The organism is Variovorax sp. J2L1-78 (assembly GCF_030317205.1).
In the GTDB taxonomy this organism is placed as follows: Bacteria; Pseudomonadota; Gammaproteobacteria; order Burkholderiales; family Burkholderiaceae_C; genus Variovorax; species Variovorax arabinosiphilus.
On the sequence record NZ_JASZYB010000004.1, the window covers coordinates 1 to 55,168 of the forward strand.

Annotated in this window: 54 protein-coding genes and 1 pseudogene (1 of these 55 cut by a window edge); 26 read left to right on the forward strand and 29 right to left on the reverse strand. The window is 67.9% G+C overall.

The window, feature by feature from the left end:
• The 15 genes from QTH86_RS22645 to flgB all read right to left on the reverse strand — a co-directional run.
• A partial coding sequence (locus tag QTH86_RS22645) for a methyl-accepting chemotaxis protein (protein ID WP_286648423.1) occupies positions 1 to 954 on the reverse strand: 954 nt, incomplete at its 3' end.
• Positions 955 to 1,006: 52 nt separating this feature from the next.
• Positions 1,007 to 1,486: a chemotaxis protein CheW gene (locus QTH86_RS22650; protein WP_286649107.1), complete on the reverse strand. Its 480-nt coding sequence runs from the start codon at positions 1,484 to 1,486 to the stop codon at positions 1,007 to 1,009.
• An 89-nt stretch (positions 1,487 to 1,575) separates the two neighbouring features.
• Positions 1,576 to 3,258 (reverse strand): methyl-accepting chemotaxis protein, encoded by a 1,683-nt coding sequence (locus QTH86_RS22655; RefSeq protein ID WP_286648424.1) that lies wholly within the window; start codon positions 3,256 to 3,258, stop codon positions 1,576 to 1,578.
• 37 nt (positions 3,259 to 3,295) lie between these two features.
• The gene (locus QTH86_RS22660) at positions 3,296 to 4,861 is read right to left on the reverse strand and encodes a methyl-accepting chemotaxis protein (protein ID WP_286648425.1); all 1,566 of its coding nucleotides are present in this window, start codon (positions 4,859 to 4,861) and stop codon (positions 3,296 to 3,298) included.
• Between the two features lie 139 nt (positions 4,862 to 5,000).
• Complete coding sequence (locus tag QTH86_RS22665; RefSeq protein WP_286648426.1) at positions 5,001 to 6,551, reverse strand: methyl-accepting chemotaxis protein; 1,551 nt, start codon at positions 6,549 to 6,551, stop codon at positions 5,001 to 5,003.
• A 34-nt stretch (positions 6,552 to 6,585) separates the two neighbouring features.
• Positions 6,586 to 7,089, reverse strand: coding sequence for a chemotaxis protein CheW (locus QTH86_RS22670; RefSeq protein ID WP_286648427.1), 504 nt, complete (start codon positions 7,087 to 7,089; stop codon positions 6,586 to 6,588).
• Positions 7,090 to 7,156: 67 nt separating this feature from the next.
• Entirely contained in the window at positions 7,157 to 8,146 is a 990-nt protein-coding gene (flgJ, locus tag QTH86_RS22675; protein WP_286648428.1) for a flagellar assembly peptidoglycan hydrolase FlgJ, read from the reverse strand.
• Positions 8,147 to 8,155: 9 nt separating this feature from the next.
• The gene (locus QTH86_RS22680) at positions 8,156 to 9,304 is read right to left on the reverse strand and encodes a flagellar basal body P-ring protein FlgI (protein ID WP_444814044.1); all 1,149 of its coding nucleotides are present in this window, start codon (positions 9,302 to 9,304) and stop codon (positions 8,156 to 8,158) included.
• On the reverse strand, positions 9,304 to 10,044 hold the full coding sequence (locus QTH86_RS22685; protein ID WP_444814045.1) for a flagellar basal body L-ring protein FlgH: 741 nt from the start codon (positions 10,042 to 10,044) through the stop codon (positions 9,304 to 9,306). The genes QTH86_RS22680 and QTH86_RS22685 overlap by 1 nt, the downstream gene beginning before the upstream one ends.
• Positions 10,044 to 10,826, reverse strand: coding sequence for a flagellar basal-body rod protein FlgG (gene flgG / locus QTH86_RS22690; RefSeq protein ID WP_286648431.1), 783 nt, complete (start codon positions 10,824 to 10,826; stop codon positions 10,044 to 10,046). The genes QTH86_RS22685 and flgG overlap by 1 nt, the downstream gene beginning before the upstream one ends.
• Positions 10,827 to 10,885: 59 nt before the next feature.
• Positions 10,886 to 11,626, reverse strand: a complete 741-nt coding sequence (gene flgF, locus QTH86_RS22695) for a flagellar basal-body rod protein FlgF (protein ID WP_286648432.1) — start codon at positions 11,624 to 11,626, stop codon at positions 10,886 to 10,888.
• A 44-nt stretch (positions 11,627 to 11,670) separates the two neighbouring features.
• Complete coding sequence (gene flgE, locus QTH86_RS22700; protein ID WP_286648433.1) at positions 11,671 to 12,894, reverse strand: flagellar hook protein FlgE; 1,224 nt, start codon at positions 12,892 to 12,894, stop codon at positions 11,671 to 11,673.
• A gap of 80 nt (positions 12,895 to 12,974) precedes the next feature.
• Entirely contained in the window at positions 12,975 to 13,703 is a 729-nt protein-coding gene (locus QTH86_RS22705; protein WP_286648434.1) for a flagellar hook assembly protein FlgD, read from the reverse strand.
• Between the two features lie 23 nt (positions 13,704 to 13,726).
• Entirely contained in the window at positions 13,727 to 14,143 is a 417-nt protein-coding gene (flgC, locus tag QTH86_RS22710; RefSeq protein ID WP_286648435.1) for a flagellar basal body rod protein FlgC, read from the reverse strand.
• Positions 14,144 to 14,171: 28 nt separating this feature from the next.
• Positions 14,172 to 14,576: a flagellar basal body rod protein FlgB gene (flgB, locus tag QTH86_RS22715; RefSeq protein ID WP_286649108.1), complete on the reverse strand. Its 405-nt coding sequence runs from the start codon at positions 14,574 to 14,576 to the stop codon at positions 14,172 to 14,174.
• A gap of 213 nt (positions 14,577 to 14,789) precedes the next feature.
• On the opposite strand from flgB, the gene flgA reads away from it, so the two are divergent.
• From flgA to QTH86_RS22740, 5 genes are all read left to right on the forward strand, one after another.
• Complete coding sequence (flgA, locus tag QTH86_RS22720) at positions 14,790 to 15,500, forward strand: flagellar basal body P-ring formation chaperone FlgA (RefSeq protein WP_286648436.1); 711 nt, start codon at positions 14,790 to 14,792, stop codon at positions 15,498 to 15,500.
• An 80-nt stretch (positions 15,501 to 15,580) separates the two neighbouring features.
• On the forward strand, positions 15,581 to 15,877 hold the full coding sequence (flgM, locus tag QTH86_RS22725) for a flagellar biosynthesis anti-sigma factor FlgM (protein ID WP_286648437.1): 297 nt from the start codon (positions 15,581 to 15,583) through the stop codon (positions 15,875 to 15,877).
• Positions 15,874 to 16,329, forward strand: a complete 456-nt coding sequence (locus QTH86_RS22730) for a flagella synthesis protein FlgN (RefSeq protein ID WP_286648438.1) — start codon at positions 15,874 to 15,876, stop codon at positions 16,327 to 16,329. The genes flgM and QTH86_RS22730 overlap by 4 nt, the downstream gene beginning before the upstream one ends.
• Positions 16,330 to 16,346: 17 nt before the next feature.
• The gene (locus QTH86_RS22735) at positions 16,347 to 16,925 is read left to right on the forward strand and encodes a hypothetical protein (RefSeq protein WP_286648439.1); all 579 of its coding nucleotides are present in this window, start codon (positions 16,347 to 16,349) and stop codon (positions 16,923 to 16,925) included.
• Between the two features lie 119 nt (positions 16,926 to 17,044).
• Entirely contained in the window at positions 17,045 to 18,604 is a 1,560-nt protein-coding gene (locus tag QTH86_RS22740; protein ID WP_286648440.1) for a methyl-accepting chemotaxis protein, read from the forward strand.
• 95 nt (positions 18,605 to 18,699) lie between these two features.
• On the opposite strand, the gene QTH86_RS22745 is transcribed toward QTH86_RS22740, so the two are convergent.
• Positions 18,700 to 19,044, reverse strand: a complete 345-nt coding sequence (locus QTH86_RS22745; RefSeq protein WP_286648441.1) for a hypothetical protein — start codon at positions 19,042 to 19,044, stop codon at positions 18,700 to 18,702.
• Between the two features lie 166 nt (positions 19,045 to 19,210).
• Between QTH86_RS22745 and QTH86_RS22750 the strand changes: the two genes are divergently transcribed.
• From QTH86_RS22750 to QTH86_RS22775, 6 genes are all read left to right on the forward strand, one after another.
• The gene (locus QTH86_RS22750; protein WP_286648442.1) at positions 19,211 to 21,028 is read left to right on the forward strand and encodes a glutamine--tRNA ligase/YqeY domain fusion protein; all 1,818 of its coding nucleotides are present in this window, start codon (positions 19,211 to 19,213) and stop codon (positions 21,026 to 21,028) included.
• Positions 21,029 to 21,047: 19 nt separating this feature from the next.
• Complete coding sequence (locus QTH86_RS22755; protein WP_286648443.1) at positions 21,048 to 22,034, forward strand: hypothetical protein; 987 nt, start codon at positions 21,048 to 21,050, stop codon at positions 22,032 to 22,034.
• A gap of 5 nt (positions 22,035 to 22,039) precedes the next feature.
• Positions 22,040 to 22,651 carry a 2'-5' RNA ligase family protein gene (locus QTH86_RS22760; protein WP_286649424.1) on the forward strand — a complete coding sequence of 204 codons (612 nt, stop codon included), beginning with the start codon at positions 22,040 to 22,042 and terminating at the stop codon, positions 22,649 to 22,651.
• A 363-nt stretch (positions 22,652 to 23,014) separates the two neighbouring features.
• Complete coding sequence (locus QTH86_RS22765) at positions 23,015 to 23,935, forward strand: restriction endonuclease (protein WP_286648444.1); 921 nt, start codon at positions 23,015 to 23,017, stop codon at positions 23,933 to 23,935.
• A gap of 56 nt (positions 23,936 to 23,991) precedes the next feature.
• Complete coding sequence (locus tag QTH86_RS22770) at positions 23,992 to 24,360, forward strand: hydroxyisourate hydrolase (protein ID WP_286648445.1); 369 nt, start codon at positions 23,992 to 23,994, stop codon at positions 24,358 to 24,360.
• Positions 24,361 to 24,517: 157 nt separating this feature from the next.
• On the forward strand, positions 24,518 to 25,108 hold the full coding sequence (locus QTH86_RS22775) for a thioredoxin family protein (RefSeq protein ID WP_286648446.1): 591 nt from the start codon (positions 24,518 to 24,520) through the stop codon (positions 25,106 to 25,108).
• A 92-nt stretch (positions 25,109 to 25,200) separates the two neighbouring features.
• Here QTH86_RS22775 and QTH86_RS22780 read toward each other — a convergent pair whose 3' ends face one another.
• From QTH86_RS22780 to QTH86_RS22790, 3 genes are all read right to left on the reverse strand, one after another.
• Entirely contained in the window at positions 25,201 to 25,944 is a 744-nt protein-coding gene (locus QTH86_RS22780) for a response regulator (protein WP_286648447.1), read from the reverse strand.
• 72 nt (positions 25,945 to 26,016) lie between these two features.
• The gene (locus QTH86_RS22785; RefSeq protein WP_286648448.1) at positions 26,017 to 26,442 is read right to left on the reverse strand and encodes an organic hydroperoxide resistance protein; all 426 of its coding nucleotides are present in this window, start codon (positions 26,440 to 26,442) and stop codon (positions 26,017 to 26,019) included.
• A 53-nt stretch (positions 26,443 to 26,495) separates the two neighbouring features.
• Positions 26,496 to 27,515: an alpha/beta fold hydrolase gene (locus QTH86_RS22790; protein WP_286648449.1), complete on the reverse strand. Its 1,020-nt coding sequence runs from the start codon at positions 27,513 to 27,515 to the stop codon at positions 26,496 to 26,498.
• A gap of 230 nt (positions 27,516 to 27,745) precedes the next feature.
• Here QTH86_RS22790 and QTH86_RS22795 point away from each other — a divergent pair, with 230 nt between their 5' ends.
• Together QTH86_RS22795 and QTH86_RS22800 are read left to right on the forward strand one after the other, a co-directional pair.
• Positions 27,746 to 29,098, forward strand: a complete 1,353-nt coding sequence (locus QTH86_RS22795; protein WP_286648450.1) for an ATP-binding protein — start codon at positions 27,746 to 27,748, stop codon at positions 29,096 to 29,098.
• Between the two features lie 36 nt (positions 29,099 to 29,134).
• Positions 29,135 to 30,916 (forward strand): cytochrome c biogenesis protein DipZ, encoded by a 1,782-nt coding sequence (locus tag QTH86_RS22800; protein ID WP_286648451.1) that lies wholly within the window; start codon positions 29,135 to 29,137, stop codon positions 30,914 to 30,916.
• Here the strand turns inward: QTH86_RS22800 and QTH86_RS22805 are convergent.
• On the reverse strand, positions 30,895 to 31,932 hold the full coding sequence (locus tag QTH86_RS22805) for a GlxA family transcriptional regulator (RefSeq protein WP_444814047.1): 1,038 nt from the start codon (positions 31,930 to 31,932) through the stop codon (positions 30,895 to 30,897). The two genes, QTH86_RS22800 and QTH86_RS22805, sit on opposite strands and share 22 nt — an antisense overlap.
• Before the next feature lie 64 nt (positions 31,933 to 31,996).
• Between QTH86_RS22805 and QTH86_RS22810 the strand changes: the two genes are divergently transcribed.
• Positions 31,997 to 32,740 carry an SDR family oxidoreductase gene (locus QTH86_RS22810; protein ID WP_286648453.1) on the forward strand — a complete coding sequence of 248 codons (744 nt, stop codon included), beginning with the start codon at positions 31,997 to 31,999 and terminating at the stop codon, positions 32,738 to 32,740.
• A 33-nt stretch (positions 32,741 to 32,773) separates the two neighbouring features.
• Here QTH86_RS22810 and QTH86_RS22815 read toward each other — a convergent pair whose 3' ends face one another.
• Positions 32,774 to 33,475, reverse strand: coding sequence for an MSMEG_1061 family FMN-dependent PPOX-type flavoprotein (locus QTH86_RS22815; RefSeq protein ID WP_286648454.1), 702 nt, complete (start codon positions 33,473 to 33,475; stop codon positions 32,774 to 32,776).
• Between the two features lie 93 nt (positions 33,476 to 33,568).
• Here QTH86_RS22815 and QTH86_RS22820 point away from each other — a divergent pair, with 93 nt between their 5' ends.
• Positions 33,569 to 34,345 carry an AraC family transcriptional regulator gene (locus QTH86_RS22820; protein ID WP_286648455.1) on the forward strand — a complete coding sequence of 259 codons (777 nt, stop codon included), beginning with the start codon at positions 33,569 to 33,571 and terminating at the stop codon, positions 34,343 to 34,345.
• A gap of 19 nt (positions 34,346 to 34,364) precedes the next feature.
• Here the strand turns inward: QTH86_RS22820 and QTH86_RS22825 are convergent, their stop codons facing one another.
• The 5 genes from QTH86_RS22825 to QTH86_RS22845 are packed head-to-tail and all read right to left on the reverse strand — an operon-like array spanning position 34,365 to position 40,167.
• Positions 34,365 to 36,098: an acetyl/propionyl/methylcrotonyl-CoA carboxylase subunit alpha gene (locus QTH86_RS22825; protein WP_286648456.1), complete on the reverse strand. Its 1,734-nt coding sequence runs from the start codon at positions 36,096 to 36,098 to the stop codon at positions 34,365 to 34,367.
• The gene (locus QTH86_RS22830) at positions 36,095 to 37,684 is read right to left on the reverse strand and encodes a 5-oxoprolinase subunit B/C family protein (protein WP_286648457.1); all 1,590 of its coding nucleotides are present in this window, start codon (positions 37,682 to 37,684) and stop codon (positions 36,095 to 36,097) included. The genes QTH86_RS22825 and QTH86_RS22830 overlap by 4 nt, the downstream gene beginning before the upstream one ends.
• The gene (locus QTH86_RS22835; protein WP_286648458.1) at positions 37,684 to 38,457 is read right to left on the reverse strand and encodes a LamB/YcsF family protein; all 774 of its coding nucleotides are present in this window, start codon (positions 38,455 to 38,457) and stop codon (positions 37,684 to 37,686) included. Before QTH86_RS22835 ends, QTH86_RS22830 begins: the two co-directional genes overlap by 1 nt.
• A gap of 7 nt (positions 38,458 to 38,464) precedes the next feature.
• A complete protein-coding gene (locus tag QTH86_RS22840) occupies positions 38,465 to 39,421 on the reverse strand; it encodes a DUF979 domain-containing protein (protein ID WP_286648459.1) in 957 nt (318 codons plus the stop codon).
• Positions 39,422 to 39,423: 2 nt separating this feature from the next.
• On the reverse strand, positions 39,424 to 40,167 hold the full coding sequence (locus QTH86_RS22845) for a DUF969 domain-containing protein (protein ID WP_286648460.1): 744 nt from the start codon (positions 40,165 to 40,167) through the stop codon (positions 39,424 to 39,426).
• A gap of 225 nt (positions 40,168 to 40,392) precedes the next feature.
• Between QTH86_RS22845 and QTH86_RS22850 the strand changes: the two genes are divergently transcribed.
• From QTH86_RS22850 to QTH86_RS22860, 3 genes are all read left to right on the forward strand, one after another.
• A complete protein-coding gene (locus tag QTH86_RS22850; RefSeq protein ID WP_286648461.1) occupies positions 40,393 to 41,079 on the forward strand; it encodes a GntR family transcriptional regulator in 687 nt (228 codons plus the stop codon).
• A gap of 95 nt (positions 41,080 to 41,174) precedes the next feature.
• Positions 41,175 to 41,675: a hypothetical protein gene (locus QTH86_RS22855; RefSeq protein ID WP_286648462.1), complete on the forward strand. Its 501-nt coding sequence runs from the start codon at positions 41,175 to 41,177 to the stop codon at positions 41,673 to 41,675.
• 28 nt (positions 41,676 to 41,703) lie between these two features.
• Entirely contained in the window at positions 41,704 to 42,252 is a 549-nt protein-coding gene (locus QTH86_RS22860) for a pseudouridine synthase (RefSeq protein ID WP_286648463.1), read from the forward strand.
• Between the two features lie 4 nt (positions 42,253 to 42,256).
• Here QTH86_RS22860 and QTH86_RS22865 read toward each other — a convergent pair whose 3' ends face one another.
• On the reverse strand, positions 42,257 to 42,832 hold the full coding sequence (locus QTH86_RS22865; RefSeq protein ID WP_286648464.1) for a PLP-dependent aminotransferase family protein: 576 nt from the start codon (positions 42,830 to 42,832) through the stop codon (positions 42,257 to 42,259).
• A 152-nt stretch (positions 42,833 to 42,984) separates the two neighbouring features.
• Between QTH86_RS22865 and QTH86_RS22870 the strand changes: the two genes are divergently transcribed.
• Positions 42,985 to 43,872, forward strand: a complete 888-nt coding sequence (locus tag QTH86_RS22870) for a M23 family metallopeptidase (protein WP_286648465.1) — start codon at positions 42,985 to 42,987, stop codon at positions 43,870 to 43,872.
• Positions 43,873 to 43,889: 17 nt separating this feature from the next.
• A complete protein-coding gene (locus QTH86_RS22875) occupies positions 43,890 to 44,282 on the forward strand; it encodes a RidA family protein (protein WP_286648466.1) in 393 nt (130 codons plus the stop codon).
• Positions 44,283 to 44,294: 12 nt separating this feature from the next.
• Here QTH86_RS22875 and QTH86_RS22880 read toward each other — a convergent pair whose 3' ends face one another.
• Positions 44,295 to 45,521, reverse strand: a complete 1,227-nt coding sequence (locus QTH86_RS22880) for an MFS transporter (RefSeq protein ID WP_286648467.1) — start codon at positions 45,519 to 45,521, stop codon at positions 44,295 to 44,297.
• Positions 45,522 to 45,635: 114 nt separating this feature from the next.
• Here QTH86_RS22880 and QTH86_RS22885 point away from each other — a divergent pair, with 114 nt between their 5' ends.
• From QTH86_RS22885 to QTH86_RS22900, 4 genes are all read left to right on the forward strand, one after another.
• Entirely contained in the window at positions 45,636 to 46,628 is a 993-nt protein-coding gene (locus QTH86_RS22885; protein ID WP_444814048.1) for a LysR family transcriptional regulator, read from the forward strand.
• A gap of 167 nt (positions 46,629 to 46,795) precedes the next feature.
• Entirely contained in the window at positions 46,796 to 47,389 is a 594-nt protein-coding gene (locus QTH86_RS22890; RefSeq protein WP_286648468.1) for an RNA polymerase sigma factor, read from the forward strand.
• A complete protein-coding gene (locus QTH86_RS22895; RefSeq protein WP_286648469.1) occupies positions 47,386 to 48,522 on the forward strand; it encodes a FecR family protein in 1,137 nt (378 codons plus the stop codon). The genes QTH86_RS22890 and QTH86_RS22895 overlap by 4 nt, the downstream gene beginning before the upstream one ends.
• 106 nt (positions 48,523 to 48,628) lie before the next feature.
• Positions 48,629 to 51,052: a TonB-dependent siderophore receptor gene (locus QTH86_RS22900; protein WP_286648470.1), complete on the forward strand. Its 2,424-nt coding sequence runs from the start codon at positions 48,629 to 48,631 to the stop codon at positions 51,050 to 51,052.
• 3 nt (positions 51,053 to 51,055) lie between these two features.
• Here the strand turns inward: QTH86_RS22900 and QTH86_RS22905 are convergent.
• Positions 51,056 to 51,754: pseudogene (locus QTH86_RS22905) on the reverse strand (M20/M25/M40 family metallo-hydrolase); the annotation flags it as partial.
• A 663-nt stretch (positions 51,755 to 52,417) separates the two neighbouring features.
• On the opposite strand from QTH86_RS22905, the gene QTH86_RS22910 reads away from it, so the two are divergent.
• Together QTH86_RS22910 and QTH86_RS22915 are read left to right on the forward strand one after the other, a co-directional pair.
• Positions 52,418 to 54,256, forward strand: coding sequence for an Ig-like domain-containing protein (locus QTH86_RS22910; RefSeq protein WP_286649425.1), 1,839 nt, complete (start codon positions 52,418 to 52,420; stop codon positions 54,254 to 54,256).
• A gap of 50 nt (positions 54,257 to 54,306) precedes the next feature.
• Positions 54,307 to 55,168, forward strand: partial view of an OmpA family protein gene (locus QTH86_RS22915; protein WP_286648472.1) — the 5' portion only. It continues 272 nt past the right edge of the window; 862 of the gene's 1,134 nt are visible here — the first part of the coding sequence; it begins with the start codon at positions 54,307 to 54,309; its stop codon lies off the right edge, out of view.

The window sequence follows — 55,168 nt, forward strand, 5'->3', positions numbered from 1 at the left end:
GGCGTTCTGCTTGACCGTCGAGGTGAGTTCTTCCATCGAGGCGGCCGTCTGCTCCAGCGAGCTGGCTTGCTCTTCGGTGCGCGAGGACAGGTCCTGGTTGCCCGAGGCGATCTGGCTGGACGCCGTGGCGATCGTGTCGGTGCCCTGGCGCACTTCGCCGACCACTTTCGCCAGGCTGGAATTCATGTTCTTCAGGGCCTGCATCAACTGGCCCGTCTCATCGGCGGACTGCACCTCGATGCGCGAACTCAGGTCGCCAGCCGCCACGGTCTCCGCCACCTTCACGGCCTGGCGCAGGGGGCGCACGATGCTGCGCGTGGTGAAGAACGCGAAGGTGGCGCCCGCCAGCAGCGTGAGCACGGTCAGCAGCACGCCCAGTTGCAGGCTGCGCGCGTTGGCTCGGTCGATGGCCTGGCTCATGTCGTCGATGGCCTTGCGTTCCATCGCCAGCAGCGCGAGCACGCCGCTCTCGTAGGCCTTGGCGGCGGGCGTGAAGGTCTCGTCGAAGGCGCGAGCCGCCTCCGATGTGCCGCCGCCCCCGGCCTTGGCCTTCGTCACCAGGTCCTTGGCGGCCTGGTACTTGGCACGCTTGGCCACGATGTCCTTGAACGCGGCCTTCTCTTCGTCGGTGATCAGCAGCGCTTCGACCTTCTTGATGGTCTCGCTGCCCTTCGTCACGCTGTCGGCGATGACGTCCTTGAAGACCACCGGCAGCGTCTCGTCCGTGGTGCGGGAGATCATCGCGGTCCGTGCGATGGCCGAGTAGGTCAGCACGTACCAGTCGGAGATGAGTCGCTCCTTGGCGAGCGGGCTCTGCATCATGACCCGCGTGGCCTCTGCGTTGCGGAGGGCGCTGACCAGCGAAAAGGCCGCGGCAACGACGGTCAATCCGAGCACGATGGCGAAGCCGAGGGCAAGCCGCGTACCGATGCGGAGATTGCGAAGGGAGGTCATGGCGGGGTCCGGTCTTGGGGTGGGTCTGGGGCGCAGGAAAGCGCCGTCGTCTTCAGGCGGCGGCGGCTTCCACGAGGCCCATCTCTTCGCTGGACATGAGACGGTCGATGTCCACCAGGATCAGCATCCGCTCTTCCAGCGTGCCCAGGCCGATCAGGTAGTCGGTGTCCAGGGTCGAGCCCATCTCGGGGGCCGGCTTGATCTGCTCGGCGCTCAGCGTGATCACGTCCGACACGCTGTCGACCACCATGCCCACCACGCGGCCGCCGATGTTCAGCACGATCACCACGGTGAACTGGTCGTAGCTCGGCTCGCCCAGGTCGAACTTGATGCGCATGTCGATGATCGGCACGATGATCCCGCGCAGGTTCACGACGCCCTTGATGTAGGCCGGCGCGTTGGCGATGCGGGTCACGGCGTCGTAGCCGCGCAGTTCCTGCACCTTCTGGATGTCGATGCCGTATTCCTCGTCACCGAGCGTGAACGAGAGGAACTCGAGCGGCTTGTCCGCCGCGCGGCTGGCGCCCGGCATGTCGGCCGGCTTGGAGGTGGGGGTCGATTTCGTGAGCATGGGATGCGCCTCTCTCAGTTGAAAAGAATCAGTTCACTCGGGTGGGTGGGTCATTTGGCGATGGCCGGTCGACCCGCGGGACGGGAAGAAATGCGGGGTGCGGCCGGAGGGCCTCGGCGGTCGCTGCCGCGCGTGGCGGGCTTCGACGCCGTCGCGTCGAGGTTGAAGACGTACACCGCCTCGACCAGGCCGCCCGCCTGTACGTTCAGAGCGGTCGCCGCAGCGGCCGACTCCTCGACCAGGGCCGCGTTCTGCTGCGTGACCTGGTCCATCTGCGTGATCGCCTGGTTGACCTGTTCGATGCCCTGCGTCTGTTCGTGGCTCGCCGCGCTGATCTCGCCCATGATGTCGGTCACCCGGCGCACGCTCGCCACGATCTCTTCCATCGTCTGGCCGGCCTCGCTCACCAGCGCGCTGCCGGCCTCGACCTTGTGCACCGAGTCGTCGATGAGCGCCTTGATCTCCTTGGCCGCGGCGGCCGAGCGCTGCGCCAGGCTGCGCACTTCCGAAGCCACCACCGCAAAGCCGCGGCCCTGCTCGCCGGCGCGTGCCGCTTCCACCGCCGCGTTCAGCGCCAGGATGTTGGTCTGGAAGGCGATGCCGTCGATGACGGAAATGATGTCGACGATCTTCTTGCTCGATGCATTGATCGAGCTCATCGTGTCGACCACCTGACCGACCACGCTGCCGCCGCGCACAGCCACTTCCGAGGCCGAGACGGCCAGTTGATTCGCCTGGCGCGCGTTGTCCGCGTTCTGCTTGACGGTCGAGGTGAGTTCTTCCATCGACGCGGCGGTCTCTTCCAGCGAACTGGCCTGCTGCTCGGTGCGCGAAGAGAGGTCCTGGTTGCCCGAGGCGATCTGGCCCGATGCGGAGGTCACGCCGTAGGCACTGGCGCTGACGTCGGCGACGATGCCGAACAGGTTGGCGCTCATCTGGTTGAGCGCGGTCAGCAGATCCTTGGTCTCGTCCTCGGGATGGATCGCGAACTTCACCAGGACGCCGCTGGCGATCGTGCGGGCCACCTCGACCGCATCGTCGAGCGGTCCGAACACCGTGCGATCCAGGAAGAAGCCCAACCCGACCCAGCTCAGCGCCGAGGCGATGGAGAACGCTGCCATGATCGTCGGCCAGGCGCCCGCGCCACCCGCTGCGGCCGACAGCGACCACCACCCTGCCCCGCCGAACGCCAGCGTGAAGAGGGCCGCTATCGCCGTGGCCGCCCACAGGCGGCGGCGCACCGGCACCCGGCGCAGCGCGGCCAGCGGCTGGGCCCAGACCGGCCGCAACACGTCGCCGTGGCGCAGCACGAGCTTCTGACCGGTGCCTTCTCGAATCCTGCGATACAGCGCCTCGGCGGCCTCGACCTGCGCGCGCTCCGGCCGGCTGCGCACCGACATGTAGCCCACGGTCGTGCCGTTGCGGCGGATGGGCGTGACGCTGGCATGCACCCAGTAGAAGTCGCCGTTCGCGCGGCGGTTCTTGATCACGCCGGTCCAGGGCAAGCCTTCGTCGAGCGTTTGCCACAGGTCGGCGAAGGCCTCCGGCGGCATGTCGGGATGCCGCACGATGTTGTGGGCCTTGCCCATCAGGGCTTCGACCGAGAAACCGCTCGCTTCCACGAAGGTCGGATTCACGTAGGTGATGCGGCCTTTGAGGTCGGTGCGAGAGACCAGTGCAGCGCCGGGGGGCAGCAGGTACTCGACGGCGGTGGTGGGGAGGTTGACGCGCATGAATTTGTCTCTTGGAATGAAAACGGTGCGATGGTGATCAGCGCTGAGCCCCGTGGGAGACGTCGAGCTGGAAGACACTGACGACCTGCGACAGGCTGCCAGCCTGCTCCTGCAGCGAACCGGCCGCTGCGGCGGCTTCTTCGACCAACGCTGCGTTCTGCTGCGTGACCTGGTCCATTTGCGTGATCGCCTGGTTGATCTGCTCGATGCCCTGCGTCTGCTCGTGGCTCGCCGCACTGATCTCGCCCATGATGTCGGTCACCCGGCGAACGCTCGCCACGATCTCTTCCATCGTCTGGCCCGCTTCGGCCACCTGGTGGCTGCCCGCCTCGACCTTGCTCACCGAGTCGTCGATCAGGCCCTTGATTTCCTTGGCCGCTGCGGCCGAGCGTTGCGCCAGGCTGCGCACTTCCGAGGCGACCACCGCAAACCCACGGCCCTGCTCGCCGGCGCGTGCCGCTTCCACCGCGGCGTTCAAGGCCAGGATGTTGGTCTGGAAGGCGATGCCGTCGATGACGGAAATGATGTCGACGATCTTCTTGCTCGATGCATTGATCGAGCTCATCGTGTCGACCACCTGACCGACCACGCTGCCGCCGCGCACAGCCACTTCCGAGGCCGAGACGGCCAGTTGATTCGCCTGGCGCGCGTTGTCCGCGTTCTGCTTGACGGTCGAGGTGAGTTCTTCCATCGACGCAGCCGTCTCTTCCAGCGAGCTGGCCTGCTGCTCGGTGCGCGAGGACAGGTCCTGGTTGCCCGAGGCGATCTGGCTCGAGGCCGTGGCCATCGTGTCGGTGCCCTGGCGCACTTCGCCGACCACCTTGGCGAGGCTGTCGTTCATGCCCTTGAGCGCCGTGAGCAGTTGGCCGACCTCGTCGCGCGAATCGGCAACCATGCGGCTGCTCAGGTCGCCGGCGGCCACCCTCTCGGCCAGTTCGACCGCACCGCGCATCGGGCGCACGATGCCGACGGTGAGCCACCAGGCGCACACGGCGCCGACCAGCACCGCCAGGGCGGACAGGAGGCCCAGCAGCTGGACGGCGCTGTCATGGTCGCGCTGGATCTCTTTGGCCATCGTGTCGATCTGCACGCGCTGCGCGTCGGCGATCGCCTGCACCGCCTTCTGGTAGACGACCAGCGCCGCCTGGTACTGGGTGTCCGCGAGCTTGGCGGCGCCTTCGCGGTCACCGGCCGCCTTCAGCTGGTTGATGCCGGCCAGGTGCTCCAGCACGCGCTTTCGCGCATCGGCCACGGCCAGGAAGAGCTGGCGTTCTTCCGGTGCGGTGAGCAGCTTTTCCATCTGCTGCTGGACCGGGTTGATGGACGCCACGCCCGCCGTCAGGCTCTTCTTGAAATAGGCTTCGTTCTCGGGATCGGTGGCCTTGGCCATCCCGAAGGAGTGGACAATGCTGGGGCCGAGCAGGTTGGCCCACTGGTTGGCCAGGCGCTCCTTGACCAGCGCCTCTTCGACCATCCTGGCGGTGGAATCCGCGACCGCATTCAGCCGGACCATGCCCACGCCTGCGATCAGCACCATCAGCAGCAGCATGACGGCGAAACCACCACCCAGGCGGGTACCGATTTTCAGATCTCGCAGATTCATGACGCTCTACCTTGCAGAAAAAACGTGAAGACGGTCGTGTGGAGCCAGCCGGGCAACTCGCCGCATGCGGCGGCGCACTCCGGCCACCTCCGGTTATCGGCAGCGAAAGCAAAAGTTAAAGTCCTCGCCGCCAGATTTTTCAGGCAGTGGCCGGCGCCAGCCGGAAGACGCTGACCGCCTGGGAGAGGCTGCCGGCCTGGTCCTGCAGCGAGGCGGCAGCCGCCGCGGCCTCTTCCACCAGCGCCGCGTTCTGCTGCGTGACCTGGTCCATCTGGCTGATGGCCTGGTTGATCTGCTCGATGCCCAGCGTCTGTTCATGGCTGGCCGACGAGATCTCGCCCATGATGTCGGTCACGCGGCGCACGCTCGCGACGATCTCGTCCATGGTCCGGCCCGCCTCGGACACCTGCGCGCTGCCGGCGCCCACCTTGCCCACCGAGTCGTCGATGAGCAGCTTGATCTCCTTGGCCGCTGCGGCCGAGCGCTGCGCCAGGCTGCGCACTTCGGAAGCGACGACCGCGAAGCCGCGGCCCTGCTCACCGGCACGCGCCGCTTCCACCGCCGCGTTCAACGCCAGGATGTTGGTCTGGAAGGCGATGCCGTCGATCACCGCGATGATGTCGACGATCTTGAGGCTCGACGCATTGATCGCGCTCATGGTGCTCACCACCTGGCTGACCACGCTGCCGCCGCGCACGGCCACTTCCGACGCCGAGGCTGCGAGCTGGTTGGCCTGGCGGGCGTTGTCGGCGTTCTGCTTGACCGTGCTGGTCAACTCTTCCATCGACGCCGCCGTCTCTTCCAGCGAGCTGGCCTGCTCTTCGGTGCGCGAGGACAGGTCCTGGTTGCCCGAGGCGATCTGGCTCGACGCCGTGGCCATCGTGTCGGTGCCGTGGCGCACATCGCCGACGATCTTGACCAGGTTCCGGTTCATCTCGTTGAGGGCCTGCAGCAGCTGGCCGACTTCATCGGTCGAGTCGACCTCCGCCTCCTGGGTGAGATCACCCCCGGCCACCGACTGCGCCACGTTGAGGGCACGCCCCAGGGGCCGGGTGATGCCACGGGTCAGCCACCAGGCCAGCGCCGCGCCGAGGGCCAGCGCGGCAAAGGTGAGGCTGATGAGGCCGATACGGCCCGAGCGATAGAGCGCGTCGATGCCCGCCGCGGTGCGGTCGATCTCGCTTTGCTGGTGCGCCAGCATGGCCTGGATGCTGCCGTCGTAGCCCGACAGCATGGGCACCAGGCGGGCGTCGGTGATCTGGCCGGCCTCGTCCTGTTTGCCTTCGGCCTTGAGCTTGAGGATGGCGTTGCGCAGGTCGATGTACTCGGTGCGCCGGCGCTTGATGTCGGCGCTCAGCGCCTCTTCTTCCGGCGTCTCGAGCATCGCTTCGAGCTTCTTCTGCGTCTCGGAGATCAGCTTGCTGGTCCGGCCGATGTTCTCCTGCAGGTAGGCCTGCACCGCGGCGTCGTTGCTCTTGACCAGGGCGAAGGTCCGCACGCTGTTGTTGCTGGTCGCCTGCAGCCAGCTGGCGGCCAGGCGTTCCTTGGCCAGCGAGCGCTGCGCCATCCGTTCCGTGCCGTCACCCACACGCTGCAGGCCCATCACGCCGATGGCCGCGATCACCGCCGCCAGCGCCAGCACCAGCGCGAAGCCGGTGCCCAGGCGTGTTCCGATTTTCCAGTTCTTCATATGTCTCTCGTTCTAGGGTTGGGTCGGACGCGGCTCAGGTGGCCAGTTGTTCGATGAGGCCCAGCTCCTCGCTGGACATGAGGCGGTCGATGTCGACCAGGATCAGCATCCGCGTGTCCAGGGTGCCCAGGCCGATGATGTAGTCGGTGTCCAGCGCCGAGCCCATCTCGGGCGCCGGCTTGATCTGCTCGGCGCCGAGCGTGATCACGTCCGACACGCTGTCGACCACCATGCCCACCACGCGGCCGCCGATGTTCAGCACGATCACCACGGTGAACTCGTCGTAGCGCGGCTCGCCCAGGTTGAACTTGATGCGCATGTCGATGATCGGCACGATGATCCCGCGCAGGTTCACGACGCCCTTGATGTGAGCCGGTGCGTTGGCGATGCAGGTCACCGTGTCGTAGCCGCGCAGCTCCTGCACGCGCTGGATGTCGATGCCGTATTCCTCTTGCCCGAGCGTGAAGGTCACGACCTCGAGCCGCCCGTCGGCCGGGATGGCGATCGCCTGGTTCGGCCGGTGGAGTACTTCTGCCATGGGTGTCTTTCGGTGGTCTGTGCGCGGGGGATTCAGGGAGAGGTACCAGGCCGGCAGCGCCGGGCGTTCAGCCGAACTTCTGCATGATGCGAACCAGCTTGTGGCCGTAGTCGGGGTCGGTGGCGTAGCCGGCGCGCTGCAGGCCATGGGCCGCCGCGGCCGGGTCGCCGGTGCTCAGCACGTCGGCGTAGCGCGGGTTGCGCGTCATGAACTTGGCGTAGTCGGCAAAGGCCTCGTCGTAGGAGCCGTAGGCGCGGAACTTGGCGCGCACCTTCTGCGGCTCGCCGTCCACGTACTCGGTGGTCATGGTCTCGACGACCGGGCCCTTCCAGCTGCGGTCGGCCTTGATGCCGAACAGGTTGAAGCTCTGGGTGCCGTCGTCGCCGCGGATCTCGCGCTTGCCCCAGCCCGACTCCAGCGCGGCCTGCGCCAGGATCAGCGGTGCGGGAACGCCGCTCGCCGCGCTGGCGGATTGGGCCGAGCTGCCCATGCGGGCGACGAAGTCGTCGACCTTGCCTTGCAGCGACGGGTTGTCGCCACCGGAGCCGCCACGGTCGCCGTTGACGCGGTAGAGGTTCAGGTCGGCACCACCGGCACGTGGCCCGGGTGACGAGCCGATCGGGATGCCTGCGTTTTCCTTCAGCGGGAACGACACCAGGCGGTCGAGGGCGAAGCCCTTCGACGTGCCACCGGTGGCATCGGCCTCGGCGTTGCCGCCCGCGCGCTGCAGCTGCGTCAGCATGGCTTCGGCCAGCCCGAGTCCGCGGCCGGACAGGTTCTGCGACAGCTGCTGGTCGAGCATCGAGCGGTAGACCTTCTCGTTCTGCCCGTCGATCAGGCCGCTCGAGGGCGAGGCCTCGCGCATGCTCTTGAGCACCATGTTCATGAACATCGCCTCGAACTGCCGGGAGACCTGCTTGAGGCCCTCTTCCGGCGACGTGCGGACGGTGTGGCGCAGGGCGTCGACGCCCTGCACATCGAGCGAGAAGCGCTGGTCGAGCGCACCGCTGCGGGCGGCATCGCCGCCGCCCCAGGAATTGGCTGCCGTGATGGCCATCACGCGTCCTCAGATGATCTCGAGCTCGGCGCGCAGGGCACCGGCCGACTTCATGGCCTGGAGGATCGAAACCAGGTCCTGCGGGTTGGCACCCAGGCTGTTCAGGCCCTTGACCACGTCGGCCAGCGAAGCGCCGCCCTTGACCATCTGCAGCGCGCCGCCGCCCTGGTTGACCGAGATCTGCGAGGTCTGCGCGGCCACCGTCTGGCCGCCCGAGAAGGCGCCCGGCTGGCTCACCACCGGCTCGGTGTTGATCACGACCGACAGGTTGCCGTGCGCCACGGCGCAGTCCTGCACCCGCACGTTCTGGTTCATCACCACGGAGCCGGTGCGGGCGTTCACCACCACGCGGGCCGTGGCCTGCGATGGCGTGACATCGATGGCTTCGAGCCGCGCGAGGAAACCGACGCGCGCCTCGGGCATCGGCGCACGCACCACGATCACGCGCGCGTCCTGCGCATCGGCCGTGCCGGCGCCGAACTCGCGGTTGATGGCATCGGCCGCGGCCTTGGCCGTGCCGAAGTCGGAACGGTTGAGCTCGACCGACAGCGTGCTGTCGCCGCCGAGCGGCGCCTCGACGGCACGCTCGACCAGGCCCCCGGCCGGAATGCGGCCGGAGCCGAGCTGGTTGATCTGCACCTTGCTGCCATTGGCCGAGGCGCCTGCGCCACCGACCACCATGTTGCCCTGCGCCAGTGCATAGGTCTGGCCATCGACGCCCTTGAGCGGCGTCAGCAGCAGCGTGCCGCCGCGCAGGCTCTTGGCATTGCCCATCGATGAGACGGTCACGTCGATGGCCTGGCCCGGCCGCGCGAAGGCCGGCAGCGTGGCGGTGACCATCACCGCCGCGACGTTCTTGAGCTGCATGTTCACGCCCTGCGGGATCGTGATGCCCAGCTGCTGCAGCATGTTGTTCAGGCTCTGCACCGTGAACGGCGTCTGCGTGGTCTGGTCGCCCGTGCCGTCCAGGCCGACCATCAGGCCGTAGCCGATCAGCTGGTTGTCGCGCACGCCCTGGATGCTCGCGAGTTCCTTCAGCCGCTCGGCGTGGGCAGGCACGCCCAGCGCCGCGGCGCACAGTGCCACGAGGCCGAGGATTGAACGCAAAGTTCGCGAGGTATGCATGGGGAGTTGCTTTCTGTTCTGAAGAAGAGCCATCAGAAAGGCATGACGTTCAAGAAGAAGCGCTGCATCCAGCCCATGTGCTGGGCCTCGTCGATGTAGCCCTTGGCCGTGTATTCGATGCGGGCGTCGGCCACCAGCGTCGACGGCACGGTGTTGGTGCCAGAGACGGTGCGCGGATTCACCACGCCCGAGAAGCGGATGAACTCCGTGCCCTGGTTGATGCCCATCTGCTTCTCGCCGCTCACCAGCAGGTTGCCGTTGGGCATGACGTCGGTCACGGTCACGGTGATCACGCCGTTGAAGGTGTTGTTGGCGTTGGCGCCGCCCTGCGCCTGAAGCGTGTTGGTGCCGGCCAGGTTGGTGTCCTGGCCGTTGAGCAGCGAGCCGATCAGCTTCGGAATGCCGCCGGCGAAGGTGCCGGTGGTGCTGCCGTTGCGGCTGGCGTTGGCGCCCGAGTTCTTGCTGGCGTTGACACGCTCGCTGATGACGACGGTAAGGATGTCGCCGACGTTGCGCGGCCGGCGGTCTTCGAACAGCGCGTTGGCGCCGGGGCCGTCTCGGAAGATGGCGCCCGTGGGCCGGCGCGCCGTTGCCGATGCGTAGGTGTCGGCGCGTGCGGTCATGGGCTGGTGCACCAGCGGCTCGCGCGGAATCTGCGCGCAGCCCGCCCCCACGACGGCCAGCAGCACCAGCAGGAGGCGCGATGCAGGCGATGCAGGCGCTGCGGGCGCAGCGACACCGCGTGCGGGAAGAATGGGACTGCGCATGGTCATCACAGCTGGGCGAGCTTGGCCAGCATCTGGTCCGAGGTCTGCACGGCCTTGCTGTTGATCTCGTAGGCGCGCTGCGTGGCGATCATGTTCACCAGTTCCTCGACCACGTTCACGTTCGAGGCCTCGACATAGCCCTGCGTCAGGATGCCGGCGCCTTCGAGACCGGGGACCACCACGTTGGCGGCACCCGACGCGTCGGTTTCGGTGTAGAGGTTCTCGCCCATGCTCTGCAGGCCGGTCGGGTTCAGGAAGGTCGCCAGCTGCAGCTGGCCGACCTGCACCGTCGCGGTGGAGCCGGCCTGCGTCACCGACACCGTGCCGTCGCGGGCGACGGTGATGCTGGTGGCGTTCTGCGGGATGGTGATCTGCGGCTGGATCTGGAAGCCGCTGGCGGTCACGAGCTGGCCTTCGGCGTTGGTCTGGAACGAACCGTCGCGGGTATAGGACGTGGTGCCGTCGGGCATCAGCACCTGGAAGAAGCCGCCGCCGTTGATGGCCACGTCCTTCGGGTTGTCGGTCTTGGTCAGGTTGCCTTGCGAGTGCAGGCGCTCGGTGGCGACCACGCGCACGCCGGTGCCCAGCTGCAGGCCCGAAGGCAGGCGCGTCTGGTCGGAGGTCTGGCCGCCGACCTGGCGCATGTTCTGGTACATCAGGTCTTCGAACACGGCGCGGCTGCGCTTGAAGCCGGTGGTGCCGACGTTGGCCAGGTTGTTGGAGACGACGTCGAGCTGCGTCTGTTGCGCATCGAGGCCGGTCTTGGCGATATAGAGGGAACGGATCATGGGAAATACTCCTGTGGAACGGCGTCGTGGACTAGGCCTCGGGGCTTGGGCTCAGCCGCTTAGCCGTACGCCAGCAACTTGTTGGCGGATTGCGCGTTGGTGTCGGCGGTCGTGATGGACTTCATCTGCATCTCGAAGCTGCGGGCGTTGGCGATCATGGCCACCATGGCCTCGACCGGATTCACGTTGCTGCCCTCGAACACGCCGCTCATGACCGTGACGGCCGGGTCGGCGTCCGCCGGTTGCAGGCCCTCGCGCATGCGGAACAGGCCGTCGTCGCCGCGAACGAGGTCGGTGGACGGCGGGTTCACCAGCTTGAGACGGCCGACCTCGGCCACGCCCACGGTCGGGTCGCCCGCGCCGCGCGCCGCGATCACGCCGGTGCTGCCCACCGTGGCGGTCGCGCCCGGCGGGATCACCAGCGCGCCGTTCTCGCCGACCACCGGGCGTCCGCCCATGGTCGTGAGCTGGCCGTCGGCCGCCACCTGCAGATTGCCCACGCGGGTGTAGGCCTCGCCGGTGGCGGTCTGCACCACCAACCAGCCGTCACCCTTGACCGCCACGTCGAGTTCGCGGCCGGTCTCGGTGATCGGGCCGGTGCTGAAGTCGGCACCGGGCGTGGTGGCGACCACGAAGGCGCGCGTCTGCGCTTCCTCGCCGACCACCGGCACCGCGCGAAACGCATTGACCTGGGCGCGGAACCCAGGGGTCGAGACATTCGCCATGTTGTTGGCGACCGAGGCCTGTTGTTCCATGGCCTGCTTGGCGCCGCTCATCGCGACATACAGCATTCGATCCACTGGGTGCTCCTGAAAAGGTGACGAAGGAAGGCGAGGCTTGCGCGTCAGCGGATGTTGATCAGCGTCTGCATGATCTGGTCCTGCGTCTTCACCGTCTGCGCATTGGCCTGGTAGGTGCGCTGCGCCACGATCAGGTTGACCAGCTCGGAGGTCAGGTCGACGTTGGAGGCTTCGAGTGCACCCGAGGCCAGCGAGCCCTGCTTGCTCCCCTTGCCCGGCACGCCGGTGAGCGCCGCGCCCGAGGCCTGCGTTTCGCCCCAGACGTTTTCACCCATCGGCTCCAGGCCGTTCGGGTTGGCGAAGGAGCTCAGGACCACCTGGCCAAGCAGATTGCTTTGCTCGTTCGAGTAGGTGCCGGTGATGGTGCCGTCGGGGTTGATCGAGAAGGCCGTCAGCGTGCCCGAGGTGTAGCCGTCTTGCGCGAGCTTGCGGATCTCGTTCACGTTGCCGAACTGGGTCGTGCCGGTCAGGTCGACCGCCGCGGTCAGCGGCAACGAGCCGTTGCCGAAGGCCAGCGGGCCGACGTTGAACGTGCCGCCCGCGGGCGTAAGCATGTTGCCGTTGCCGTCGAAGGTGTAGTTGGCCATCGGGACCGGCGGCGTGGCCGTGGAGATCGGCGCGCCGTCGATCGTGCCGTAGACGCTCCAGGCGCCGGCGCCGGTCTTGACGAAGTAGGCGCCCAGCTCGTGCGGGTTGCCCAGCGAGTCGTAGATCGGGCCCAGCGCGTTGGAGTAGTTGAAGGTGTCCGAATCGGTCGCGTTGAACGGCGTCTTGGTCGGCACCGCGAGGCGCGAGTCGAGGTTGAACCCAGCATCGATGCTGGTGGTCGCCTTCGGTGCCATGGAAGCGTTCGGGATCTGGATCGGTGCCGGCGTGCCGCCGTTGATGGTGCCGGTGGCCGACACGCCGTAGCCCGTCAGCTGCAGACCGGCCGCGTTGACGAGGTAGCCGGCGTTGTCGCGGGTGAACTGGCCGTTGCGCGAGTACATGACCTCACCGCTCGGGCTGGCCAGGCGGTAGAAGCCATCGCCGTTCAGGATGGCGACGTCCAGCGGACGGCTGCTGCTCTGCGTCACGCCCTGGGTGAAGTTCTGCGTCACGCTCGCGACCGAGGCGCCGAGACCGACACGCGAGCCGGCATACACGTCCTGGAAGGTGGCCGCCGCCGACTTGAAGCCGACCGTGCCGGAGTTGGCGATGTTGTTGCCGATGACGTCGAGGTTCGCGGCGGCGACGGCCAGACCGCTGATGCCTTGGGAGAAAGCCATGATGAAGTCCTTGTATCAATGCAATGAGGGAACGGCGTACCGCGACGCGGCTGCCGCCGGGAGAAATGAAAGGCCTGGGTTCAGAGGAACATGCGCACGTCGGACAGGCTGATGCTCTTGCCCGTCGAGAGGTCGAGCGTCACGCCGTTGGCGCCCTGCTTGACCGCAGCCACCTGGGTGAACGTGAGCGCCTCCGCCTTGACGGCGGCGCCCGCGCCGGTCGCCGCCACGCTGAACTGGTAGTTGCCTGCGGCGACCACTTCGCCCGCATCGTTCTTGCCGTCCCACTTGACGCCGTTGGCGCCTTCGGGGAGCGCGCCGAGTTCCATCGTGCGGACCTTGGTGCCGTTGGCGTCGGTGATGGTCACGGTCACGTCGGTGGCCCCCTTGGCCGGCAGTTCGACCGCGAAAGGCACTTCCTTGGGCGTCTTCACGCCGGTGGCCTTGTCTTCCACCATCTCGAGCGAGAGCGCGTTGCCGGGCGACAGCACGGCATAGCCGATCAGCGAGGCCGCCTGCAGCACCTGGCTGGAGCCGGTCTGATTGACCAGCCCGCTGAGCGTGGCATTGAGCTGCTCGATGCCGCTGACCGTGCTCATCTGCGCGAGCTGCGAGGTGAGCTCGGCGTTCTCCATCGGGTTGAGCGGGTCCTGGTTGTTGAGCTGGGTGACGAGCAGCTTCAGGAAGCGCTTCTCGCTGTCCGCGTTGGTCGTGCCGGAGGCGCCGGCCGCTGCGGCTGCGGATGCCGCGGCGGCGGCGGCTGCTGCCGCTGGGTCGTTGGCAACGTTGGAGGTCGAAGGAATGGCCATGGTGTGAAAGTGAGAGTGGAGAGTTACTGACCGACGGTGAGCGTCTTGACCATCAGCGTCTTGGCGGTGTTGAGCACCTCGACGTTGGCCTGATAGCTGCGGGAGGCGGAAATCATGTTGGTCATCTCTTCGACCACATTGACGTTGGGCATGGCCACATAGCCTTGCGGATTCGCATGAGGGTTCTTGGGGTCGTAGACCATCTTGGCCGGCGACGTGTCTTCGCGGATCGACGCCACCTTCACGCCGCCGACGTCGCTGCGGCCGGAGCCCGCGACCTCGAACACCACCTGCTTGGCGCGGTAGGGCTGGCCGTCGGGGCCGGCGACGCTCTCGGCGTTGGCGAGGTTGCTCGCCGTCACGTTCATGCGCTGCGACTGCGCCGTCATGGCGGAGCCCGCCACGTTGAAGATGTTCATCGAGTTGCTGGGGTAGGGCATGCGTTCTCTCCGGCGGCGGTGGCCGCGGTTATTGCTGGACCGCCGACAGCAGCGTCTTGATCTTGGCGCCGATGACCGTGAGGTTCGACTCGTAGCGCAGCGCGTTGTCGGCGAAGTTGATGCGCTCCACGTCCATCTCAACGGTGTTGCCGTCGATGCTGGACTGGTGGGGCACCCGGTAGAGCAGGTTCTGGTCGGGCATGGCCTGCGCTTCGGCGCGGATGTGGCGCGACGAGGTGACCGACATGCTCATCGACTGCGAGGCCCGGCCGCGCTCGACGGCCTCGGTCAGGCGGCTGCTGAAATCGATGTCACGCGCCTTGTAGTTGGGCGTGTCGGCGTGGGCGATGTTCGACGCCAGCACCTCCTGGCGCTGGGCGCGCAGGTTGAGTGCTTCGCGGTTGAAGTTCAAAGCTGCATCGAGCTTGTCCATCGTGTGCTTCCATGGGTTGGAGGGCATCGCTTCAGCACGAGGCGTGGCGACTGATGGAAAGCGAGTCTAGGCACGAGCCGCTTTTGCAATGGGTCGAACAAAGGGTGTTTTCGGCGTCACTTCCTCACTTCGCGGGCGGGGTCCGCTCCCTAGAATTGCTCGCATCAAGGACACCCCGCGCCCCTGTATGCGCACCGTGCTCCGCCCCATGCCATGACGCCACGCCCCCTTCTTCGCCGCTTGCTGCCCGCCACCCTCGGGCTTCTGGCCACCGTGCTCGGCACGGGCGCCGCCTGCGCCGCGGAACCGCTCCCTGGCCCGGCCATGGCCGCGATCGAACGGCTGATCGAGCGCCAGACCGCCGGCCTGCCCGGCAAGGCCACGGTGACCGCCGCCCTGCCCGGCACCGCCGAGCTGCCGGCCTGCGATGCCTTCGACGCCTTCCTGCCCACCGGCGCCGCGGCGCGCGGGCGGCTGTCGATCGGCCTGCGCTGCCGCACCGGCGCCGCGTGGACGCGCTTCGTGCCGGCCTACGTGAAGGTCGAAGGCACCTATTACGTGGCGACCCGCACCATCGAGCCCGGCGACGCCATCGGGCTGGCCGACCTCACAGCACAGACCGGCGACCTGGCCGCCCTGCCCCGCTCGGTCGTCACCAACGGCAGCGAACTGGCGGGCGCCCGCGCCACCGGCCGCATCGCCGCCGGCGCACCGCTGCGCAAAGAGCTGCTGCGCGCCCCCACGGTCATCCAGCAGGGCCAGTCGGTCCAGGTGGTGGCGCAGGGCGCCGGCTTCACTGTCAGCACCGAAGCCCGGGCCCTGACCCAGGCCGCCGCCGGCGGGGTGGCGCGGGCCAAGACCCTCGACGGACGGATGGTCACGGGCGTGGCCGACGAGGACGGCCAAATCGTCCTGTCGCAGTGAGCCGCGCGGAAAATTTCACGCCCGGCCTAAAGTTCTCGTCCAAGCTGCCGATATCTGGGTCAACCTGCTAAGGAACCATCGTGAAGATCAACCCACCCGCCCCACCGACCACGCCCCTCGCCACGGCGCCCAAGGCGAGCGCCGCTGCGGCGGCGGGCGCCGATGCAGCCGAACGAGCCAAGGAGGCTGCCTTGAAATCCGCTGCACGGGTGCGCGTCATGCCCAACCCCGCCGCCAACGGCGAATTCGACGCGGAACGCGTCGCGGCCATCCGCGAGGACATCCGCGCCGGCCGCTACCAGATCAACCCCGAAGGCATCGCCGACGGCCTGCTGGCCAGCGTGCGCGACCTGATCGACTCGAAGCCCACGCCGTGAATACCCTGCTCGCCGACCTCTGCGCCGAAATTTCCTGCCTGAAAGACTTTCTGGCCGCCTTGAACCGCGAGGAAAAGGCGATGCTCGAAGGCCGCTTTCATGACCTGGCCGCCATCACCGAGGAAAAGACCCGGCTGATGGACCGGATGGCCGAACTCGACCTGGTGCGAGAAGCCACCCAGTGCGCCCTGGGCCACCTGCCGGGCAGCGAAGGCGCCAGCGCCGCAGCCCGCGCAGCCGGCGAAGCCACCGAGCAGGCCTGGAAGAGCCTGATGCAGCTGGCCGAGGAAGCCCGCAGCGCCAACCAGCGCAACGGCTCGATGGTCTACAGCCACCTCGACTTCACCCAGCGCGCCCTGCACTTCCTGCAGGCCAGCACCGAACTCTTCTACGGCCCCGACGGCGTGCGCAAGCCCACGTCGGCGTCGCGCGGGCATATCGCCATCGGTTGAGCGGCCGCCCGACCCGCATGTCGACCACGCCCAGCCACGCTGCGCTCCCACGGCCTTCCCGGCGCAACCGGGCGTTGGCCGCTTTTCCGTGGGTGCTGCTGGCCTGCGCGCTGGCGCTGTTCGGCTTTGCCGCCTATGTCGCGCTGCGCTATGCGCAAGTGGCCTCCGGCGCTGGCGGCAGCGGTGCCGCCGCCAGCGGCCTCTGGGGGCAGTTCGGCTTCCTGATGGGCGGCATCATCGGGCCGGCCCTGGGCTTTCTGACGGTCGTGGCGCTGGCCATGACGCTGTTGATGCAACTGAACGCCGCGGCAGAAGCCCGCCGCGAGGCCGAGACGCTGCGGCAAGAGGCCGAGCAACGCGCCCGACCCGCCTTCCTGGAAGCCAAGCTGGCCGCGCTCAGCACGCTGATCAATGCGGCCAACCACGAGATCTACCGTGCGGGCGGCACCACGGTGGAACAGCGCCAGGTCTGGGACGACCGCAAGAACGCCTTCCTCGTCGAGATGGACGCGACCTTCGCCGCGCTGCGGGCGCTCGAACCGCCAGCGCCTGCCGAGCTGCCTGCCGCCGCCGGCACCACCGCACCGGCGGCCTGAGCAAAACCGCACGCATCGCGTGCACGCGATGCGGCAGCCGCCTGCAGAAATGCCGCGCCCGGCCGATACGCAGACAAGGGCCGTCGGCGGGCGATGGCCCCATCTGCCATCCGACCTCGATGAAAACTCTGAACAACCTCAAGATCGGTACCCGCATGGGTGCCGCGTTCGCCACGCTGCTGGCCCTGCTGATGCTGGTACTGGCCCTGGGCCTCGCGTCGATGCGCAGCATCGATCAGCACCTGGACAACATCTCGAACCGCATCAACGTGCGGGTCGCGGCCATCAATGCCATGCAGGGCGCGGTCCGGGACATCCTCGCCTCGGCAAGCATCGCCGTTCTTCTCACGGATGAAAAAGGCATCGCCGACGAGTTGAAGCGCGTCGTCGACGCCCGCCAGCGCTACGCGACGGCGAAGGACGCGCTGAGCCAGCGACTCGTCTCGGAAGAAGGCAAGAGCCTGATCGCCAAGATCGACGAGGCGACCGCGACCAGCAGCACACTGACCGGGCGGGTGCTCGATCTGGCGCAGAAGAACGAGAACGAGCCCGCGACGCAACTGCTGGTGAAGGAGGCCCGCCCGGCACTTCAGAAAGCCTTGGCACTGCTGGACGATTTCGCGGTGCGCGAAGCGGCCCGTAGCCAGAGCGCGACCGCAGCGGGCGACGCCGAGTACAGGAGCACCCAGACGCTGATGCTCGCCGTCGGCGGCATCGCGCTGGCGCTGGGCGCCTGGGTGGCGTGGTTCATCACCCGCTCCATCACCCGGCCGATTGGCGAAGCCATGCTGGTGGCCGAAGCCGTGGCCGCCGGCGACCTGGGCTCGCGCGTCGAGGTGCGTTCGCACGACGAAACCGGCCGGCTCATGACCGCGCTGAAGACGATGAACGAGAACCTCGCCAAGGTGGTCGGCGAAGTGCGCCACGGCACCGACACGATGGCCACGGCCTCCAGCCAGATCGCCTCGGGCAACCAGGACCTGTCTTCGCGCACCGAGCAGCAGGCCAGCTCGTTGCAGCAGACGGCAGCCTCGATGGAAGAACTGACCTCGACCGTCAAGCAGAACGCCGACAACGCACGTCAGGCGAATCAATTGGCCGTTTCCGCCTCGGAAGTGGCCGTGCGCGGCGGCAGCGTGGTCAGCCAGGTGGTCGACACCATGAGCGCAATCAACACCTCCAGCCGCAAGATCGTGGACATCATCGCGGTGATCGACGGCATCGCCTTCCAGACCAACATCCTGGCGCTGAATGCGGCGGTGGAAGCGGCACGCGCCGGCGAGCAGGGCCGCGGCTTTGCCGTGGTGGCTTCGGAAGTGCGCAGCCTGGCGCAGCGCTCGGCGGCGGCGGCCAAGGAGATCAAGGGCCTGATCGACGACTCGGTGGGCAAGGTCGAAGCCGGCAGCCACCAGGTGGCCGAGGCGGGCCAGACGATGGAAGAGATCGTGGCCAGCGTCAAGCGGGTGACCGACATCATGGGCGAGATCATGTCGGCCAGCCAGGAGCAGACCCAGGGCATCGAGCAGATCAACCAGGCCATCAGCCAGATGGACCAGGTCACGCAGCAGAACGCGGCGCTGGTGGAAGAGTCTGCGGCAGCGGCCGGTTCGCTGCAGGAGCAGGCCGCCACCCTGGTCGGTGCGGTCAGCGTCTTCAAACTGGAGGCGACGGCACACTGACGGCACCAACGACGAAGCGCGCGCCCGGCCTGAACCGGAGCGCGCGCTTCTTGTTGCTTCAAGCCGACCCGCAGGCCGGCCGTCAGCCGCCAGCGTTAGCGGTAGTAGCCGCCGTGGCGGTGGCCGCCATGGCCGCCGTGACCGCGGTAGTAGCCCGGTGCCGGACGGTAATACACCGGCGGCGGCGCGTAGTACACAGGCGCCGGGCGGTAGTACACCGGCGGTGCCGGACGGTAGTAGACCGGCGGCGGTGCGTAGTACACCGGCGGCGGCGCGTAGTACGTTGGCGCAGCCACGCCGAGCGCGACGCCGGGCACGTTGACGCCGACGGACCAGCTCACGTCACTGCGGGCGCTGGCGGCCGATGCGCCGAGCAACGCTGCGGCGGCGACGGCACCACTGGCCATCCATTTGAAGAAGGTCGAACGTGTGAGGCTCATGACGGGACTCCTGTAAAACTTTTGACGGACTCGTGATTGATTCCGCCGGTCGGGCGACTGACGCCCATGTATGCATTGAACGCGTCAGCTGTTAATCAGGTTCACTCTACTCGGTGAAGTTCGTTGCCAAAGGTAACTCATGCACCCCCGCCTCTAGAATGAACCAATGACCTCCCCAGCCGACAAAGACGCCGCCAAAGCCGGTGCCGCGCCCAGTAATTTCTTGCGCCACGTCATCGAAAACGACCTCCAGCAGAACACCTATTCTGGCCGCCAATGGGGCGGATCGCCCGGTGATGCCCAGCACCATGCCAACGGCATGGCCGACCCGGCCAAGGTGCGCATGCGCTTCCCGCCCGAACCCAACGGCTACCTGCACATCGGCCACGCGAAAAGCATCTGGCTGAACTTCGAGCTCGCCAAGGAATACGGCGGCGTGTGCCACCTGCGCTTCGACGACACCAACCCGGAGAAGGAAGAGCAGGAATACGTCGACAGCATCCGCGATGCCGTGCAATGGCTGGGCTACGAGACCTACCTGGCCGACCGCCCCAGCGCCCCGGGCACGCTGCAGCCGCACGAATACTTCGCCAGCGACTACTTCGACTTCATGTACCGCGCCGCCGAGTACCTGATCGAAGCGGGCCTCGCCTACGTCGACGAGCAGACGCCCGAAGAGATGCGCGCCAACCGCGGCGACTTCGGCAAGCCCGGCACCGACAGCCCGTTCCGCGCACGCACCGTCGAACAGAACCTCGCGCGCTTTCGCGAGATGCGCGACGGACAACTCGCAGACGGCGCCGCCATCCTGCGCGCCAAGATCGACATGGCGAGCCCCAACATCAACCTGCGCGACCCGGCGCTCTACCGCATCCGCCGGGCCACGCACCACAACACCGGCGACAAGTGGTGCATCTACCCGATGTACACCTTCGCGCACCCGATCGAAGATGCGCTGGAGCAGATCACCCATTCGTTCTGCACGCTCGAGTTCGAAGACCAGCGCCCCTTCTACGACTGGCTGCTGGACAACCTAGCCGCCGGCGGCCTCATCGCCAGCCCGCACCCGCGCCAGTACGAATTCGCGCGCCTGAACGTGACCCATGTGCTCACCAGCAAGCGCAAGCTGCGCCAGCTGGTCGAAGAAGGCCACGTCGACGGCTGGGACGACCCGCGCATGCCCACCCTCGCCGGCCTGCGCCGCCGCGGCTACACGCCCGAGGCGCTCAAGCTCTTCTGCGAACGCAGCGGCACCACCAAGTCCGCCGGCGGCTGGACCGACTACGCCGCCCTCGAAGCCGCCCTGCGCGAAACCCTCGACCCCATCGCTCCGCGCGCGATGGCCGTGCTCGACCCGGTGAAGCTCGTCATCACCAACTGGGGTGAGCTCATGGGCGGCGACGAGGTCCTCGATGATTGCAGTGCACCCGTGCACCCGCACCACCCCGAGCGCGGCGAGCGCCACTTCAAGATCGGCCGCGAGGTCTGGATCGAACGCACCGACTACGAAGACGTTCAGCCCAAGGGCTTCTTCCGCCTCTTCCCCGGCAACAAGGTGCGCCTGAAGTACGGCCACACCATCGAATGCACCGGCGCCACGCGCGACGGCGAGGGGAAGCTGATCGAAGTGCAGGCCACACTCGTCCCCGATACCAAGAGCGGCACGCCGGGCGCGGACGCGATCAAGGTGAAGGGCAACATCACCTGGGTGGCCGTGGCCGATGCAGTGGCGGCAGAGGTGCGCTTGTACGAGCGGCTGTTTGCCGAGGCACAACCCGGCAGTGGGGAATTGCTGGACGAGCTGAACAAGAACAGCTTGGTGACGTGCTCGGCGTTCGTGGAGCCTTCACTGGCGAACTCCGAAGGCGGCGCGGGGTTTCAATTCGAGCGTCATGGATACTTCTCAATAGAACAATCGGTGACCAGTGAGCGCCAATTAGTTATTACACGTAGTGTGACATTGCGCGACTCTAGCCACAAGTAACACTATTAAGGATCTCTTCATGGCGGTCTTCTCAAAAATTCTTCAAGACAATAACAAGCTGCAAGACCGCATGAACCGAAGCCGAATAAAGCTCGGAGAACTGAGGAGTCAAGCAAACAATTACGAGGCACTCCAGAATGACCGACTAAGCGTTTTTGCAGCCGGCTCTCTTGGAAGACTGGAAACCGGTGAAAAGTCAGATTTTGACGTTTTCATGATTTGCGATTCGGAAGAGCGGCGCACTTCCGGAAAATCTTCGGTATCACGACTTGAGGAGTACGAAGTTTTTTCCGCACTCATACGAATCAATGAGGACCTTAATTATCCAAAGTTTAGCGGCGACGGACGATTCCTAAAGACTTACGAGTTGCAAGACATGATTAAGGCGACCGGATCGCCTCAAGACGACAGTGAAAATCTGTTTACGGCGAGAATGCTACTGCTACTGGAGAGCCAGCCAGTCACAAACGAGGAACTTTACCAAAGAGGCACAGCCCTTGTTGTGGAAAACTATTTCAGAGATGGGTTGGGTCGAGATAATTTTCGCCCACTCTTTTTAATGAACGACCTATTAAGATACTGGCGGACGCTATGTCTAAATTATGAAGTTTACAGAAACGAACCCGAACGACCGTGGCTAAAGAAGAGTCTGAACCTAAAGTTTTCTCGCAAATTAACAATCTTCTCTACGGTTCTTAGCCTCCTTGCGGGCCGAGCTTCAGACTCATCCGCCTTTTTAGATCTCTGCAACTTAACCCCTATCGAGAGACTCGCAGATGCGCTGGACGCAATAGACGATCCAACGCTCGAAAAGGGTTTCTCAAATGCCCTAGGCACGTATGAATCTTTTCTCAAAGCTAAAGAGATCGGAAGCATTGAGTTTGAAACAACCCCTACCTTCAGAAAGCGGCATGCCGACTTGGCAGATCGATTTGGCCGCTTTCTGCATGAGGCATTTGACAGCCATCGAATCGATGGCGACCTAAGACGCTACGTCCTAATTTAAGCCAAGTGTCAACATTAATTTTTCTCGAGATCAAAGACATTCAAGCGGTCGATCTGCTAACTCGTGTCCGCTCCGCACTACTGCAGCGAACATCACGCTCGCCAATACACATCACCATCCGGGGACCGTACAAGGTACCGCCACCTGATCAGAAGCTCGGCGACATCTGGGAAATCATAGAGGGCGAAGGCGTTCTTTTGCATGGAATCGGCATATTTGAATTCCCGGACAAGCACGTCGTTTTCCTAAAAAGCCACTCCCGCGCGATTAGAAAAATCTGGTGGAAACGAGATTATCCGATAATTCGATTCGGATTCAATCCGCACATTACACTTTTCGAAGGCTCCCCTTCGGATGCGGCCGCCGTCGCCCGATTTCTACAACGCGAACAAATTGAGCTTTTTTGCAGAGAGTTCTCATTAAGCACATATCAGTCTTGGCAAGACGATTTATTTTCATCGCCGACGCGAACAATAGTCCGCTCATCCCCTCGAAAATCCAATTCCGTCCTGTCAAACCCTTATAGATGGAAATCCGGCATAGAGATACGGGCACAACAATTAATTTTGGATCTAAAAAATAATAAATCTCGTCAACTAGACCTTGACGAGGCGTAGAGAGCGCATACGGATCACCTAACACGCCTGAGCATGCCTTACGCCTCATTGACATAAGGCGCAGCCTCTCAGAGCACAGGAAAATAAATGCGAACTCGGAATTACAAGACGCCAAAGCGCGCATGTCCGAGTTGGTGAAGTCACGCGGAGCCACCCCCGAAGACATCACGGTGCACGGCAAGTCGGCGTCTTGCTCCCGCGCGCTACGTTCGACCGTTTGTTGCATGCGCGGCACGAACTATTGGTGGCGTTCATGCGGGCGCTCCCCGCCGTTAGACGCCGACCGTGTGTCCTTCGAGTGCGACAAAAGCCCAGCGCTTGAGACGGGGTCGTAAGCTATCTCATCGACCATCCTTAGCCCCTATGCCCACCCCGACCCGAACCAACGCCACCCCTCCGAAAGCACGTGCCGGCCTCGCCGGCAAAGGCCTGGCCGCCCTGGTCATCGGCGTGCTGCTCCTCACCGTCATCCCCAACATAATGCGCAGCCAGCTGGGCCCGACCATCGGCCAGGTGCTCCGTCCGGCGGGCTGGGTGGCGCTGATGCTGGGTGCGGTGATGCTGGTGCTCAACTTCTTCGTCCAGCGTTCGAACCAGGTGCCGCCCGCCGACGAGCCACAGCGGCCCGTCATGCCGAGCACCGCGCCGCTGTCGAAGAAGCTGGCCGCGCGCAAGCCGCCGGCCGCGCCGGTGGCGCCGCCGGCGCCGATCGGCGTGAAGCAGCAAGCGAGCTGGAGTCCGGTCGTGCTCGCCGATATAGAGTGGCGACGCTTCGAGGCCGTGTGCGAGGCCTTCTATGCGCAGGCGGGGCTCACGACGCGCAGCCAGTCGCACGGCGCGGACGGCGGCGTGGACATCTGGCTGGAATCGCAGCACATGGACCAGCCGCGCATCGTCCAGTGCAAGCACTGGCAGGGCAAGCCGGTGGGCGTGAAGGAGATGCGCGAATTCCTCGGCGTGATGACGGCGAACAAGCTGCGGCATGGCACCTTCGTGACGAGTTCGACCTTCACCGCCGACGCGCTGGCCTTCGCTGCCGACAACGGCATCCATGTGCAGGACGGCGCGGCGTTGCTCAAGCTGATCGGCCAGCGCACGCCGGAACAGCAGGCCGCCCTGCTCGCCGTGGCCTACGAAGGCGAGTACTGGCGGCCCACCTGTGCCAGCTGCGGCACCAAGATGGTCGAGCGCACCTCGGGCAAGTTCGCGCGGCCGTTCTGGGGCTGCGCCAACTATCCGACATGCCGCGGGCGGGCGATTCCGAAGGCGCGCAGCACCGTTTAAAAACGAGGCGCTGACGGCCGCTATCCTTGCCGAACCATTACCCCAGGAGCCCTCGCATGCAAGCCGTGTCCATCCACATCGTCGACGTCGCCAACGGCGTGGTCGCCACCGGCATGCGCGTGGACATCGCACGCCAGGACGGCGCTGCGAGCGCGCCAACGTGGACCCCGGTGGTGTCGGGCCAGGTGGGCCGCAACGGCGTGGTCGAGGGCATCGAGGGCCGCGAGCGGCTGTTCGACATCGGCGTGTACGAACTGCGCCTGCATGTCGGCGACTACTACCGCGCCCGCGGCACGGCCCTGCCCGCGCCGGCCTTCATGGACGTGCAGGTGTTCCGCTTCGGCGTCGCCGACCTCTCGCAGCACTACCACCTGCCGGTCAAGCTCACGCCCTGGGGGCTGTCGTGCTTCCGCGGCGCGGCCTGACAAGGCCCGAAGCACGGGCGGTGGGTGGCCCGCCGACGAAACAGAGTGTGTGAAGCAGGGGCCTTCATACAGTGCGATACGCAGGAGGCACTGAAGCCCGGTGGCGCGGCGAACAATGGCCCGGTCAACCCCGACCGACCACCTTCAGAGGCCCCCCATGCGCATCCGCACCAGCGTTCTCGCCCTCACCGCGGCCACGGCCGCGTGCATCGCCGCACTCACCTTCGCCGCACCGCCGACCGGCGGCAACGTACCGGCCGGCAGCGCCCGCGCCGCGCCGGAGTTCCAGCAGATCGACACCTGGCTCAACTCGCCGCCCCTGCGGCTCGACGCGCTGCGCGGCAAGGTGGTGCTGGTCGACTTCTGGACCTACACCTGCATCAACTGCCTGAACCACCTGCCCGCGGTGAAGGACTGGCATGCCCGCTACAAGGACCAGGGCCTGGTGGTGGTGGGCGTGCACACGCCGGAGTTCGCCTACGAGAAGTCGACCAAGAATGTGCGCGAGGCCATCGAGCGGCTGCACATCCAGCATGCGGTGGCGCAGGACAACAGCTACGGCACCTGGAAGGCCTTCAACAACCAGTACTGGCCGGCCATCTACCTGATCGACAAGCAGGGGAAGATCGTCTATTCGCACTTTGGCGAAGGCCGCTACGGCGAAACCGAGAAGAAGATCCAGGCCCTGCTGGCCGAGCCGGCCTCGGCCGACACGGCACCGGCAGCCACCACGTCGAAAGGCGCATGAGATGAAGAGCCTGTGGTTCGCCCTGCTCTTCCTGGCCGGCGGTTTCTCGCACGAGGTCCGCAACCCGGTCGGCTGCGAATGCATCGGCACCGCTACGCGCGGGCTTCGACCGCCGACGAAAAGACGTAGCCCTCGCTGCGAACCGTCTTGATGTAACGCGGCTCGCGCGCGTCGTCGCGCAGCCGCTGGCGCAGCCGGCTGACCAGGAGGTCGATGGAACGCTCGAACAGCTCGGCGTCACGGCCCTGCGTCATGCTCAGCAATTGGTCGCGGCTGAGCACCCGCTGCGGATGGTCGAGGAACACGCGCAGCAACCGGTATTCGGCGCCGCTGAGCGCGACCATCGTGCCGCTGGCGTCGATCAGGTGGCGGGCGATGGTGTCGACCTGCCAGTCGCCGAAGGCCAGCGTCGACGCGTCTTCGGCCGCGACGTGCATGTTGGGCGGCAGCATGCGGGTGCGGCGCAGCACCGCGCGGATGCGCGCCAGCAGCTCGCGCGCGGCAAAGGGCTTGGCCAGGTAATCGTCGGCGCCCATCTCGAGGCCGAGGATGCGGTCGGCCTCTTCGCTGCGCGCGGTGAGCATGAGGATTGGCGTGGCCTTGTACTTGCCCGCGCGCAGGTCGCGGCACAGCGTGAGCCCGTCTTCGCCCGGCAGCATCAGGTCGAGGATGATCAGGTCGAAGGGGCCCGAACTCTCCAGCGCAGCCCGCATGTGGCGGCCGGTGGGCACGCCGGTCACCCGCAGGCCGTTCTTCACCAAGTAGGTGCTGAGCAGTTCGCGGATCTCGCGGTCGTCGTCGACGATGAGCACATGGTCGGAGCTTCGGGCGGTCATGGCGTGGAGTCGTGCGTGGGCGGCATGGCAGCCGGAATGTAGCCCGGCCGCCATGCGCGTGGGAAGCGCCGGTCAGGCGACGGCGAACTCGACCTCGATGTTGCCGCGGGTCGCGTTCGAGTACGGGCAGGTCTGGTGCGCGCCTTCGACCAGCTGCCACTTCTGCGCATCGCTCAGCCCGGGCAGCGTGACGCTGAGCTTCACGGCCAGCGCGTAGGCGGCGTCGCCCGCGGTCTTGCCCAGCGAGACCTCGGCATCGACCGCCACGCCGTCGGGCACCCGGATGCCGAGCCGGCCGCCGGCCAGCTGGATGGCGCCCATGAAGCAGGCCGAATAGCCGACGCCGAACAATTGCTCGGGGTTGGTGCCGGGCTTGCCCGAGCCGGGCGGGCTGAGCTGCACGTCGAGTGCGCCGTCGCTGGATCTGCCGGCGCCGGCGCGGCCACCGGTGGTATGGGTGTGGGCGGTGTAGAGCCGGTTCTCGATCTTCAAGGTCATGGTGACTTCCTTCGTTGGTTGCGGACTGGGAAAGGGAATGGAATCAGGGCGCGTCAGGCGCGGGTGCGCACCAGCGTCATCACCGCGTCGGCGAAGACCTGGGGGGCTTCCTGCGGCACGTTGTGGCCGGCCTTCACCACGCGGTGGGTGCGCGGGCCGGTGAACTTCGCGGCATAGGCGCTGCCGTCGGTGGCGGGCACCACGCCGTCGGAGTCGCCGTCCATCGTGAGGGTCGGCACGCCGATGGTCGGGAAGGCGGCCAGCTTCTTCTCCAAGGCCTCGTAGGCCGGGAAGCCGTCCGCCAGGCCAAGGCGCCACCGGTAGTTGTGGATGACGATCGCGACGTAGTCCGGGTTGTCGAAGGACGCTGCGGTGCGCGCGAAGGTCGCGTCGTCGAAGGCCCACTTCGGCGAGTTCGTGGTCCACAGGATGCGCGCGATGTCGCGCCGGTTCGCCTCCAGGCCAAGCCGGCCGCGCTCCAGCGCGAAGTAGTACTGGTACCACCAGCCATGCTCCGCCTTGGCCGGCAGCGGCAACTGGTTGCCCGGCCGGTTGGTCATGATGTAGCCGTTGACCGACAGCAGGCCGAGGCAGCGTTCCGGCCACAGCGCGGCGAGGATGCAGGCGGTGCGCGCGCCCCAGTCGTAGCCGACCATCACCGCCCGGTCGATCTTCAGCGCGTCGAGCAATGCAATCTGGTCGAGCGCCACCGCGGCCTGCTGCGCCGAGCGTGGGTTGGCGCCGTCGAGGAAGCGGGTGCTGCCGTGGCCGCGCAGGTGCGGCACGATGACGCGGCAGCCCTGGGCCGCGAGCAGCGGTGCCACTTCGGCATAGCTGTGGATGTCGTACGGAAAGCCGTGCATCAGCAGCACCGGCACGCCGTCGGCCGGCCCCATCTCGACATAGCCGACGTCGAGTTCGCCCGCGCGGATCTGCCGCAAGGGGCCGAACGGCGGCAGCGCCGGGGGCGCGGCATTCGCCACGCCCATGAGCCCGAGCTCTGCAGCGGCGAGGCCGACGACGGCACCGCCCAGCAGCAGGCGTCGTTGAAGGTCGATGGAAGGGTGGGACATGCGTGCTCCTGTCTTTCTGGCGGTTGGTTGGAGCCGCCATTGGATGCACCGCATGTGTTCGCGATGTGTTCGGAAACCGGCTTCTTGTATGCCCGTGTATGTCGAACGCGCCAGATACACAGGCATACAAAGAGAAGCCGGCAGGTAATGTTCCGTGTCGGGGCGGTCGCCGGACACACTGCCATACACAGGCGCGGCGGCCACGCGATGCGGGGTCTATAAACGGCGCCATGCCCGATCCCGCCCTCGCCTCTTCGCCCCTGCCCACCGCCTCATGGCAACGGCTGCTGCCGCGCTCGCTGTTCGCGCGGGTCACGCTGATCATCGTGGTGGGCTTGGCCATCGCGCAGTTGCTGACCTTCGCGGCCGTGCGCTACGAACGCGGCATGGCCATGCGCGAGCTGATGATGATCGGCATCGAGCGCGACATCGCCAGCTCCATCGCCATCCTCGACCGCCTGCCGGCCGCGGAACGCGAAGGCTGGCTGGCGAGGCTGGAGCGGCGCAACTACCGCTTCGTGCTCAACGGCCAGGCCGTCGGCACGGCGCCCGACAGCGCCGCCTCGCAGGCGTTCGCGAAGGCGATCGTCGACGCGCTGCGGCCCTTCGAGACCGTCAAGGTCGGCCAGGTCGCGCAACCGCCCGAGGGCCTGCAGATCGAGGTGCGGCTTGGCGACGGCTCGACCGTGGTCGTGCTGGCCCGGCGTGCCGACATGCCGCTGTCGCCGTGGGTGCTGTGGCTGCTCGCGCTGCAGCTGCTGGTGCTGGCGCTGTGCGTCTGGCAGGCCGTGCGGCTGGTCACGCGGCCGCTCGCGCAGCTGGCGTCGGCCGCCGACGACCTGGGCCCCGACCTGAAGGCCCGCCACCTCGACGAACAGGGGCCGACCGAAGTCGCCCATGCGGCGCGCGCCTTCAACGCGATGCAGCAGCGCATCGCCGGCTACATGGCCGAGCGGGTCGAGATCCTCGCGGCGATTTCGCACGACCTGCAGACCCCCCTCACCCGGATGCGGCTGCGCACCGACCTGATGGACGAGGGGCCGGAGCAGCGCAAGTTCCGCCACGACCTGGATGCGATGAGCGTGCTGGTGAAAGAGGGCGTGACCTATGCGCGCACGCTGCACGGCACCACCGAGCCGGCGTCGCGCATCGATGCCGATGCGCTGCTCGGCAGCCTGGTCGCCGACTATGCGGACACCGGGCAGCCGGTGCGGCTCGAAGGCCAGCTCGGCGCACCCGTGGTGAGCCGGCCGAACGCGCTGCGGCGCATCGTGGCGAACCTGGTCGACAACGCGCTGAGTTTCGGCAGCCAGGTGCAGGTGCAGCTGCGCGCCGATGCGGCCGAGCGCTTCGTCGTCGCGGTGATCGACGACGGACCGGGCATCCCGCCCGATGAACTGGAGGCGGTGCTCAAGCCCTTCTACCGGGTCGAGGGCTCGCGCAACCGCAGCACCGGCGGCACCGGGCTGGGCCTGGCCATCGCGCATCAGCTCGCGGTCGCGATGGGCGGCCAGCTCGTGCTCCTGAACCGCGCGGAAGGCGGGCTCGAAGCCCGGCTCACGCTGCCCCGCCAATCCGCCTGAAACCCACCCCAGAGACCAGCGCCGGAGACTCCGACCATGCTCATCCTCGCCCTCGCCTACCTCGGTGGCGTGCTCACCATCCTGAGCCCGTGCATCCTGCCGGTGCTGCCCTTCGTCTTCGCACGGGCCGACCGCCCCTTCCGCGCGCATGGCCTGCCGATGCTGGCGGGCATGGCGTTGTCCTTCGCGGCCATCGCCACACTGGCGGCGGTCGGGGGCGGCTGGGTCGTCACGTTCAACGAGTACGGACGCACCGCCGCCATCGCCCTGCTCGCGCTGTTCGGGCTCACGCTGCTGTTCCCGGCGCTGGCCGACCGGCTGAGCCGGCCGCTGGTGGCCTGGGGCGAGCGCCTGGCGGCATCGCCATCGAACCCATCCGGCGCCTCGGCCTCCTGGCTGTCGCCGCTGCTGCTGGGCGTGGGCACCGGGCTGCTGTGGGCGCCCTGCGCCGGGCCGATCCTCGGGCTGATCCTGACCGGCGCCGCGCTGAACGGCGCGAGCGTCGGCACCTCGCTGCTGCTGCTCGCCTATACCGCCGGCGCCTGCACCTCGCTGGCCGCCGCCCTGCTGCTGGGCCGGCGCGTGTTCGAGCGCATGAAGGGCTCGCTGCGCACCGGCGAGCGGGTGCGGCAGGTCGCCGGGGCGGCCGTGCTGCTGGGTGTGGGCGCGATCGCGCTGGGACTGGACACGGGATGGTTGTCGCGTCTGTCGATCGGCACCACCGGCACGCTCGAACAGGCACTGGTCGACCGGCTCGCGCCGTCCCCGGCGCAGCCGACAAGCGCGGCGATCGAGCCCGACAGCCCGATGCAGAAGGTCGCGGCGCAGGTGCCCTCGCCCGCGCGCAGCCCGCGCGCCGACGGCCCGTTGTCGGCGCTGGCCGGCGCGACCGGCTGGATCAACTCGCCACCCCTCGGCGCCGACGCGTTGCGCGGCAAGGTGGTGCTGATCGACTTCTGGACCTACTCCTGCATCAACTGCCTGCGCACGCTGCCCTACCTGCGCGCCTGGGCCGAGAAGTACAAGGACGCCGGCCTCGTGGTGGTGGGCGTGCATTCGCCGGAGTTCGCCTTCGAGAAGCGCAGGACCAATGTCGAAAAGGCCGTCGGCGACCTGCACATCGGCTTCCCGGTGGCGCTCGACAGCGACTTCGCCGTCTGGCGCGCCTTCGGCAACCAGTCGTGGCCAGCGTTCTACTTCATCGATGCACAGGGGCGCGTCCGCCATCGGACGGCGGGGGAAGGCGACTACGACCAGATGGAGCGCGTGATCCAGCGCCTGCTGGCCGAGGCGGGACAGACCGCCGTGCCGTCCACACTCGCCGCGCCCGAGGGCGAAGGCACGCAGGCGGCACCGGGCGCGACACCGCCCCGCTCGGGCGAGACCTACCTCGGCTACGAACGCGCCAGCGGCTTTGCCGCGCCGGGCGGTATCGTGCCCGACCGCGTGACCTCCTATGCGCCCGCATCGCCGCTGCGCACGAACGAATGGGCCCTCGGTGGCGACTGGAAGGTGCAGAAGGAAGCGGCGGTGCTCGCCCGCCCGCTGGGGCGCATCGCCTACCGCTTCCAGGCACGCGACCTGCACCTGGTGCTGGGCCCGGCGGACGACGGCCAGCCCGTGCGCTTTCGCGTGCGGATCGATGGCCAGCCACCGGGCACCGACCACGGCGCCGACACCGACGCCCAGGGCAATGGCACCATCGATGCGCAGAAGCTCTACCAGCTGGTGCGCCAGCGCGAGAACGGCAAGCCGCGCCTGTTCGAGATCGAGTTCCTCGACGCCGGCGCGCAGGCCTACGCCTTCACCTTCGGCTGACCGCGCGCGGCGGTGGAAAAGCGCTTGCGGTAGTCGCGCGGCGCCACCCCGAGGTGGCGCTGGAAGGTCACGCGCATGCGCTCCTCGTCGCCGAAGCCACACAGCCCGGCGATCTGGTCCACGTTGCGCGCGGAGTCTTCCAGCAGGCGGCGCGCCGCCTCGAGCCGGAACACCTCCACCGCCTTGGCGGGCGTGCGGCCGGTCTTCTCCTTGTAGACCCGGGCGAAGTTGCGCGGGCTCATGCGCGCCTTCTCGGCGAGGAACTCGACCGTGAGGTTCGGGCGCTCGAGGTTGCCCGCGATCCACAGGTTGAGTTCGTCGAAGGTGTCGGCATCGTCGGCCTGCGCCTGCAGCAGTTCGCTGAACTGCGACTGTCCGCCCGGCCGCTTGAGGAAGACGACGAGTTCGCGCGCGACCTCCATCGCGATGTCGTGCCCGCAGTCGGCCTCCACCAGCGCCAGCGCGAGATCGATGCCCGCGGTGACGCCGGCCGAGGTCCACACCGCGCCCTGCTGCACGAAGATGGCGTCGCGGTCGATCTGCACCGCGGGGAAGCGCTGGCCCATCATGTCGAACATGAGCCAGTGCGTGGTGGCGCGCTTGTGGTCGAGCAGGCCGGCCGCCGCCAGCAGGAAGGCGCCGCTGCACACCGACGCCGTGCGGCGGGTGCGGCCCGAGGCGCGCCGCAGCCAGGCCACCAGCGACGCGGAACGATCGAGCACCGCGTCCATCTGCGGCGAGCCCGGCACGATGAGCGTGTCGACCGACGACGGACGGAAGTCGCGCAACGGCGCCGTCATCAACTCGAGCCCTTCGGCGCTGCGCATCAGGCCGCCTTCCAGGCTGGCGGTGATGCGCTCGTAGCCCGGCAGGCCGCGCGCCTCCATCGCCTTGGTGGCGGCCCAGAACACGGTCTGCGCGCCGGTGAGGTCGAGCAGACCCACGTCGGGAAAGGCGACGAAGAGAACGCGTCGGGCGCCTCGGCGCCTTGGCAGTAATTCAGGGGTATCAGTCATTTCAGCCTTTGCCTTCCGATCCTACGATGGACGCATCCAACCCGCAAACATCGAAAGGCACACCATGAAGATCGTCGTCATCGGAGGCACCGGCCTCATCGGCAGCAAGCTGGTCAAGCAGCTGATCGCGCGCGGCCACGAGGCCGTCGCCGCGTCGCCCAACACGGGTGTCAACACCCTCACCGGCGAAGGCCTGGCCGATGCGCTCCAGGGCGCAGAGGTGGTGGTCGACGTCGCCAACTCGCCCTCCTTCGAGGACAAGGCGGTGATGGACTTCTTCGAGACCTCGGGCCGCAACCTGCTCGCCGCCGAGGCCGCGGCCGGCGTGCGGCACCACGTGGCGCTGTCGGTGGTCGGCACCGAGCGGCTGCAGGGCAGCGGCTACTTCCGCGCCAAGCTGGCCCAGGAAAAGCTCATCCAGGCGGCGCGCGTGCCGTACACCATCGTCCATGCCACGCAGTTCCTCGAATTCCTCGGCGGCATCGCGCAGTCGGGCACCGAAGGCCAGACGGTGCGCCTGTCGCCCGCGCTGGTGCAGCCCATCGCCTCGGACGACGTGGCCGCCGCCATGGCCGACGTCGCGCTCGGCGCGCCGGTCAACGGCACGGTCGAGATCGCCGGGCCCGAACGTGTCGGCCTGGCCGCGCTGGTCGCGCGCTACCTGAAGGCCACGGGCGACCCGCGCACCGTCGTCGCCGATGCGAAGGCGCCCTACTTCGGCGTGGAACTCGACGACCGCTCGCTCACGCCGGGCGACCACCCGCGCCTGGGCACCATCGGCTTCGACGCCTGGCTGGCCGCACGATAGGGTCGCCGACGCGACGGCCGCTCGACGCGGTGGTCAGTACAGGTCGTGGCGAACAGCGTGGGCGTAGTGCGCATCGATCTGCGCGATGCTCGCGTCGTCGGCCTCGGCCTCGGCGTTCTCGAGCTTGGCGAACGCGGCCAGCATCTGACCGACGGTCGGCAGCGTGCCGCGTTCGATGCGCGAACTGTCGTCCCACAGCTTGGCGCGGTTGATGGCCTTGCCGCAGTGGAGCAGCACCTGATCGATCGCCACGACGGTCGCGGCCTTGGGGATGCGTTCCCCTTCGCTCAGCTGGGCCAGCAGTTCGGGCGCGGTGGAGATCCGGCCGCGACCGTTGATCCGCAGGAAGATCTCCTGCCCCGGGAACAGGAACACCATGCCGAGCCGCTCGTCGCGCACGAGGTTGCGTAGCGACTCGATGCGGTTGTTGCCCGGCCAGTCGGCGAAGGCGACGGTGTGTGCATCCAGCACATGGACGAAGCCCGGCGGGCCGCCGCGCGGCGAGGCGTCCAGCCCGTCCGTGCTGCCGGTCGCCAGACAGAAGAAGGTGGCGGCCTTCAGGTACGCCTCGTGGATGTCGATGAGGCGGTCGAGCACGGCCTTCTGGATGCGCTCGGCCGGGGGCGCGTAGAGCGCGTCCAGGTCCGGCGCGGCCTGCGGTGCCGAGCCCTGGGCGATGGCGCTGGATGGCGGGTTGCTGTCGATGTCGTCCGGGCGGACGTCCTGTGCGTGCATGCGATGCGCTCCTTGGAGGGTTGCGGGGCAGGATAGAGGCGATCGTCGTGGCGGCTGTAGACTGGATCGGCCATCCGATAGCTCATCGCCGCCATGACTGACCTGACCCTCGATCCGACCCTCGTCAATGCTGCCGATGGCCCGGTCGTGTTCGTCGCGACGGGGAGTCAGGACGAGGAACTCTCGTCCGAGCCGCACCACCATGCGCGCGGCCAGCTCTTCGGCTCGCACGCCGGGTTGCTGTCGGTGGGCCTGGAGAGCGGCGTCTGGGTGGTGCCGTCGATCCACGCGGTGTGGCTGCCGCCGCACCACCTGCATTCGGGCCGTTCGCACGGCCCTTTTCGCGGCTGGGCCGCCTATGTCGCGGAGCGTGCCTGCGACGACCTGCCGAAGCAGCCCTGCACGATCCGCACGTCCGGCCTGCTGCGCGAGGCCGTACTGCGCGCGAGCACCTGGCCCATGGGGCCGCTGGACGCCCGCAGTGCGCACGTGGCGGCGGTGATCCTCGACGAGATCCGCAGCCTGCCGGTGGAGAGCTTCGGCCTGCCCTTGCCGCGCGACCCACGCCTGCTGCGGATCGCGCGGGCGCTGATCGCCGACCCGGCCGACACGCGCGACCTGGAAAGCTGGGCCGCCTGGGCGGCCATCAGTTCGCGCACCCTGAGCCGGCGCTTCGTCGAAGAGACCGGGTTCAACTTCACCGCGTGGCGGCAGCGTGCTCGCCTGATGCGGTCGTTGGAGATGCTGGCGGCCGGCGCCTCCGTCACCGCCGTGGCGCTCGACCTCGGCTATGCCACGGCCAGCGCCTTCATCGCACTGTTCCGGCGCACCTTCGGCGAGACGCCGGCGAGCTACCGCCAGCGGCTGTGAGGCCGTGACGCAGCGCGCGTCAGCCGATCTCGGCGATGGCCGCGCCCGCCGCCACGTACGCGCCCTGCGCCACCTTCAGCGTGACGCGCCCGGCACGGTGCGCCGTGACGGGCATCTCCATCTTCATCGCTTCCATCGAGGCCAGGGTGTCGCCCGCGGCCACGGTGCCGCCGTCGGCGACCTTCCAGGCTTGCAGCGTGCCGGCGATCGGCGCTGCGACGGCGGCCGGATCGATCGCTGTCGCCGACACCGCTGCGCCCGCGCCCGCCGCAGCGGGTGCCGCGGAGGGCAGCCCGCGCAGCAACGCCGCCGGCAGGCCCAGCGCCACGCGGCGGCCATCGATCTCGACCGCCGTGCGCACCAGCGCCACGTCGGCCAGCGGCTCGGGGCGCACGGCGGCGGCCAGCGTGTTCGCGAAGTCGGTCTCGATCCAGCGCGTGTGCACCTTGAACGCATCGTCGGACACGAAGTCCGGCGCCTCCATCACCGCGCGGTGGAAGGGCAGCACCGAGGCCACGCCTTCGATGCGGAATTCCTTCAGCGCCCTCCGCGCCCGCGCGATGGCCTGCGCGCGTGTGGCGCCGGTGACGATCAGCTTGGCCATCAGCGAATCGAAGGTGCCGGGCACGGTCGAGCCCGACTGCACGCCGGTGTCGACGCGCACGCCGGGGCCCGACGGCGCTTCGAACACATGCACCGGCCCGGGCGCGGGCAGGAAGCCACGGCCGACGTCTTCGGCGTTGATGCGGAACTCGAAGGCGTGGCCGCGCGGCACCGGTGTCTCGGTGACCGACAGCGGCAGGCCGTCGGCGATGCGCAACTGCTCGACCACCAGGTCGATGCCGGTCGTCTCTTCCGTCACCGGATGCTCGACCTGCAGCCGCGTGTTGACCTCGAGGAAGGAGATCGTGCCGTTCGGGCTCAGCAGGAACTCGACCGTGCCCGCGCCGACGTAGCCGGCCTGGGCGCACACGTCGCGCGCGGCCTGGTGAATGCGCTCGCGCTGTGCATCGCTGAGGAAGGGCGCGGGCGCTTCTTCCACCAGCTTCTGGTTGCGCCGCTGCAGCGAGCAGTCGCGCGTGCCGAGCACGACCACGTGGCCGTGCGTGTCGGCGATCACCTGCGCCTCGACATGGCGCGGGCGGTCGAGGAACTGTTCGACGAAGCACTCGCCGCGGCCGAAGGCGGTGACGGCCTCGCGCACCGCCGAGTCGTACAGGTCAGCCACCTCGTCCATGCGCCAGGCGATCTTCATGCCGCGGCCGCCGCCGCCGAACGCGGCCTTGATGATGATGGGCATGCCGTGCTGTTCGGCAAAGGCCAGGACCTCGGCCACGCCGGCGACCGGACCGGCCGTGCCGGCCACCAGCGGTGCGCCGACTTCGAGCGCGATCTTGCGCGCCTGCACCTTGTCGCCCAGCGCCTTGATGGCAGCGGGCGGCGGGCCGATCCAGGTGAGGCCGGCGTCGATCACGGCCTGGGCGAAGGCCGCGCTCTCCGACAGGAAGCCGTAACCGGGATGCACCGCGTCGGCACCGCAGCGTTTCGCCACCGCGAGCAGCTTGCCGATGTTCAGGTAGGTGTCGGCCGGGCGCTGGCCGTCGAGGCCGTACGCCTCGTCGGCCATGCGCGCGTGCAGCGCGTCGAGGTCGGCGTCGGCGTACACGGCCACCGAGCTCACGCCGTAGTCGGCACAGGCGCGCGCGATGCGCACGGCGATCTCGCCGCGGTTGGCGATGAGGACTTTCTTCATGGGGTGTCTCGGGTGGTGGCGCTGAACGCGCGGAGGGGGTTGAAGCGCACCTGCGCGCCGATGGGGATCTGCCCCGCGCGGTCGAGGTGGTGCGGAGCGACACAAGCGATCACCGGATAGCCGCCGGTGAGCGGATGGTCGGCGAGGAAGAGCACGGGCTGGCCGCTCGGCGGCACCTGGATCGCCCCGAGGGCCGTGCCCTCGCTCGGCAGCTCGCCGGTGTGCTCACGCGACAGCGGCGTCTCGCCGGCCAGCCGCAGGCCGACGCGGTTCGATTGCGGCGTGACCGTCCACAGCTGGCTCGCCAGCAGCGCGACGGCCTCGGGCGTGAACCAGTCGGTGCGCGGGCCCATGACGACATCGAGCACCACGGTCTGGTGTGCGGTCGGCAGGTCTTCGCGCGGCGCTTCGGGTGCGCCGACGATGGCGCCGCGCGTGACCGCGTGCACCGGCAACACGTCGCCGGCGCGGAGGTGTGGCGGGCCGACATGCGCGAGCGTGTCGGTCGACCGGCTGCCGAGCACGGGCGCGATGGCGAAGCCACCACGCACCGCAAGGTAGCTGCGGATGCCGGCGCGCGGCTCGCCGAGCGCGAGGCTGTCGCCGTCGGACAGCGCGATGGCTTCGTGGCTGGGCACGGCGCATCGAACGCCGCTCGCACGCACGAGTTCGATCGGCGCGTCGGCACCGGCGAAGGCGACGACGGTGTCGCCGCGGCTCGTGACCTGGAAGCCGCCGTAGACGATCTCGATGCAGGTCGCATCGCTCGCATTGCCGACGAGGCGGTTGGCCGCGCGCAGGGCGCCGCGGTCCATGGCGCCCGAGGCCGACACGCCCTGCCCGGCCTGGCCATGGCGGCCGAGGTCCTGGAACAGCGCCTGCAGGCCGGTGCTGCGCACGACGAGCGCGGGGCCGTCGTGCGACGGCGTGTCGACGGCGGCGGCCTGGGGCGCTGGCGCCACCGCCACGCGCTGCCCCGACACATCGACGAAGCGCACAGTGAAGCCCGGCTGCAGCAACGCGGGCACGTCGCGGCCCAGGTCCCACATCGGCGTGGCGGTCACGCCGATGATCTGCCAGCCGCCGGGGCTGGCCTGCGGATAGACGCCGCTGAAGGCTCCGGCGAGGCCCACGGCGCCCGCGGGAATGCGCGTGCGCGGCGTGGTGCGGCGCGGCACGTTCAGGCTCGGATGGCCGCCGCTGAGATACGCGAAGCCGGGCGCGAAGCCGGTGAAGGCGACGGTGTAGTCGCTGCCGGTGTGGCGGCGGATGACTTCGTCGCGCGAGAGGCCGAGCATCTGCGCGACGTCGCCCAAGTCTTCGCCGTCGTAGTCGACCGGGATCTCCACGCGCGTGCTCGCACGTTCGACCGGCCCGGCGAGGCTGCGTCGCCCGATGCGTTCGACCAGGGCGTCGTGCGTGACGGTGGTCGGCCGGAAGCGGACCATGATCGTGCGCGCGGCCGGCACCAGTTCGTCGATGCCGTCGATGGGCTCGGCCTGCAGCGACGCCAGCAGCGCCAGCGTCTGCGGCAGGTCGTCGAGCTCGACCAGCAGCGCGTCGAGGTTGACGGGCAGGAAGCGCATCACGTTGCCGCCCCTTCATCAACGAAGGGCGCGACGGTGACGCCCGAGCGTTCGAGCAATGCGCGCACCTGCCGCGCCATCTCGACCGCGCCGGGGCTGTCGCCGTGCACGCAGACCGACTCGGCCTGCAGGCGCACGGTGCTGCCGTCGATGGCGGTGACGACGCCCTCGGTCGCAAGGCGCAGCATGCGCTCGGCCACCGCGTGCGCGTCGTGCAGCACGGCGCCCTTCTCGCGGCGCGAAACCAGCGACCCATCGGGCATGTAGGCACGGTCGGCGAAGGCTTCGGCCACGGTGCGCAGGCCGCTCGCTTGCGCCCAGCCGAGCAGTGGCGAGCCGGCCAGGCCGACCAGCACCAGCGACGGATCGATCGCGCGGATGGCGGCGATCACGTCGCGCGCCTGGCGCTCGTCGTGCGCGATGGTGTTGTAGAGCGCGCCGTGCGGCTTGACGTAGCGCACCGCCGAGCCCGCCACCGCGGCCAGGCCCTGGAGCGCGCCGATCTGGTAGATCACGTCGGCCTGCAGGTCGGCGCTGGCCACGTCCATGGCGCGTCGGCCGAAGCCGGCGAGGTCGGGATACGCCACATGCGCGCCGACCGTCACGCCGCGCTCGGCCGCGCGGCGCAGCGTCTGCAGGATGCCGGCCGCGTCACCGGCATGGAAGCCGCAGGCCACGTTGGCGCTGCTCACGATGCCGAGCATCGCGTCGTCGTCGCCCATGCGCCAGGCGCCCAGGCTTTCGCCCAGGTCGCTGTTCAGGTCCATCTTCATCGGGGCCTCAACGGAACATCAGGAAGTACAGGATGAACACGTTGCAGGTCAGCAGCGCGAGCGCCGTGGGCACCTGCGCGCGGATCACCGCGTTCTTGTCGGGCAGCTCGAGCAGCGCCGCGGGCACGATGTTGAAGTTGGCCGCCATCGGCGTGAGCAGCGTGCCGCAGTAACCCGAGAGCATGCCGACCGCCGCCATCACGGCCGGGTTGCCGTGGTACATGCCCACCAGCACCGGGATGCCCACGCCGCCCGTCATCACCGGGAAGGCCGCGAAGCCGTTGCCCATGATGACGGTGAAGAGCGCCATGCCGACCACGTACACCACGACGGCGAAGAAACGCACGTCCATGTTGATGTAGCTGGTGGTGATGTGCGCCACGGCCTTGCCCACGCCGGCGTCGGAGAACACCAGGCCGAGCATGCCGAGCATCTGCGGCAGCACCAGCGCCCAGCCGAGTGCGTCGGTGAGGCGGCGCGATTCGCGGATGCCCTGCACCGGCGTCTCGTTCGTCATCTTGCAAGCCAGCGCCAGCGCGACGATGCAGCCGATGCCCAGACTCACCAGCGTGGTGTTCTTGGGGTCGAGCAGCGGCGTGCCGCCGATGACGAGGTGCGACGCCGATAGCGTGCCGATCATCGTGACCACCGGGATCGCCAGTGCGGGGATGAAGAGCTTGTTGCCCAGTCGCTTGGCGCTGGCGGCGTACTGCTCGACCGTGCGCGGCACATGGTGGCCGATGCCCACGCCGCCGAAGGCCGCGATCAGCGCCATCACGACGACGCCCACGCCGACCCACACGGGCGGCAGCCGGTCGCCGACGAGGAACACGAGCGAATAGAGGCCCCAGAAGAAGGCGCTGGAATAGCGCTTGGCATGCTGCCTGTCGGTCAGCGTCATCACCGCGGTGACGGCCAGGATGGCGCCGACGAGGTAGTACAGGTGCGTGATGGTGAGCGTCATGGTCAGGCGCCCTTCACGGCGGGGTTGGCGGTGCTGGCTGCGGGCGCCACCGGCGTGGCCCCGGCCAGTTCACGCGCGAGCCAGCCGTCCAGCCGGCGCAAGCGCCACGCGTGGATGACGAAGGCGCAGACCGCCGTCGGGATGCCCCACAGCGCGACCTGGATCGGCTCGATGTCGATGCCCGCTTCGCGCAGGAAGGTGGTCATCAGCACGATGGCGCCGAAGGCCACGAAGATGTCTTCGCCGAAGAACAGGCCGACGTTGTCGGTGGCGGCCGCATAGGCGCGCAGCTTGTGGCGGACCTTGTCCGGCAGCGCACCGAAACGGGCTTCGGCCGCACCTTCGGCCATCGGCGCGAGCAGCGGCCGCACCATTTGCGGGTGTCCGCCCAGGCTGGTGAGGCCGACGGCGGCGGTCAGCTGGCGCGCGCCGAGGTAGACGATCAACAAGCGGCCCGAGGTCGCGGACTTGATGCTGCTGATCCAGCGCTGCGCATGCTGGCGCAGCCCGTGCCGCTCGAGCAGGCCGATCACCGCCAGGGGCAGCAGGATGATCAGCGGCAGGTTGCGCGTCTTGATGAAGCCGGTGCCGATGGTCGCGAGGATCTTCTCCACCGGGAAGTGCGCCGCGAAGGCGGTGACGATGGCGGTGACGATCACCACCAGCATCGGATTGAAGCGCAGGACGAAGCCCGCAATGATGACGGCGACCCCCAGCAAGGGCCACAGATTGATCTCGGTAGGCACGGCGGTAACTCCTAGGTGTTGGGATGATTTCTTAGGATTGACTGAACCACACGAACATATGAATGGTTCAAACAGCATGAATTGTTGAACAATTCATGATTTCCTGTAAGCACATTGCGTGCCAATTTCTAGGTGAAAACCCGGGAGTTGTTGAGCATTCATGGGTGATCGAGGAACAGAACCTGCTACAACCACGGCGCCTCTTCCCCTTTGAACCCGCTTGCCATGACCCTCCCCGATTCGCCCGCCGCCGTGACGCAGACCCTCAGCGAGCGGACGGCCGAGCAGCTGCGCCAGAAGATCACGCAGGGCGAATTCGCGCCCGGCCAGCGGCTGTCGGAGCAGGCCTTGAGCGACAGCCTGGGCATCTCGCGCAACACGCTGCGCGAGGTGTTCCGCCTGCTGACCAAGGAGGGGCTGGTCAAGCATTCGCCCAACCGCGGCGTGTTCGTCGCCATCCCGAGCATCGCGGCGATCATCGACATCTACCGGGTGCGGCGGCTGATCGAGTGCCAGGCGCTGGCCCAGGCCTATCCGCGCCATCCGGCCAAGAAGAAGATGCGCGAGGCGGTGGAGACCGCCCTGCGCTGCCGGGACACGGGCGACTGGCTGGGCGTGGGCACGGCCAACATGAAGTTCCACCGGGCGGTGGTCGAACTGGCCGACAGCGAACGCCTCAACCTGCTGTTCGAATCGGTCTTGGCCGAACTACGGCTGGCCTTCGGCCTGCTGCGCGACCCCGAGTTCTTGCACGCGCCTTACGTCGACATGAATCGGAACATCCTCGAACTGACCGAAGCGGGCGAGTTCGCGCGCGGTGCCGCGGCGCTCAACGACTACCTGGTGCACTCCGAACGCATCGTGCTGGCGGTCTACGCCCGGCACCTCAACGACGCCGGCTGGGACCTGTGAGGCCGCCGGCGCTTCGCGCCTCCGGCTGACAGCCCCGGCCGGTGCGGCGCGCCAGAATCCCGCACGCCCCGCCCCCGCCCCAAGCTGCATCACCGATGAAACACTTCCTGCGCCTGTACTCCGTCATCCATGCACTGATGGCGCTGCTGTTCGCCGGGGCCGGCCTCGCGCTCATGGTGGTGGCGGCACACAACGGCTGGATGGTGGTGGTGGGCAGCATCGACACCACGGCCGGTGAAGCCATCATCGAGGCCATGGGCCTGCTGGCCGCCGCGGTCGTCGCGCTGCAGATCTCGCAGACGATCACCGAGGAAGAGGTGATCCGCGACGCCCACATCAGCGCGCCCACGCGGGTGCGGCGCTTCCTGTCGCGCTTCCTGGTGGTGATCGTCGTCGCCATCGCGGTCGAGGCACTGGTCGCGACCTTCAAGGCGCGCGAGAAACCGGAGCTGATGCTCCATGCGGCGGCCGTCTTCTCCGCCGTCGGCTTGATGCTGGCGGGCTGGGGGGTCTTCATCCACCTCAACCGCTCGGCCGAGGAACTGGAACCGGAGGCGATGGAGGAAGCCAAGAGCGAGGACCGGAAGCTCGAGTGAGACCGACGGGCGCTATCCTCGGCGCCCCATGGTTTCTTCTGTCGCTCCCCGCCTCATCCGCTTCAACAAGCCCTACGGCGTGCTGAGTCAGTTCACGCCCGAGGGCCGCTGGCAAGGCCTGAAGGACTTCATCGACCTGCCCGGCGTGTACGTCGCCGGCCGGCTCGACGCCGACAGCGAGGGCCTGCTGCTGCTGACCGACGACGGCAAGCTGCAGGCGCAGATCGCCGATCCGCGCTTCAAGATGGAGAAGGTGTACTGGGTGCAGGTGGAGGGCGTGCCCGCCGACGCGGCGCTGGCCGCCCTGCGCGATGGCGTGACGCTCAACGACGGCCCGACGCGTCCGGCCCACGCGCAGCGTATCAACCCGCCGTCCGGCCTGTGGGAACGCGACCCGCCCATCCGCGTGCGCCAGGCCATTCCCACCACCTGGATCGAGCTCGCGATCAAGGAAGGCCGCAACCGCCAGGTGCGGCGCATGACGGCGGCGGTCGGGCACCCGACGCTGCGGCTGGTCCGCGCGGCCATCGGGCCGTACACGCTGGACGGCCTGGCACCGGGCGCCTGGGCCGGCTGAAGGCTCAGCGTTCGCCGAGGAAAGCGCCGTCGACCGGCTTCTTCAACCACCCGTGGATGTCGCCGCCGAGCTTGTACGCCACCGTGCCCACCATGCTGCAGGTGCTGCGCGGCAGACCGATGTACAGGAACATCTGCCGCTGCGCCGTGAAGTGGACCGGCGCGGTGCCGGGCCGCTCCAGCGTGCCGCGCAGTTCGACGATCTTCGGGCCGCCGTAGATGCCGCCGGCGTTGGCCAGCAGGTCGGTCACTTCGACCTTGAGCACCGGCGCCGCCGTGGTACCGGGCGTGGGCGCGGCGAGCAGGTAAAGCAAGGGCTCTTCGATCTGGTCTTCGACCGCCTGGTGCAACAACGCGGGGACGTCGCAGTTGTCGTCCGACTTCGACAGGCGCAGTCCCTTGCTGGTGGTGCCGTAGGTGACCTGCGGCATGACGAGGCTGTTCTGCGCCGTGGCCTCGGGTGGCGGCGGTTCCGCCTTCTCGACGGTCGGCTGGCGCGTGCCGCAGGCGGCCATGAGGCCGGCCATGGCCAGCAGGGTGGCCAGGCGTGCCGCCTTCGCCGCGGGATGGATGCGATGCATCAAATACGTTCTCCTTGAATGACCGCGTTCGAGACGCGGCCCGCGATTGTCGGGGCGCCTCGACACGGCCCACGGGCCCGTGCATCGACGCACGCCGCGCAGCGTGACTTTGCTGACAGTTGCGGTCGCACGTCGCTCGCTAGACTTGCCCGATGGCCTTCTCCCACCCCACTTTTCCCTTTCACGCCTCCCAACGCCGCACCGCCCTCCTCGGCACGCTCGGCGCCCTGCTGCTGCCGACCCTGCCCGCGCTCGCGGCGACGCCGGCGGCCGCGCCCGAGCTCTGGCCGCAGGCCTCGGCCGTGCCCGGCGGCGTGGTGCGGCTGTCGCTCGGCCCGGCGGCAGCACGCCCGACGGCGCACACCGATGGAAACGTGCCGCTGCTGGTCATCGGCGACCCGATCGCGTGGACCGCGCTGGTCGGCATCCCGTTGGCGGCGCCGGTCGGCAACGCACGCATCGTGGTGCGCGCCGACGACGGCAGCGAAAAGTCCATCGCCTACGCCATCGCGCCCAAGCGCTACAGCGAGCAGCGCCTGAAGGTCGCGCCGGGCACGGTCGACCTGTCGGCCGCCGACCAGGCGCGCTACGAGCGCGAGCGCGACCACCAGGCGCGCGTGATGGCGACCTTCAGCGAGGCGCTGCCCGCCGACCTGAAGATGGCGGTGCCGGTGCCCGGCCGACGGTCGAGTTCCTTCGGCCTGCGCCGCGTGTTCAACGGCCAGTCGCGCAATCCGCACAGCGGCATGGACATCGCCGCGGGCACCGGCACGCCGGTGCGTGCCCCGCTGCCCAGCCGCGTGATCGACACCGGCGACTACTTCTTCAACGGCGGCACCGTCTGGCTCGACCACGGCCGCGGCCTGCTGAGCATGTATTGCCACCTGAGTGCGATCGACGTGAAGGTCGGCGACGTGCTGCAGACCGGTGACCGCTTCTGCGCCGTGGGCGCCACCGGCCGCGTGACCGGGCCGCACCTGCACTGGGGCGTGATGCTCAACCGCACGATGGTGGACCCGGCGCTGTTCATCACGGCCTGATCGCCAAGGACACACCCATGACACCCATCTTCCACATGATCTCCGGCGCACCCGACCCGGTTGCTCCCTTCAGCCATGCCGTGCAGTCCGATGGATGGCTCTTCGTCACCGGGCAGATGCCCTTTGTCGATACCTCGGTCGACACGCCCTACCCGGACGGCATCGAAGCCCAGACCCACCAGGTCATGAAGAACCTCCAGACCGTGCTGGCAGGCTGCGGCTTCGGCTGGGACGAGGTGCTCTCGGTGCGCATCTTCCTGCGCCACTTCGACGAGGACTACGACGCGATGAACGCGGTCTACGCCAGCTACTTCCCGCCTGGACGCCGACCGGCACGCACCTGCGTGGGCGTGAACGGCCTGGCCAAGGGCGCGCGCATCGAGATCGATCTGATCGCGCGCCGCAGCTGAACGTCCGCCCGCTCAGTGCGCCTGCGCCGCTCCCGGCCAGAGGCGCACGACCAGCGCACCGGCCGCCGATGCTGCGGCCAGGCCGACCACCGCCATCCAGCCCCACTGCGCCAGCATCAGCGCGCCGAGCGCCGAACCGATCGCCATGCCGAGGAACATGCCGACGAACAGCACCGCGTTGAGACGGCTGCGGGCGGCCGGCTCGATGCTGTAGACGATGGTCTGGTGCGCGATCAGCGAGGCCTGGATGCCCAGATCGAAACCGATGGCGCCCACCACCAGCAGGCCCAGCTGTGCATGCGGCTGCATCCACGGCGCGAGCGCCATCACCGCGAAGGACGCCAGGACCAACGACGCACCGAGGCGGGTGACCAGTTCGGGGCCGCGCTTGTCGGCGATGCGCCCGGCGATCGGTGCCGCCAGCGCACCGGCCGCACCGGCCAGTCCGAAGGCACCAGCGGCCGCGCTGCCCAGGTGGAAGGGCTCGCCGTGCAGCATCACGGCCAGCGTCGACCAGAAGGCGCTGAAGCCGATCGACAGCAGGGCCTGCGCGAGGGTGGCGCGGCGCAGGGCGCCGTGGCGCTTCCACAGCTTGACCAGCGAACCCATGAGCGCGCCGTAGCTCAGCTGGGTGGTCGGCCGGAAGCGCGGCAGGCCGCGCCAGGCGGCGGCGCCGATCAACGCGATGCTCAGCGCCGCGGCGATGAACATCGTGCGCCAGCCAAGGTGCTCGGCGACGAAGCCGCTGACCACCCGCGACAGCAGGATGCCCAGCAGCAGCCCGGTCATGACGGTGCCGACGATCTTGCCGCGGCTCGCCTCCGGTGCCAGCGTGGCGGCGGCCGGCACGATGTCCTGCGCCAGCGTGGCCGACAGGCCGATCACCAGGCTGGCGACCAGCAGCACCGCGATCGAGGGGGCAGCACCGGCCAGCAGCAGCGCGACGCAGAGCACCGCGGCCTTCATCAGGATGATGCGGCGGCGGTCGTAGCGGTCGCCCAGCGGCGCGAGCAGCAGGATGCCCAGCGCATAGCCGAGCTGCGTGAGCGTGGGCACGAAGCCGACGGCGCGGGCCGAGGCGCCGATGTCGGCGCCCAGCACGCCGAGCATCGGCTGCGAGTAGTAGAGCGCCGCCACCGCCAGGCCGGCGCCGGTGGCGAGAAGCAGGACGAGCGAGGCTGGCAGTGCAGACGCCGCAGCCGGCGCTGCGGGTGTATGCGTGGCTTGAATGTGAGACATAGTGGTTAACCCTTGATTTCGAAAGACTGGGTCGGAGTGTGCGCAAGAAGTGCGTCGCGCGGTAGGGGTGGCCAGCGCAAAATGCTTATACGTTCAGCGCATGCAGAGGATCCGATGCCGACCCCCACCGCCCCCCTTCCCCAACCAGCGTCCGCCGCTTCGGCACCAGCCCTTCCACCCGGCACGGTCGGCGACCGCATCCAGCTGATGCAGACCTTCGTGCGCATCGTCGAGGCCGGCAGCCTGTCGGCCGCAGCGGCGCAACTGGGCGCCACCCAGCCCACGGTGAGCCGCCGCCTGCAGGCGCTCGAGCGTTCGCTGGGCACGCGCCTCCTGAGCCGCTCGACGCACGCCATGAAGCTCACCGAAGACGGCGAGCGCTGCTTCGCGCGGGCCAAGGAACTGATCGAAGCCTGGGACAGCTTCGAATCCGACCTGCGCGGCGCAGGCGCGGAGCCCGAGGGCACGCTGCGCGTGGTGGCGCCGCATGCCTTCGGCCAGAACGTGCTGGTCGGTCCGCTGGCCGGATACCTGCGCCGCTACCCCCGCATGTCGGTCGACTGGCTGCTGCACGACCGCGCGCCCGACTTCATCGCCGACGCGGTGGATTGCGCGATCCACGTCGGCGAAGTGAACGACCCGCAGCTGGTTGCCCTCAAGCTGGCCGAGGTGCCGCGCATCGTCGTGGCGGCCCCGTCGGTGCTCGGCGATGGGCCCGCACCCTCGCATGCGAAGGACCTGGCGGCGCTGCCCTGGCTGGCACTGCGCAGCTTCTACCGGACCGATATCACCCTGACCCATGTGCAGAGCGGCGAACGCCACAGCGTGCCCATCACCCCGCGCCTGAGCACCGACAGCCTGTACGCCACCTGCAACGCCACATTGATGGGCCTGGGCGTGAGCGTGGTGTCGGCCTGGGCGGTGGCCGGCGACCTGGCGGCCGGGCGGCTGGTGCACCTGACGCCGCAATGGCGTGCCAGCCCGCTGCCGATGCACCTGGTGTATCCATACGCGCGCCACTACCCGGCGAAGCTGCGTCGTTTCGTGGAAGCCATGCGCGAGTCGGTGCCCGGCGCGGTGACGACCGGGCTCACGCCAGCCGACTGACGGCCGCCGGCGCTGCGGCTGGCCCGCGCGGGGTAAGATTTCGGATTCTTTCGATCTCATCTGATGCCACAGAGAGTCGGGTCCCCACGTGTGTGGGGCCGCCTCCCCGGGTCCACCATGGCGCATGCCACGGGCCCCAGCCAGCCACCGCCACGCCGTGCATCGGGATGATCCTGCTTCTGAGCGCGCTGCCTGCATGCCTCGCCTTCCCGGGCCGGGTTCGCGCGCTTGGAAAGCCGTCGTTCCTTGACCCTGGCTGGACCGTGCTCACCCGCTACTACCGTGACCTGCTGAATTTCTGCCTGCGCAAGACGAGGGATCGCGATACGGCGGCAGACCTTGCACAGGAGAGCTTCGTGCGCGTGTTCGCGATGCAGCAAGCCGGCCAGGCCATCCAGCATCCGGCGGCGTTGCTGCAACGGGTCGCCACGCATGCCAAGGTGGACATGGACCGGCGCGCGGCCGTCAGGGAAGCCGAGGACATCGACGGGTTGGACGAAGACCTCCGACCGACCGCGCCGTCGCATCTGCAGCCCGAGGCGGTCTATGCGTCGACGGAAGCGGTTCGGTCTTATCTACAGGCGATTGAGTCGCTGCCTCCCCGCTGTCGCGAAGCGTTCAGCCTGTACGTCTTCGATGACATGTCCAAGCAGGACATTGCCGACCGCATGGGCGTCTCCCTGAGCATGGTCAAGCAGTACGTCACGCGCGGCAAGGCCGTCTGCGCCGATCGCCGACGTGTCCTGGACAACGCCAGATGAGTCGATTCGAGCGCACCACTCCCCACGTCGACAGGCCCATCGATGAAACGATCGAGGCGCGCGAGCACGAGGCCTTCATGCGGACGCTCGACCCGGCCCTCGCGGCCGCTGCCGAGTGGCACACCCGGCGCGAAGACGGCCTCGGGGCGACCGAGGAGGCGCAGTTCCAGCAATGGCTGTCGGACGATCCGGCCCATGCGGCCGCCTATGCAGCGCTGGACCACAGCCATGCCGCGGTGCGCAAGCTGCCGGCCGAAGCGGTCGCGCACCTGCGTGTGCCCCCGGAGCCGCAAGGGCCCCTGCAGGCGCATCGCCCCCACCCCGTCGCTCCCCGGCCGACGCCGCGACCCGAACGCGCACCGTCGCGGAGATCTTGGACAGGGCGTGGGGCGACGGGCCTGGCGGCCAGCTGCCTGCTGCTGGCCGCTGGCGGGGTCGGCTGGCACCAATGGCATCAGCCCACCTTCGCGAACCACTACGCCACGAACCGCGGCCAGCAGTTCGACACGGTCTTGCCCGACGGCAGCGACGTGAGGCTCGACGCCGTCACGCGCACCGACGTCGCGCTGTATCGCGACCGGCGCGAGGCACGGCTGGACGAGGGCCAGGCCATGTTCGCCATCGCGCCGGACGCCGGCAAGCCTTTTCGCGTGACGGCCGGTCCCGCGCGGATCACCGTGGTCGGCACACGCTTTTCGGTGCGCTACGTAGGCCCGGAAGGCCAGCCCCGGACGGTCGAGGTCGCGGTCGAGGAGGGCAAGGTGCTGGTCGAAAGCACGGTCAGGCCGGAGCGAGGCACGTCGATGGCCGCGCTCACCGCGGGGCAGTCGGTCCGGGTGAGCGCTTCCGGCGCGCTCGAAGCGGTCGCTGCCGTGCCGGTCAGCAGCGTGGCGTTGTGGCGCAAGGGACTGATCCGCTTCTCGAACACGCCGCTGGCCGAGGCGATCCGGGAGATGGAACGTTACGGCCCTACCCGGCTGGTGGTGTCGGATCCGAAGATCGCCGATCTGCGCATCGGCGGTTCGTTCGAGGTGTCGCACCCCGAGGAACTGGCGAAAGTGCTGCCATCCCTCCTGCCCGTCACCCTGGTCGGCCGCGCCGACGGCAGCCGGGACGTGGTCGGCGCGCGCTGAAAGGGGCAAAAAAGTTCGGGCGCGGGGTGTCCGAATCGCCAGGCCGTGCGTCTTTCTTGGTAGTGGAAGTTTGTTTATCTCCGTCCCGACCAAGGAAGCCATCCCGATGCGTCACCCGCACCCGTCCCGTCTCCGTCCCGCCCCGCTTGCCCTCGCCGTCGCCATGGCCCTGTCGGCACCGGTGCTCGTTCACGCTCAACCCGCGCCGGAGGGCCGAACTGTCGCCGTGGCCATGGCCGCGCAGCCGCTGGGCGATGCGCTGAACGAACTGGCGGCCGTGACCGGCATGCCGATCGCATTTCCCCAGGCGCTGGTGGCCGGCAAGACCGCCCCGGCCGTCAAAGGGACGTTCACCCTGGGGCAGGCCCTGGCCCATCTGCTGGCGGGAAGCGGGCTCGAAGCGCAACCGGAGGGCCGGACGATCATCATCCGCAGTGCAGGCGCCGGTGCGGCGCAGACCCTGCCGTCCGTCACGGTGACGGCCACGGCCGACACCGCTGAATTGCCCTTGCCCTATGCCGGCGGCCAGGTCGCACGGGGCAGCCGCGTCGGCATGCTGGGCAACAAGGATGTGATGGACACACCGTTCAGCATCACGAGCTACACCGCCGAGCTGATGGAGAACCAACAGGCCATCACCGTCGCGGACGTCCTGGCCAATGATCCTTCGGTGCGCACGCTCTCCTACGGCCTGACGAATGCAGCCGGTGCCGGCGACTCCTTCATGATTCGAGGCTTTTCCATCCAGAATTCCGTGCTGTTCGATGGCCTCTACGGCATCGCACCCAGCCGAACGCTGCCGGTAGAGACCGCCGAGCGGGTCGAGGTACTCAAGGGCCCGAACGCCTTGCTCAATGGCATGGCACCTTACGACGCGGCGGGTGGCGCGATCAACATCGTTCCCAAGCGGGCCGGCGACGAGCCGCTGACCCGGCTCACGAGCACCTACCTGTCCAAAGGCGTCCTAGGTGGACACATCGACGTGGGCAGGCGCTTCGGGGAAGACAAGCAGTGGGGTGTGCGGTTCAACGGGGTCTACCGCGACGGCAGCACCGCCACGCGCGGGCAGTCGGTGGAGCTGGGTGCGGCAACCATCGGCCTGGACTACCGGGGCGACCGGCTCCGGGCGTCCCTGGATGCCGGCCACCAGAGCCTGAACAATGAAGCGCCACAGGGGGCGGGAGGCTTCGGCATCGCCGACGGCATCGACATTCCCCGGCCGCCCAGTGCTCGCGGGCGGCTGGCGCAGGACTGGGAGTTTGCCAAGACCCGGAGCGACTACTTCCTGGCCAAGGCGGAGTACGACCTGGCGCCCGACTGGACGCTCTACGGTGCGGCCGGCGGGAGCAACAACCGGTTCCGATACCTGTCCACGGACGTCATCGTGGCCGACACCCAGGGCAACGCGCAAGCCACGGTGTACTACTGGCCCGACTTTCAGAATTACAGGACGGTCCAGGGCGGGTTGCGCGGAACGCTGCGCACCGCCGGCGTGAAGCACCAGATCAACCTCAGTGCCGCCTATTTGAAGCAGGAGCACGGGTTCACGACGGACTATTACGGGTTCGCCAGCTTCGACACGAACATGTACGCCAGCCCTTCGGTGGCCGCCCCGTCGATCGCGGGCTTCTCCTCCAAGCCACCGATGACCGATTCACTGCGTCTGCCGTCCGTGGCGATCTCCGACACGGTCTCTTTCCTCGACGATCGCGTGGCCGTGACGCTCGGTGCACGCCATCAGCAGGTGAAGTACATCAACTACGACACGAGCACGGGTGTGGGAACGACCACGCACGACAAGAGCGCGGTCACGCCGGTGCTCGCCGTGCTGTTCAAGCCGCAGGCGAACCTGTCCCTCTACGGCAACTACATCGAAGGGCTCAGCAAGGGGGATACAGCACCGATCGGAACGACGAACGCCAACGAGGTGTTCCCCCCGATCAAGACCAAGCAGTACGAGGTCGGCGCGAAATACGATTTCGGTCGCTTCGCGGTCACGGCCGGGCTGTTCCAGATTCAGAAGCCCAGCGGACTGGTGGTTGGCAATCCCGACGGCAGTTTCACGTACCAGGTGGCCGGCGAGCAACGCAACCGCGGCGCCGAGCTCGGGCTCTTCGGCGAACTGGCACGCGGCGTCCGCCTGCTCGGAGGCATCGCCTACACCGACGGCCGCCTGACCCACACGGATGGCGGCGTCAACGATGGCAACTTCGCACCGAACGTGTCGCGCTGGCAACTGAACCTGGGTGGCGAATACGACGTTCCATCGGCCCCCGGCCTCACCTTGACCGCGCGAATGATCTCGACCAGTTCGCAATACCTGGACGCGGCCAACTCGCGCAGTGTGCCGGGCTGGACGCGCTGGGACGTCGGCGCACGCTATGCCACCAAGGCCTGGGACCGGCCCCTCGTGCTCAGGGCAGGTATCGAGAATCTGCTCGGGCGCGATTACTGGGCCAGCGGTTCAGGAAGCTGGCTGTACCTGGGTCGGCCGCGCACGTTGATGGTGTCGGCCACGGTCGACTTCTGATCGTCACTCGCGCGCGAAGAACGCCTCGACCAGCCGCACCCAGTAGGTCGAGCCCACCGGCAGCAGCGCATCGTTGAAGTCGTAGTTCGGGTTGTGCAGCTCGCACGGGCCCATGCCGTGGTACGTCTCTTCGCGGTGGCCGCCGCCGCCGTGCTGCGGCGTGTTGCCGTCGACCTTGTCGGCGCCGAAGGTGTCCTTGGCGACCTGCATGGCGAAGTCGGTCTGCGCGTCCCAGTTCACCAGCGGCGGGTAGGCGCGGTGGAACTTCAGCTCGCCGGTGCCGCCGTGCGCCTGCGGCAGCATCTCGGCGATGCGGCGCATGTTGGCCTCGATCTCGTCGAGCACCTCGGTGCTGAAGGTGCGCACGGTGCCTTTGATCGCGGCCTCGCCGGGCAGCACGTTGTAGGCATCGCCCGCGTGGATCTGCGTGACGCTCACCACCGCGACGTCGATCGGGTTCTTGTGGCGCGAGATCAGCGTCTGCAGCGCGCCGACCATCTGCGCGGCGATCACGATGGTGTCGACCGACTTGTGCGGCTGCGCCGCGTGGCCGGCCTCTTCCGCCGGCTGGAAGATGAAGTTGACGGTGCCTTCGAAGTCGCGATGCGTCGACAGGTAGTGCGCCGCGCCCAGCAGCATCGCGGTGTGGCCGTCGTGGCCGCAGCCGTGCATGCGGCCGGGGTTCTTCGAGGCGTGCAGGAAGCAGCGATGCGGGAGTCGGTGCCGGGGGCGGTGAGTGCGGGGCTGACGGCGGGGGCTGAAGGCACGGATGACCGACGCCAGAGCCAGTGGCAATCGGTGTTAGGCCGAATCGGAAAGCGCACCCACCTTTTGAATTTCTTGAAAGCGCAACCTTCGACGCCAGAAATTCGGAAGCAGCGTCAAATTGACGGCGCCATGTAATTACCCCGACCCAAATTAGCACACTCCTGTAGGATAAATTCCTATTCGGCCAAGGCCCTACTCCTACGTCGCGCGAATCAATTTCTCGGGGTCTATGGCCTCTGGCTCTGGGGGCTGATTTGGGAGCAATTGAACGGTTATTTAACACAAAAGTGCACAATAATCGGATCGAATTAGAGAAGGCGAATAGCCTCCGCCCAAACAATGAGATGCGCAATCGGCAAAAGTCTTTTATGCGGCGCTTGTCAAAGAAAAGCAAAAATTAAATTTATTCGGACGCGCATCGCTGCATGTCATCATGCGTTTCGCCGATGCAATTGCCCTTGAACTTGCCTCGGCGCATGAATTTCCCGTCCGCATCCGGCCACGCGCCAGAGGGATATTTACGACTCGGACAATTGGGCAAAAACCATGAATTCACCACGCCGCTCCTCTGTGCGATCGCCGATCGCCTGGTCCTGGATGCTCCTCGCATTCCTGCTCTTTGGCTGCGGCGGCGGTGGCGGCGGTGGGCTCGACCCGATCCTGGGCCCGCCCGTCCTCGGTGTGCCCCCGACCGTCTCCGCGACCTCCCCGGCCGCCAGCGAGCCTCCTGTCAGCGGCGTGGCCATCAGCAGCAGCGTGCAGGCGACGTTCAGCAAGCGCATGTCCGCGGACAGCCTCACGGCCAGCAGCTTCACGCTGGCCTGTCCGGCAGGAGCCTCGATGAGCGCGACCGTCACTTACGACGCGGCGTCATCGACCGCGACCTTGACGCCGACGGCCGCCCTGCCGCCCGGCACGCTGTGCGTTGCAACCGTCACCACGGCAGCGCGGGACACCACGGGACTGGCGCTGGCGGCGAACTTCAGCTGGCAATTCCGGACCGCGGGCTTGCCGGACACCACCCGGCCCACCGTGATCTTCACAGTGCCGGTGCCGACGGCAACGGGCGTCGTAACCAACACCCGCATCACAGCGACCTTCAGCGAAGCGATGAGGGCGGCCTCGCTCACTGCCGACAGCTTTGTCGTCACAGGCGGGAGCCCGGCCAGCCCCATCGGCGGCACCGTGAGCTATTCGGCTTCCAGCCGCACGGCGACGTTCACGCCGACCGCGGCCACGCTACCGGTGAACACGGTGTTCACCGCGACGGTCACCACAACGGCAACGGATGCTGCAGGCAATGCGCTGGCAGGGAACACCGCCGTGGCGCCGAATGCGGGCAACCACGTCTGGACCTTCACCACCGGATCGACGGCGGACGCGATCCCGCCCACCGTCCTGGTGGTCAATCCGGTTGCCGGCGCGACCGCCGTGTGTCGCACCCAGTCGATCAACGCAAGCTTCAGCGAACCGATGGATCCGGCTTCGATCGACACGACGACCTTCCGGGTGACCGAGAACGGCGTGGCCGTATCCGGCGCGGTGAGCTATGACGCCTCGAATCGCATCGCGACGTTCTCGCCCACTGCCGCGACGGGCTTTTCCGCCAACGTGGCCCTGTCCGTGACCGTCGCTTCGGGTGCAGCGGGCGTAAGAGACCTGGCGGGCAATCCGCTGGCGGCCGACCAAGTATGGAGTTTCTCCACGGGCACTCAAGCCTGCGCGCCGCCGATCGACTTGCAGTCGATCGCAGGCTTCGGAGCCTTCGGCGGCGGCGCCGGGGTCACGAACCAAGGCATCAACACCGTCATCGGTGGCAACCTCGGCACGACTGCGGCGTGCACGCTCGTGACCGGTCTGCACGATCGTTTCGACATCTACACCGAAACTCCACTCAACGTCGGTGCGGTCGACGGCACCATCTACTGCGCGCCGCCTGCACCCGGCACCGTTGCAAAGTTCGACATCGCCACCCAGGCTCGCGCGGACGCTCAAGCAAGCTACAACCAGCTCGCTGCGCTGCCGGCCGGCAGCGACCCTGGTGCAGGACAGCTCGGCGGCCTGGTGCTGCCGCCCGCCGTCTACACCGCTGCAGGGGGCACCTTCGCGATCACCAGCGGCGACCTGACGCTGGACGCGCTGGGCGATGCCAACGCGACCTGGGTCTTCCAGAGTTCCGCCGCGATGACGATCGGCCTGCCTGGCATCCCGCGTCGCGTGTTTCTTATCAATGGCGCGAAGGCATCCAACGTGTTTTGGCAAGTCGGTTCCGCCGGGCGCATTGAAGATGGGAGCACGATGGTGGGCACCATCATCGCGCCGGCCGGCATCACGATCTCCACGGCCGGTCAGACCGTGCAGACCACCTTGACCGGGCGAGCGATCGGCCTGACCGCATCGGTCACGATGGTCAACACGACCATCGTCGCGCCATGACGCACGCGCTGCCCCACCTTGTTGGCCCATCGCCTTCCAGAAAGACCTCGATGAATTCCAAGCAAACGCTACGTGTTCTCGGCGCGGCCGCGATCGCATCACTGTCCGGCGCCTCGGCGCTGGCACAGGAGGGCGGCTACTACTACGGCGGACTGTCCGTTGGACAATCGCGGGCAAAGATCGACGACGAGCGAATCACCGCCGGTCTTCTCGCAGCGGGCCTGCAAACCACTGCAATGTCGCTGGATGAACGCAGCGCCGCCTTCAAGCTGTTCGGCGGCTATCAGTTCAATCGCTACTTCGCGTTGGAAGGCGGTTACTTCGATCTGGGAAAGTTCGGCTACACGTCCACCACGTCACCGGCAGGAACGCTCAACGGCCAGATCAAGTTGCGCGGCTTCAACCTCGATCTGGTCGGGACGTTGCCGATCACCGATCGACTCTCCGCCATCGGTCGGGTCGGTGCGCAGGTTGCCAAAGCCAGCGACCGCTTCAGCGGCACGGGTGCCGTCCAGGTTCTCGATCCCACCCCTCACAAGCGTGATACGAACTACAAGGTCGGCCTGGGTCTTCAGTACGAAATCACGCCGTCATTTCTGATCCGCGGTGAGGCAGAACGCTATCGGATCAACGATGCGGTTGGCAACCGCGGCGACGTGAACATGTTCTCCGTCACGCTGGTCATGCCTTTCGGTCGCACCGCGGCGCCGGCGCCTCGCTCAGCGATGGCAAGCTCCTACGTCGCGTCGGTGCCGGCAGCCGAGCCGCCCCCGCCGGCACCCGCCCCGGCGCCGCCGATGCGTCCACGGATGAGCTTCTCCGCCGACTCGCTGTTCGCATTCGATGCCGCCACGCTGCGCCCGGAAGGCCGCGGCGCGCTCGACAGGTTCATGGCAGAGATCGGCAGTACGC

What these genes read in the sequence shown, in the direction of transcription:
- QTH86_RS22885 (WP_444814048.1), top strand. Translation starts at nt 45,636, where the DNA reads ATGCCGACCCCCACCGCCCCCCTTCCCCAACCAGCGTCCGCCGCTTCG.
- QTH86_RS22740 (WP_286648440.1), top strand. Translation starts at nt 17,045, where the DNA reads ATGAAAACTCTGAACAACCTCAAGATCGGTACCCGCATGGGTGCCGCG.
- QTH86_RS22815 (WP_286648454.1), bottom strand. Translation starts at nt 33,475, where the DNA reads ATGCACGCACAGGACGTCCGCCCGGACGACATCGACAGCAACCCGCCA.
- QTH86_RS22875 (WP_286648466.1), top strand. Translation starts at nt 43,890, where the DNA reads ATGACACCCATCTTCCACATGATCTCCGGCGCACCCGACCCGGTTGCT.
- QTH86_RS22685 (WP_444814045.1), bottom strand. Translation starts at nt 10,044, where the DNA reads ATGACCATGCGCAGTCCCATTCTTCCCGCACGCGGTGTCGCTGCGCCC.
- QTH86_RS22770 (WP_286648445.1), top strand. Translation starts at nt 23,992, where the DNA reads ATGCAAGCCGTGTCCATCCACATCGTCGACGTCGCCAACGGCGTGGTC.
- QTH86_RS22750 (WP_286648442.1), top strand. Translation starts at nt 19,211, where the DNA reads ATGACCTCCCCAGCCGACAAAGACGCCGCCAAAGCCGGTGCCGCGCCC.
- QTH86_RS22870 (WP_286648465.1), top strand. Translation starts at nt 42,985, where the DNA reads ATGGCCTTCTCCCACCCCACTTTTCCCTTTCACGCCTCCCAACGCCGC.
- QTH86_RS22705 (WP_286648434.1), bottom strand. Translation starts at nt 13,703, where the DNA reads ATGGCCATTCCTTCGACCTCCAACGTTGCCAACGACCCAGCGGCAGCA.
- flgA (WP_286648436.1), top strand. Translation starts at nt 14,790, where the DNA reads ATGACGCCACGCCCCCTTCTTCGCCGCTTGCTGCCCGCCACCCTCGGG.
- QTH86_RS22900 (WP_286648470.1), top strand. Translation starts at nt 48,629, where the DNA reads ATGCGTCACCCGCACCCGTCCCGTCTCCGTCCCGCCCCGCTTGCCCTC.
- QTH86_RS22790 (WP_286648449.1), bottom strand. Translation starts at nt 27,515, where the DNA reads ATGTCCCACCCTTCCATCGACCTTCAACGACGCCTGCTGCTGGGCGGT.
- QTH86_RS22895 (WP_286648469.1), top strand. Translation starts at nt 47,386, where the DNA reads ATGAGTCGATTCGAGCGCACCACTCCCCACGTCGACAGGCCCATCGAT.
- flgG (WP_286648431.1), bottom strand. Translation starts at nt 10,826, where the DNA reads ATGATCCGTTCCCTCTATATCGCCAAGACCGGCCTCGATGCGCAACAG.
- QTH86_RS22825 (WP_286648456.1), bottom strand. Translation starts at nt 36,098, where the DNA reads ATGAAGAAAGTCCTCATCGCCAACCGCGGCGAGATCGCCGTGCGCATC.
- QTH86_RS22780 (WP_286648447.1), bottom strand. Translation starts at nt 25,944, where the DNA reads ATGACCGCCCGAAGCTCCGACCATGTGCTCATCGTCGACGACGACCGC.
- QTH86_RS22745 (WP_286648441.1), bottom strand. Translation starts at nt 19,044, where the DNA reads ATGAGCCTCACACGTTCGACCTTCTTCAAATGGATGGCCAGTGGTGCC.
- QTH86_RS22840 (WP_286648459.1), bottom strand. Translation starts at nt 39,421, where the DNA reads ATGACGCTCACCATCACGCACCTGTACTACCTCGTCGGCGCCATCCTG.
- QTH86_RS22910 (WP_286649425.1), top strand. Translation starts at nt 52,418, where the DNA reads ATGCTCCTCGCATTCCTGCTCTTTGGCTGCGGCGGCGGTGGCGGCGGT.
- QTH86_RS22665 (WP_286648426.1), bottom strand. Translation starts at nt 6,551, where the DNA reads ATGAAGAACTGGAAAATCGGAACACGCCTGGGCACCGGCTTCGCGCTG.
- QTH86_RS22670 (WP_286648427.1), bottom strand. Translation starts at nt 7,089, where the DNA reads ATGGCAGAAGTACTCCACCGGCCGAACCAGGCGATCGCCATCCCGGCC.
- flgC (WP_286648435.1), bottom strand. Translation starts at nt 14,143, where the DNA reads ATGCCCTACCCCAGCAACTCGATGAACATCTTCAACGTGGCGGGCTCC.
- QTH86_RS22855 (WP_286648462.1), top strand. Translation starts at nt 41,175, where the DNA reads ATGAAACACTTCCTGCGCCTGTACTCCGTCATCCATGCACTGATGGCG.
- QTH86_RS22785 (WP_286648448.1), bottom strand. Translation starts at nt 26,442, where the DNA reads ATGACCTTGAAGATCGAGAACCGGCTCTACACCGCCCACACCCATACC.
- QTH86_RS22865 (WP_286648464.1), bottom strand. Translation starts at nt 42,832, where the DNA reads ATGCATCGCATCCATCCCGCGGCGAAGGCGGCACGCCTGGCCACCCTG.
- QTH86_RS22835 (WP_286648458.1), bottom strand. Translation starts at nt 38,457, where the DNA reads ATGAAGATGGACCTGAACAGCGACCTGGGCGAAAGCCTGGGCGCCTGG.
- QTH86_RS22795 (WP_286648450.1), top strand. Translation starts at nt 27,746, where the DNA reads ATGCCCGATCCCGCCCTCGCCTCTTCGCCCCTGCCCACCGCCTCATGG.
- QTH86_RS22755 (WP_286648443.1), top strand. Translation starts at nt 21,048, where the DNA reads ATGGCGGTCTTCTCAAAAATTCTTCAAGACAATAACAAGCTGCAAGAC.
- QTH86_RS22890 (WP_286648468.1), top strand. Translation starts at nt 46,796, where the DNA reads ATGATCCTGCTTCTGAGCGCGCTGCCTGCATGCCTCGCCTTCCCGGGC.
- QTH86_RS22810 (WP_286648453.1), top strand. Translation starts at nt 31,997, where the DNA reads ATGAAGATCGTCGTCATCGGAGGCACCGGCCTCATCGGCAGCAAGCTG.
- QTH86_RS22805 (WP_444814047.1), bottom strand. Translation starts at nt 31,932, where the DNA reads ATGACTGATACCCCTGAATTACTGCCAAGGCGCCGAGGCGCCCGACGC.
- QTH86_RS22800 (WP_286648451.1), top strand. Translation starts at nt 29,135, where the DNA reads ATGCTCATCCTCGCCCTCGCCTACCTCGGTGGCGTGCTCACCATCCTG.
- QTH86_RS22860 (WP_286648463.1), top strand. Translation starts at nt 41,704, where the DNA reads ATGGTTTCTTCTGTCGCTCCCCGCCTCATCCGCTTCAACAAGCCCTAC.
- QTH86_RS22850 (WP_286648461.1), top strand. Translation starts at nt 40,393, where the DNA reads ATGACCCTCCCCGATTCGCCCGCCGCCGTGACGCAGACCCTCAGCGAG.
- QTH86_RS22830 (WP_286648457.1), bottom strand. Translation starts at nt 37,684, where the DNA reads ATGCGCTTCCTGCCCGTCAACCTCGACGCGCTGCTGGTCGAGCTCGAC.
- QTH86_RS22660 (WP_286648425.1), bottom strand. Translation starts at nt 4,861, where the DNA reads ATGAATCTGCGAGATCTGAAAATCGGTACCCGCCTGGGTGGTGGTTTC.
- QTH86_RS22880 (WP_286648467.1), bottom strand. Translation starts at nt 45,521, where the DNA reads ATGTCTCACATTCAAGCCACGCATACACCCGCAGCGCCGGCTGCGGCG.
- QTH86_RS22655 (WP_286648424.1), bottom strand. Translation starts at nt 3,258, where the DNA reads ATGCGCGTCAACCTCCCCACCACCGCCGTCGAGTACCTGCTGCCCCCC.
- flgE (WP_286648433.1), bottom strand. Translation starts at nt 12,894, where the DNA reads ATGGCTTTCTCCCAAGGCATCAGCGGTCTGGCCGTCGCCGCCGCGAAC.
- QTH86_RS22775 (WP_286648446.1), top strand. Translation starts at nt 24,518, where the DNA reads ATGCGCATCCGCACCAGCGTTCTCGCCCTCACCGCGGCCACGGCCGCG.
- QTH86_RS22765 (WP_286648444.1), top strand. Translation starts at nt 23,015, where the DNA reads ATGCCCACCCCGACCCGAACCAACGCCACCCCTCCGAAAGCACGTGCC.
- QTH86_RS22820 (WP_286648455.1), top strand. Translation starts at nt 33,569, where the DNA reads ATGACTGACCTGACCCTCGATCCGACCCTCGTCAATGCTGCCGATGGC.
- QTH86_RS22650 (WP_286649107.1), bottom strand. Translation starts at nt 1,486, where the DNA reads ATGCCGGGCGCCAGCCGCGCGGCGGACAAGCCGCTCGAGTTCCTCTCG.
- flgB (WP_286649108.1), bottom strand. Translation starts at nt 14,576, where the DNA reads ATGGACAAGCTCGATGCAGCTTTGAACTTCAACCGCGAAGCACTCAAC.
- QTH86_RS22735 (WP_286648439.1), top strand. Translation starts at nt 16,347, where the DNA reads ATGTCGACCACGCCCAGCCACGCTGCGCTCCCACGGCCTTCCCGGCGC.
- flgJ (WP_286648428.1), bottom strand. Translation starts at nt 8,146, where the DNA reads ATGGCCATCACGGCAGCCAATTCCTGGGGCGGCGGCGATGCCGCCCGC.
- QTH86_RS22680 (WP_444814044.1), bottom strand. Translation starts at nt 9,304, where the DNA reads ATGGCTCTTCTTCAGAACAGAAAGCAACTCCCCATGCATACCTCGCGA.